The organism is Pseudomonas sp. CC6-YY-74 (assembly GCF_002025205.1).
Taxonomy (GTDB): domain Bacteria; phylum Pseudomonadota; class Gammaproteobacteria; order Pseudomonadales; family Pseudomonadaceae; genus Aquipseudomonas; species Aquipseudomonas paeninsulae.
The window spans coordinates 4,895,134-4,952,673 of sequence record NZ_CP019947.1 but is presented as its reverse complement, the minus strand read 5'-3'; the positions used below and the strand labels follow the sequence as shown (position 1 = coordinate 4,952,673).

The following is a 57,540-nucleotide window of genomic DNA, read 5'->3' as shown; positions in this document are numbered from 1 at the left end:
CTGCAGGATGTCGCCGGTTTCTGCTTGCTGCTTCGCCTGGATGTCCGCTTCGGTCATCACGTTCAGCGTCCAGCCAGTCAGTTGACTGGCCAAACGAACGTTCTGACCACCACGGCCAATAGCCTGCGCCAGGTTGTCTTCGCCGACGGCGATGTCCATGGCATGGGCATCCTCATCGACAATGATTGCAGCAACTTCCGCTGGCGACATGGCGTTGATCACAAACTGCGCGGGATTGTCATCCCACAGCACGATATCCACACGTTCGCCGGCCAACTCGCCGGATACTGCTTGCACGCGCGACCCACGCATGCCGATACAGGCACCTTGCGGGTCGATACGCTTGTCTTTGGAGCGCACGGCCAATTTGGCACGCGAACCAGGATCGCGCGCAGCAGCCATGACTTCGATCAGCTCTTCGGCGATCTCCGGCACTTCGATGCGGAACAATTCGATCAGCATTTCCGGCGCGGTACGCGAGAGGATCAGCTGCGGACCGCGGTTCTCGGTGCGGATTTCCCTGAGCAAGGCACGAACCCGGGCACCGACGCGGAAAGTTTCCCGCGAGATGATGTCCTCGCGCGCCAGCAGCGCCTCGGCATTGTTACCCAGATCGATGATCACATTATCGCGAGTCACCTTCTTCACAGTGCCGGAGATGATTTCGCCCAAACGCCCACGGTAGGCTTCAACCACCTGGGCACGCTCGGCTTCGCGAACTTTCTGCACGATGACTTGCTTGGCGGTTTGCGCAGCAATACGACCGAACTCGATGGAGTCGATCTTTTCATCGAGCACATCACCGACTGCCGCATTGGCTTCAATCGCCCGCGGCATATCAACGGTAACTTGATGCGCAGGGTCATCGAAATCGGCTTCTTCAACCACTGTCCAGCAACGGAAAGTTTCATAGTTGCCCGTTTGGCGATTGATCGCCACACGCAACTCGACTTCGTCTTCAAAACGCTTTTTGGTGGCAGTGGCCAGGGCCAATTCCAGCGCCTCGAATATAACGCTAGCCGGTACGCCCTTTTCGTTGGACACCGACTCAACAACCAGCAGTACTTCTTTGCTCATCGTACGCCTCGCCTTTCGCAATCCATTGGATCCGCGGGATCCGCGTCTCAATCAAACCTGGGGATAATATTGGCCTTGTCGATCATGTCGATCGGCAACAGGAACTCATGGTCATCCACCTGCACCACCACGTCCTGTTCCTCCACGCCACGGAGGAGACCTTGAAAGTTACGGCGCCCCTCGAAAGGCGAACGCAGCTTGATTTTCACCTGTTCGCCGGCATGGCTGGCGAACTGTTGCAACGTGAACAGCGGCCGATCCATACCGGGCGAAGACACCTCCAGGGTGTACTCCGCACTGATCGGATCCTCAACATCGAGGACACCACTGATCTGCCGACTGACCTTCTCGCAATCTTCGATAAGAACGCCATCGGCATGATCGATATAAATTCGCAGCAAAGAATGCCGCCCTTGCGACAGGAACTCGAGACCCCAGCATTCATAGCCGAGTGCTTCGACTACCGGGGCCACCAAGGCCTGCAACTGTTCTAGCTTGCTCGACACCTGAGCCCCTCGCGCATGCTGTGCAAATGAAAAATGGGCGAAACGCCCATCCCTTTAACCGACCTCTAAAGACCGGCAAATCTGTCTCCCAGCTAGCAAAAAGCCCCTGAAAAGGGGCTTTGCTGCTGGTCGCGGGAGGACTCTGGCTGAACCAACGACCTTCGGCTTATGAGCCCGACGAGCCACCAGACCGTCCCATCCCGCGTCAAAGCTGGGGCCGAAGTATACGACCGAACCCTCGCAAGGGTCAACCAGCGCTTCAGCAACAAGAAAGCCCGCATGCTGCGGGCTTTCTTGTAAATTGGTACCGAGGAGGGGACTCGAACCCCTACAGCCTATGGCCACTACCACCTCAAGGTAGCGTGTCTACCAATTCCACCACCTCGGCAAAATCACTTGTTGCGTATTGCTTGTTACTGCTCTGGAGCCTGAGGTACGTCAGCCGCGTCAACAGCCGGCTTTTGCTCTTCGAGCACGGGTACATCTTCTACAGCGGGCTTGACCTGCTGCACTTCCAACACCGCTGGATCAGGCAAACCAACCTGAGTCAGCGCATCAGCCTTTTCTTTAGCAAAGAACGCTAAGCCCAAGCTAGTTAAGAAAAAAGCGGTGGCGAGTATAGCAGTAACGCGACTCAAAAAGGTAGAGGTACCTTGGCTACCGAATACGGTACCTGAGGCGCCAGAACCAAAAGACGCACCTGCATCCGCACCCTTGCCCTGCTGCAATAAAACCAGCGCAACCACACCGATCGCACCCAGCAGATGAATAACTACTACGCCTGTTTCCAGCATTATGTCAGCTTCCTGCGGCGCGACAAATCGCACCGAACTCATCCGCATTCAGAGAGGCCCCACCAACAAGCCCCCCATCGATATCTGGCATACCGAACAACTCGGCTGCATTGGCGGCCTTCACACTGCCGCCATATAGAATTCTTACCGCACACGCCACTTCAGCACTCTGCGCGGCCAACTGCGCACGGATAGCGGCATGTACCTGCTGCGCCTGCTCGGGTGACGCCGTCAGACCCGAACCAATAGCCCAGACCGGCTCATAGGCAACCACTGCCCGAATAAAAGCCTCAATGCCCAGAGCCTCGACAACGCTGGCCAACTGCGCACCAACCACATCGAGGGTCTTGCCCGCCTCTCGCTGCGCAAGGGTCTCGCCCACGCACAACAACGGCGTCAAACCACAAGACTGCACGGCAGCAAATTTGCGCACCACCTCGGCATCGGTCTCACCAAGCAGCAAACGCCGCTCCGAATGACCAACCAACACCAAGGCACAGCCAACATCCTGCAACTGGCTGGCAGCGACCTCACCCGTAAGAGCGCCTTGCTCAGGATCGACCGCACAATCTTGCGCACCGACCGTAACACCCGTACCCACCAGACCACCGAAAACCTCAGCGATATGTAAAGAGCACGGAAACACAGCAATCTCGACATCAGCAGGCAACACCTGCTGACGCAAACCGTTGATCAGCTCTGCGACGCTGGCGCGGGTACCGTGCATTTTCCAGTTACCAGCTACCAAGGGGCGACGCATGCTTTACCTCATCGATCAAAGAGGGCGCAGATGTTACCCAACGGCACCGGGACTGGCAAGCGATCAAACACAGACTTCAGCAACAACCTTAGCCAATTCATCGGCATAGCCGCGCACCAGGGCCTCATCGTCGCCCTCGACCATCACCCGCAGCAACGGCTCGGTACCGGATTTGCGCAGCAGAACGCGACCGCGGCCCGCCATTTGCTCGGTCACCCGCGCACTGGCATCCCGCACAGCAGGGTGCTCGAGCGGGTCGACCCCACCGGAATAACGCACGTTGATCAGCACTTGCGGACACTTGCGCAAACCCTGTCGCGCTTCTGCCAAGCTCTGCCCGCGACGCCTTAGCGCCAGCAGCACCTGCAGCGCAGCGATGATCGCATCACCCGTCGTGGTGTGCTGAAAACACACCAGGTGCCCCGAGTTCTCCCCACCCATCTGCCAGTTGCGCGCCAGCAGCTCGGCAACCACGTAGCGATCGCCGACCTTGGCCCGCACGAAGGGAATACCCAGGTCGGCCAGCGCCAGCTCCAGACCAAGATTGCTCATCAGAGTGCCAACCACACCGCCTTGCAACTTGCCGCGCTCCTGCAGATCACGCGCAATGATGAACAACAGCTCATCGCCATCAACCAAAGCGCCCGTGTGATCGACCATCAGCACACGATCCGCGTCGCCATCGAAGGCGATGCCCAGATCGGCCTGCTGCGCCACCACCGCGGCCTGCAAGGCTTCGACATGGGTAGAACCGCAGTCATGATTGATATTCAGGCCGTCAGGCTGGGCCGAGAGTACTAAAACCTCGGCCCCGAGTTCGCGAAACACGCTAGGCGCCACTTTATAGGCCGCACCATTGGCGCAATCGACCACGATCTTCAGTCCGGCAAAATCGGTACTGCTCGGCACACTGCTCTTACAGAACTCGATATAGCGCCCCGCTGCATCGTTGATCCGCGACACCTTGCCCAACTGCCCGGACTCGACCACGGTCATCGGCGCATCGAGCAACTCCTCGATCATCAGTTCGATCTCGTCAGGCAGCTTGGTGCCCTGCCCCGAGAAAAACTTGATGCCGTTGTCGTGATGCGGGTTGTGCGAGGCACTGATGACGATACCGGCCTCGGCATGAAAGGTACGAGTCAGGTAGGCGATTGCCGGTGTCGGCATCGGCCCCAGCAACATGACGTCGGCACCCGCCGCGGACAAGCCGGCCTCCAGCGCCGACTCGAACATGTAACCGGAAATCCGCGTGTCCTTGCCGATCAGAATTCGGCACTTGCCTTGCTTGCGAAATGCCATGCCGGCTGCCCAGCCGAGCTTGAGCATAAAATCCGGGGTGATGGGAAACTCGCCGACACGCCCACGAATACCGTCGGTACCAAAATATTTTCTAGCCATGACCACGATTCCTTGATTACTTATTCAGCTGCTTCGACTGCAGCCAGCATACGCACCACATCGACGGTTTCAGCCACATCATGAACCCGCAGGATGTGCGCCCCCTTGGTTACCGCCAAGGCCGCCAGGGCAAGACTGCCGTATAGACGTCCACCAACCTCATGACCGAGCACCCGGCCGATCATGCTCTTGCGTGAGACGCCGACCAGCAGCGGCCGACCCAACTCATGTAGCGACTGCAAATCCTTGAACAAGCTGAGATTGTGCTCCTGAGTCTTGGCGAAGCCAAAGCCCGGATCGAGAATCAGCCGTTCGCGCGCAATCCCCGCCGCCGCACAGGCCGCCATGCGCTCGATCAGAAAGTCGCGCACCTCGACCAGCACATCGGAATATTGAGGATTCTGCTGCATGGTGGTCGGCTCACCGCGCATATGCATCAAGCACACCGGCAAACCGCTATCGGCGGCAGCATCCAGCGCCCCATCACGCTGCAACGAACGTACATCATTGATCAAGCCAGCCCCGAGACGCGCAGTTTCACGCATCACCGCGGGCGTCGAGGTATCCACCGAGATGATCACATCCAGCTCGGCAGCAATGGCCTCGACAATTGGCGCAACGCGCTCCAGCTCTTCAACCGGCGACACCGCTCGCGCCCCGGGACGCGTGGACTCTCCACCGACATCGATCAGGCTGGCGCCAGCCCGCACCATCGCCTCGGCATGGCGCAAGGCCGCGTCGCGCTGGCCGAAACGACCGCCATCGGAAAAGGAATCGGGAGTGACATTGAGGATACCCATCACCTGCGGACGGGTTAAATCAAGAAACCGGCTGCCACAAGGCAGCCGGTTCAGATGACACACTTCAGACATCGTGATCCTTAATGCTCGGCGGCAGGGCCACCGATAGGCTTCTCGGGACGATCCGTTTCGTCGGGACTGGCCACTGGCGTACCGGCATCACCACCACCGCTCCAGTCGCGCGGCTCACGCGGGACACGGCCATTCATGATTTCTTCGATCTGCTCGGCATCGATGGTTTCGTACTTCATCAAGGCCTCAGCCATGGCATCGAGCTTGTCGCGATTCTCTTCCAGCAGACGCTTGGCAGTGCCGTAGCACTGATCGATGATGCTGCGCACTTCCTGATCGATCACCTTGGCCGTCTCAGCCGAGACATTGGTGTGCTGACTGCCCATGCTGCGACCCAGGAAGACTTCACCTTCCTCTTCGGCATACATCAGCGGACCGAGTTTTTCGGACAAGCCCCACTTGGTCACCATGTTGCGCGCCAACTGGGTGGCACGCATGATGTCGTTCGATGCGCCAGTGGTCACACCATCGAAGCCCAGGGTCATTTCTTCGGCAATACGACCACCGAACAGCGAGCAGATCTGACTGGTCAGGGCGCGCTTGCTCAGGCTGTAGCGATCCTCTTCCGGCAGGAACATGGTCACACCCAAGGCACGACCACGCGGGATGATCGACACCTTGTAGACCGGGTCATGCTCGGGCACCAAGCGCCCGACAATGGCATGGCCGGCCTCATGGAACGCCGTATTGAGCTTTTCCTTGTCCGACATGACCATGGATTTGCGCTCGGCGCCCATCATGATCTTGTCCTTGGCCAGCTCGAACTCTTTCATCTCAACCACGCGCTTGCCGGAACGTGCGGCAAACAACGAGGCCTCATTGACCAGGTTAGCCAGATCGGCACCGGAGAACCCCGGAGTCCCACGAGCAATCATCGCAGGCTCGACATTTTCGCCCATCGGCACTTTGCGCATGTGCACTTTGAGAATCTGCTCGCGACCACGAATATCCGGCAGACTGACCACCACCTGACGGTCGAAGCGACCGGGACGCAACAGCGCAGGATCGAGCACATCAGGACGGTTAGTGGCGGCAATGACGATGACACCATCGTTCGCCTCGAAGCCGTCCATCTCCACCAGCAACTGGTTGAGGGTCTGCTCACGCTCGTCATGACCGCCACCCATACCGGCACCACGATGGCGACCGACGGCATCGATTTCGTCGATAAAGATGATGCATGGCGCATGTTTCTTCGCTTGTTCGAACATATCGCGCACGCGGGACGCACCCACCCCGACGAACATCTCGACGAAATCCGAGCCGGAAATGGTGAAGAACGGCACTTTCGCTTCACCGGCAACCGCCTTGGCCAGCAAGGTTTTGCCGGTACCGGGCGAACCGACCATCAGTACGCCACGCGGAATACGCCCGCCGAGGCGCTGGAATTTGCCCGGATCACGCAAGAACTCGACCAATTCGCTGACTTCTTCCTTGGCCTCGTCGCAACCGGCGACGTCAGCGAAGGTGGTCTTGACCTGATCTTCCGAGAGCAGGCGCGCCTTGCTCTTGCCGAAGCTCATGGGCCCGCCCTTGCCGCCCGCACCGCCCTGCATTTGGCGCATGAAGAACATGAACACCGCGATGATCACCAAAATCGGAAAACTGGCCACCAGCAACTGAGTCCAGATGCTCTGCTGCTCAGGTTGCTTGCCGATTACCTGCACATTGTTGTCGATCAGATCTTTGATCAGGCCATTGTCCTGAATTGCCGGACGTACGGTCTCAAAAGAGGAACCATCGCCACGCACGCCGCTGATAATGAAACCATCAACAGTGACCCGCTGAACCGCGCCATCTTGAACCTGCTGGATAAACTCCGAGTAATTGAGCTTAGTGGACTCGTTCGGACTGGAGAAATTGTTCATCACCGTCACTAGGACTGCCGCGATGATCAGCCACAGGATCAGATTCTTTGCCATGTCGTTCAATTAGCTACCCTCTGAAGCAGGCCCCGTGCCGAAGCGCACTTCGCATGACGACCAGTTATGTACCGATCTAACTTACTACACTACGCCCGCACCTGGCAGGCGCCGTCTGTAACCCTTTATTTTAGGCGCCCATAAGCTCGCAGCACCCATATGACATAGGACTGGCACGCCAGCCCTTGGTTGCATCCATCTAGCCGCCACGAAAGCTACGTCCGAGCATGTATTGCTCACGCGATCGATCACGCGAAGACAAGGGCTTGCGCATCTGTACCTTGTCGAACATTTCGCGCACCTGTTTATGGTAATGGTCGAAACCTTCGCCCTGGAAAATCTTGATCAGGAAATCTCCACCCGGACGCAGTACCCGCCCTGCCAAGTCCAGCGCCAATTCGCACAGGTACATGGCACGCGCTTGATCGGCAGTCCTTACTCCACTCATATTGGGGCCATATCGGAAATCACAAGGTCTACCGGATTACCGCCAATCGCTTCGAGGATCTGCGCGAACACCGCATCGTCCGTGAAATCGCCCTGAATGAAGGTGACATCAGGGATGCTGTCCATTTCTAGAATATCGGAGGCGATCAGGGTTCCCTTGTCGCCAATCAGCCGACTGGTGACCTGCGACCACCCTCCTGGCGCAGCCCCCAGATCAACCACCGTGATACCCGGGCGCAGGATACGATCCTTTTCCTGAACCTCCAGTAGCTTGTAGCTGGCGCGCGAGCGATAGCCATCCTTCTGCGCCATTTTGACGTAAGGGTCATCGAAATGTTCTTTCAGCCAACGCTGGCTGGTCTTGGAACGGGCCACGCAATACCTCGAATTGTGCAGAGCATGAATATCTGGGCGGCGACCAAGGCGCTCGGGTAAACTGATCGCCGTTTTTTACCAGATTAAATGCAGGAATCAGATTATGCCGCTCACTCAAGAGCAGAAGAAACAATTCAAATCTATCGGCCACCACCTGAAACCCGTATTGATCGTGGCTGACAATGGTTTGACCGAAGGCGTGCTGGCCGAACTGGAGCGCGCCCTGAGCGACCATGAACTGATAAAGGTGCAATTGCGCATCGTCGAGCGCGAAAGCCGCCTTACCGCCATTAACCAGCTGTGCAAAGCCGGCCATGCCGACCTGGTGCAGGTCATCGGCAAGATGGCACTGATCTACCGCAAGAATCCCACGGCCAATAAAAACCTGTCCAACGTCCATCGCCATCACGGCTGATAGCCTCAAGCTGCACGCTTCTTGCCTTACTTGAAGTCTGCAGCTTATCGCTTGCCGCTGCCGGGCACCGACTGCAGCACCAGCAGCAAACCGCAAAACGCCATTACCAGGTAGCTGAACAACAGCCAGAGCCCGCCGCCAGACCAGAAATGGCGCACGCCAAAGTAACTGGCTGCCATCACCAGCACCGTCAACAGCAATTGCCCGCGAATATCGCGCCACAGGCTGGCCAAACGCTCGGCACGGATCAGCACCAGAATCTGCAACCCCGCACAAAACCCCGCCAGACCCACCAATAGCGGACGAACGGCGTTGGCGATTTCCTCGACCAGCAACGGCGCCAAGCCCAGCTTGGCGATCGCCGGCAACAGCAGAAAATGCAACAACCACAGACCACCGACCCAGAGGGTCTGGGCCAGCAGCCAGCTTATCGCCCCAGCATTGAACGTGCCGGGCCTAGATATGACGAACCTCGACAATCTCGTACTCGACGATGCCACTGGGGGTCTTGACCACCACCACATCGCCTTCCTCCTTACCGACCAGCGCGCGTGCGATAGGCGAACCCACCGACAGCTTGCCGTGCCGGATATCGGCTTCGTCTGCACCAACGATCTGATAGGTCACGCTTTCGTCGGTTTCGACGTTGGCGATCACCACAGTGGTGCCGAATATCACCTTACCCGTGTGGGCGATGGTCGTAACATCAATGACCACGGCGTTCTGCATGCGGCCTTCGATATCACGAATACGCGCCTCGACCATGCCCTGCTGCTCACGGGCGGCATGGTATTCGGCGTTTTCCTTGAGGTCACCCAGCTCACGCGCGGTGCCGATGTCCTGACTGAGCTTGGGCCGCATCACCTTGGTCAGGTGAGCCAGCTCCTCTTCCAAGGCGCGTGCGCCCTGGACGGTCATTGGGTATTTAGTCATGCCTTGATTCCTGCATGGAGATCTTGCAAACGGCGCACCGTTTTTTCTGGACCGAACTTGAGCGCCTCACAAATCGCCTCACCGGCGGCCAGTGTGGTGGTGCAGCAGATTCGATGCTGCAGCGCATTACGCCGAATGGAATAGGAGTCAGCGATCGACTGACGACCCTCGGTGGTGTTGATGATCAACGTGACTTCGTCATTCTTGATCATGTCGACCACATGGGGACGCCCCTCGGTCACCTTGTTCACCCGGCGTACCGGCAAGCCAGCCGCCTCGATGACCTTGGCGGTCCCCGACGTGGCAACCACGTCAAACCCCAGCTCGATCAGATTACGCGCCAACTCTGCCACCAGCGGCTTGTCGTCATCGCGCACGCTGATAAAGGCGCAGCCACTATTGGGCAGGATTTCACTGGCGCCCAACTGGGCCTTGGCAAATGCCTCACCGAAGGTATCGCCGACGCCCATCACTTCACCGGTCGACTTCATTTCCGGGCCGAGGATAGGGTCGACACCAGGAAACTTGGAGAAGGGGAATACTGCTTCCTTGACGCTGTAGAAGTTCGGAATGATTTCGTCGGTGAAACCGACTTCAGCCAGGGTCTTGCCGGCCATCACCCGAGCACCCAACATCGCCAGGGAGATGCCGATGCACTTGGAGACGAACGGCACGGTGCGCGAGGCGCGCGGGTTGACTTCGATGACGAAGATATCCTCGCCCTGCACCGCCATCTGCACGTTCATCAGGCCGATCACGCCGAGCTCCAGGGCCATTTTCTTGACCTGGTCGCGGATCTCGTCCTGGATATGCGCCGGCAGCGAATACGGCGGCAACGAACAAGCCGAGTCACCGGAGTGCACGCCTGCCTGCTCGATATGCTGCATGATCGCGCCGATCACCACGGTTTCACCGTCGCTAATGGCATCGATATCGACTTCGATGGCGCAGTTGAGGAAGTGATCGAGCAGCACCGGGCTGTCATTCGACACTTTCACCGCTTCGCGCATGTAGCGCTTGAGCTCTTCTTCCTGGTAGACGATTTCCATCGCCCGACCGCCCAACACATAAGACGGACGCACCACCAGCGGATAACCGATGACCTTGGACGCCGCCAGGGCCTCGTCTTCACTGCGCGCCGTGGCATTGGCCGGCTGGCGCAAGCCCAGACGCTGAACCATCTGCTGGAAACGCTCGCGGTCTTCGGCGCGGTCGATGGCCTCGGGGCTGGTACCGATGATCGGCACGCCGGCCTCTTCCAGCGCACGACAGATTTTCAGCGGGGTCTGCCCACCGTACTGCACGATCACACCCTTGGGCTGTTCGACCCGGACGATTTCCAGCACGTCCTCCAGGGTGACCGGCTCGAAATACAGGCGGTCGGAGGTGTCGTAGTCAGTGGAGACGGTTTCCGGGTTGCAGTTGACCATGATGGTCTCGTAACCGTCTTCGCGCAGCGCCAATGCGGCGTGCACGCAGCAGTAGTCGAACTCGATGCCCTGACCGATACGGTTCGGTCCGCCACCGAGAATCATGATCTTGTCGCGACTCGACGGCGCCGCCTCGCACTCTTCCTCGTAGGTCGAATACATGTAGGCGGTGTCGCTGGCGAACTCGGCGGCGCAGGTGTCGACGCGCTTGTACACCGGCAACACTTTCAGCTTGTGGCGGTGGCTGCGCAGGCTTTTTTCGGAGACGCCGAGCAGCTTGGCCAGACGGATGTCGGAGAAACCCTTGCGCTTGAGCTTGTACATCAGATCGCGATCGATGCTGGCAAGACCCAGGGTCTTGATCTTTTCCTCGTCCTTGACTAGGTCCTCGATCTGCACCAGGAACCACTCGTCGATGCGGGTCAGCTCGAACACTTCGGCAACGGTCTTGCCGGCACGGAAGGCGTCAGCCAGATACCAGATGCGATCGGCACCCGGCACGGTCAGCTCGCGCTTGAGGGTGCTTTCTGCATCCGGGTCGTTCGGATCGAGCATCGGATCGAAACCGGAAACCCCGACTTCCAGGCCGCGCAGGGCTTTCTGCATGGACTCCTGGAAGGTGCGACCAATGGCCATGACTTCACCGACGGACTTCATCTGGGTGGTCAGGCGGGCATCGGCCTTGGGAAACTTCTCGAAGGCGAAACGCGGGATCTTGGTCACAACATAGTCGATGGCCGGCTCGAAGGACGCCGGGGTACGGCCACCGGTGATGTCGTTGGACAGCTCATCGAGGGTGTAACCCACCGCCAACTTGGCGGCGATCCTGGCGATCGGAAAACCGGTAGCCTTGGAGGCCAGCGCCGAGGAACGCGATACCCGCGGGTTCATCTCGATCACCACCATGCGCCCAGTGTCCGGGCAGATGCCGAACTGCACGTTGGAGCCGCCGGTTTCCACGCCGATCTCACGCAGCACCGCCAGGGAGGCGTTACGCAGGATCTGGTATTCCTTGTCGGTCAGGGTTTGTGCCGGAGCCACGGTGATCGAGTCGCCGGTGTGCACACCCATCGGATCGAAGTTCTCGATGGCGCAGACGATGATGCAGTTGTCCTTCTTGTCGCGGACCACCTCCATCTCGTATTCCTTCCAACCGATCAGCGACTCGTCGATCAGCAGTTCGCTGGTCGGTGACAAATCGATACCGCGGGCGCAGATTTCCTCGAACTCTTCCCGGTTGTAGGCGATGCCGCCGCCAGTGCCGCCCATGGTGAAGGACGGACGAATGATGCAGGGGAAGCCGACCTTCTCGAGTACGACGTAGGCTTCTTCCATGTTATGGGCGATGCCGGAAATCGGGCAGGCCAGACCGATGTCTTTCATCGCCTTGTCGAAACGCGAACGGTCTTCGGCCTTGTCGATGGTGTCGGCGTTGGCACCGATCATTTCCACACCGAATTTTTCCAGAATGCCGTGCTTTTCCAGATCCAGCGCGCAGTTCAGCGCGGTCTGCCCGCCCATGGTTGGCAGCAGGGCGTCCGGGCGCTCCTTCTCGATGATCTTGGCCACGGTCGACCATTTGATCGGCTCGATGTAGGTGGCGTCGGCCATGGCCGGGTCGGTCATGATGGTGGCGGGGTTGGAGTTCACCAGGATGACGCGGTAGCCCTCTTCTCTCAAAGCCTTGCAGGCCTGGGCACCGGAATAGTCGAACTCGCAGGCCTGGCCGATAACGATCGGGCCAGCACCGAGGATCAGGATGCTTTTAATGTCTGTACGTTTTGGCATGTTATCTACTCGAATCCTTGGGTCAGTCGGCGAGTCATCTTGAGGGTTACTGCGCACCGCCTGGGCGGCGTTGCGCGGCACTCACTGCCTCGCCGTACTGCATGTACTGTCTCGTCGTTGCGTTCCGGGCGCCTGGCCCAGACGCCGCTCGCTACACTCTCCAGACGACTCGTCTATTGCCGCTTGGCCATCGCTTCAATGAAGCGATCAAACAGTGGCGCCACATCGGCTGGGCCGGGACTTGCTTCGGGGTGACCCTGGAAACTGAAGGCGTCCTTGTCGGTACGCTCGATGCCCTGCAGGGAGCCGTCGAACAACGACTTGTGAATCGCCCGGACGTTGCTCGGCAGGCTGGTTTCATCCACGGCAAAACCGTGGTTCTGGCTGGTGATCATCACCACGCCGCTGTCCAAGTCCTGCACCGGGTGGTTGGCACCGTGGTGACCATGACCCATTTTCAGAGTCTTGGCACCGGAGGCCAAAGCCAGCAACTGGTGACCGAGGCAGATACCGAATAGCGGAATATCGGTTTCCAGCACGTCCTGGATCGCCTGGATCGCGTAGTCGCAAGGCTCGGGGTCACCCGGGCCGTTGGACAGGAACACGCCATCGGGATTCAGCGCCAATACCTCGGCAGCAGACGTCTGCGCCGGCACCACGGTCAGGCGACAGCCGCGCTCGACCAGCATGCGCAGGATGTTCCATTTGACCCCGTAGTCATAGGCCACCACGTGGTACTTCAACTCGCTGGCGGGGATCTCCAGGTGGTTGTCACCTTGCAGATTCCACACGGTGGAGCGCCACTCGTAGGGTTCGGTACAGCTGACCACCTTGGCCAGATCCATGCCCTTGAGGCCGGGGAAACTGCGCGCCAGTTCCACGGCTTTCTCTGCGGTGGCGTCGTCGCCGACCAGAATGCAGCCGTTCTGCGAACCCTTCTCACGGAGGATGCGGGTCAGGCGACGGGTATCGATGCCGGCGATGGCCACCGTACCGTTTTCCTTCAGGTACTCATCCAACGGCTGTTTGCTGCGCCAGTTACTGGCGATCAGCGGCAGATCGCGGATGATCAAACCGGCAGCCCAGACCCGACTGGACTCGGCGTCTTCCGGCGTGGTGCCGGTGTTGCCGATGTGCGGATAGGTCAGGGTAACGATTTGCTGGGCATAGGAAGGATCGGTGAGGATTTCCTGATAGCCAGTCATGGCGGTGTTGAAAACCACCTCTCCAATAGTTTGGCCATCGGCGCCGATGGCCTCGCCGCGAAAAATGCTGCCATCGGCAAGGGCCAAGATGGCAGGTTTAAGGGCTGGCTTACTCAAGAAAACCTCCGTAGATCAAAGCTTGAAGCAAACGCAGATTGTAAAAAAGCGGGATGACGTACCGACCGTCATCCCGCTTTCTTATATGATTCATTCTGCGCAACTTTTAGTGGACACACTAAAGCGGGCAGCCTACAGGAAAGTGCCTTTTTGGTCCACTGGCAGATGCGATTTACTCCTAGCCTGACCAGCAACCCCGACGAACTGCATCAATTCAAGCCCAGCACATCCTGCATGTCGTACAACGCAGGCTCGCGCCCCTGCAGCCATGCCGCCGAACGCACCGCGCCTTTGGCGAAGGTCATGCGGCTTGAGGCTTTATGGGTGATTTCCACGCGCTCGCCATCGGCGGCGAACAGTACCGTGTGATCGCCAACCACATCGCCAGCCCTTACCGTGGCAAAGCCAATGGTTTCGCGGGCGCGGGCGCCGGTTTGGCCTTCACGGCCGTAGACCGCGACCTTTTGCAGGTCACGCCCCAGGGCATTGGCCACCACTTCACCCATGCGCAAAGCGGTGCCAGATGGCGCATCGACCTTGTGCCGGTGATGGGCCTCGATGATCTCGATGTCCACCTCGTCCCCGAGCACCCGTGCCGCGGTATCCAGCAGTTTCAGGCACAGGTTGACCCCGACGCTGAAGTTGGCGGCAAAGACGATGGGGATCTGCTTGCCAGCATCGGCCAGCAGCTGTTTTTCCTCGACACTGAAGCCGGTGGTGCCGATCACCATGGCCTTGCCTGCCTGCCGGCAAATTTCCAGGTTGCTCAGGGTCACCGACGGGTGCGTGAAATCGATCAGCACATCGAACTGATCCAGCACCTCACTCAAACTGCCCGATAGCCTGACACCGATCTTGCCCAACGCCGTCAACTCGCCAGCATCGGCACCCACCAGGCTGCTGTCGGCACGATCAATCGCCGCAGTCAGGCTGACGCCATCGGCCTGCTGCACGGCCTCGATCAGGGTCTTGCCCATGCGCCCAGCGGCGCCCATCACTGCTATTCGTTGCATGACACTCGCTCCACGCTATAAGCCTCAAGCCGCGAGCCGGAGCGCAAGCCCTCTTGCAGCCTGTCACTTACCGCCTGCGGCTGTTGGCCGTTTATTCACACATCGCCGAAGAAACGCTTCACACCCTCGAACCAGCCACTGGCCTTCGGCGAATGCCGGGTATCGCCCTGTAGCGTCTTGCGAAACTCGTCGAGCAGTTCGCGCTGACGCCGATCCAGACTGATTGGCGTCTCTACCGCCACCCGGCACATCAGGTCGCCGGCACCGCCACCGCGCACCGGCGCCACGCCCTTACCGCGCAGACGGAACAGCTTGCCGGTCTGGGTGCCTTCTGGAATCTTCAGCTTGACCCGGCCATCCAGGGTCGGCACTTCCAGTTCGCCGCCCAGCGCCGCATCGGCGAAGCTGATTGGCACCTCGCAGTACAGATGCTTGCCATCGCGCTGGAAGATCGAGTGCTCGCGCACATTGACCACCACATACAGGTCGCCTGCCGGGCCACCCATAGCGCCCGCCTCGCCTTCGCCGGACAGACGAATGCGATCACCGGTATCGACACCCGGTGGAACTTTCACCGACAGGGTCTTGTGCTCTTCCACCCGGCCATGCCCATGGCAGGAGCCGCACGGATCGGTAATCATCTTGCCGTTGCCATGGCAGCGCGGACAGGTCTGCTGCACCGAGAAGAAGCCCTGTTGCATGCGCACCTGACCGATACCGCCGCAGGTGGTACAGGTCACCGGAGACGTGCCCTTCTTCGCCCCGGAGCCTTCGCAGATCTTGCAATTGACCAGGGTCGGCACACGGATGTTGACCGAGGTACCGCGCACCGCCTCTTCCAGATCCAGCTCCAGGGTGTAGCGCAGGTCGCTGCCACGCTGGGCGCCGCCACGCTGACCACCACGACCGCCAGCACCACCAAAGAAGTCGCTGAACACATCGCCGAAGATATCGGAAAAGTTTGCCCCGCCCGGACCTCCGCCGCCGCCCATCTGCGGATCGACACCGGCATGACCGTACTGGTCGTAGGCCGCGCGTTTGCCGGCATCGGACAATACTTCGTAGGCCTCGTTGGCATCCTTGAACATATCTTCCGACGCTTTATCGTCGGGATTGCGGTCCGGGTGATGCTTCATCGCCAGGCGCCGGTAAGCCTTTTTCAGCTCCGCTTCGCTGGCGCCGCGCTCGACACCGAGCACCTCGTAATAGTCACGTTTTGCCATAAGTCTTCAACACCTTTAAATCGTCTACTCCAGACACGCCAACGCGGGAGCAAGCTCCCGCGCGGCGAATCATGCCTGGCGCGACTCGCGTCACGCCCGGCCAGAGCGGCATAAGCTCGCGCTTATTTGTTTTCCTTGACCTCTTCAAACTCCGCGTCGACCACATCGTCGCCCGCGCTTTGAGTGTCATCTGCCTGCTGAGCATCAGCGCCAGGCTGTGGCTGCTCGGCATACATCTTCTGCGCCAACGGAGTAGTGGCTTCGGAGAGGGCATTGATCTTGGCTTCGATAGCGGCCTTGTCATCACCCTTGATCGCTACTTCCAGTTCGCCCAGCGCTTTTTCGATGGCGGCTTTCTCGTCCGCGGTGGCTTTATCGCCTGCCTCGGTGACCATCTTGCGCGAGGCGTGGACCAGCTGATCACCCTGGTTACGGGCAGTGGCCAGCTCTTCGAACTTGCGATCGTCCTCGGCGTTGGCCTCGGCGTCACGCACCATCTGCTCGATTTCTTCCTCGGACAGACCGGAGTTGGCCTTGATCACAATGGACTGCGTCTTACCGGTGGCCTTGTCCTTCGCGCCGACATGCAGAATGCCGTTGGCGTCGATATCGAAGGTCACTTCGATCTGCGGCACACCACGTGGTGCTGGTGGGATCTCGGCCAGATCGAACTTGCCCAAGGACTTGTTCTGCGAAGCTTGCTTACGCTCACCCTGCAGCACGTGAATGGTCACCGCGCCCTGGTTGTCGTCGGCAGTGGAGAACACCTGGGACTTCTTGGTCGGAATAGTGGTGTTCTTCTCGATCAGCGCAGTCATCACGCCACCCATGGTTTCGATACCCAGGGTCAGCGGCGATACGTCGAGCAGCAGTACGTCTTTCACGTCGCCGGCCAGTACCGCGCCCTGGATAGCAGCACCCATGGCTACGGCTTCATCCGGATTGACGTCCTTGCGCGCTTCCTTGCCGAAGAAATCGGTTACCAGCTTCTGCACCAGCGGCATACGGGTCTGACCACCGACCAGAATCACGTCGTTGATCTTGGCCACGTCGATACCGGCGTCTTTCAAGGCGATGCGGCACGGCTCGATAGTGCGCTGCACCAGGTCTTCAACCAGCGACTCCAGCTTGGCGCGCGAAATCTTCACGTTCAAGTGCTTGGGGCCGGTGGCATCTGCTGTGATATACGGCAGGTTGACGTCGGTCTGCTGGCTGGACGACAGCTCGATCTTGGCTTTCTCAGAGGCTTCTTTCAGGCGCTGCATGGCCAACGGGTCACCCTTGAGGTTCATCCCGCTTTCTTTCTTGAATTCGTCGACCAGGTAATCGATCAGACGGATGTCGAAGTCTTCACCGCCGAGGAAGGTGTCGCCGTTGGTGGCCAACACTTCGAACTGGTGCTCGCCATCGACTTCAGCGATCTCGATCACGGAAACGTCGAAAGTACCGCCGCCCAGGTCATAAACGATCACGGTGTGATCGCCCTTGGCCTTGTCCATGCCGTAGGCCAGTGCCGCAGCGGTTGGCTCGTTGATGATGCGCTTGACGTCCAGACCGGCGATGCGACCGGCGTCCTTGGTGGCCTGACGCTGGCTGTCATTGAAATAGGCCGGCACGGTGATCACCGCCTCGGTAACTGGCTCGCCGAGATAGTCTTCGGCGGTCTTCTTCATCTTCTTGAGGATTTCCGCGGAGATCTGTGGCGGCGCCATCTTCTGGCCGTTCACTTCAACCCAGGCGTCACCGTTGTCAGCCTTGACGATCTTGTACGGCACCATCTGGATGTCTTTCTGCACGACGTCTTCTTCGAAACGACGACCGATCAGGCGCTTCACCGCGTACAGGGTGTTGTGCGGATTGGTCACAGCCTGGCGCTTGGCCGACTGACCGACGAGAATTTCACCGTCGTTGGCATACGCAACGATCGACGGCGTGGTGCGAGTGCCTTCGGCGTTCTCGATGACCTTGACGTTGCCGTTTTCCAGAATGGAGACGCACGAGTTGGTGGTCCCCAGGTCGATACCGATAATTCTGCCCATCATCATTCTCCTGAAACTTTGATAATTCCGCCGCTGCGCCGTGTCAGCCGCGGTAGCACTAAAACGCTTGACTCATAAATGGGGGCTGATCGCCGAATTTCAAGCCTGCTCATCGATGGACGGCGGTGCTTCGGCCGGCGCCTTGCTGACCACCACCATCGCTGGACGCAACAGTCGACCGTTGAGCAAATAGCCCTTCTGAAACACCTTGAGCACGCTGTTCGGCTCTACATGGGTGCTGTCCTGCATGGCCATGGCCTGGTGGTGCTCCGGATTGAACGGCGCACCGTGCGGGTCGATGGCTTCCAACTGATAGCGTTTGAGGGTGTCGTGGAACAGTTTGAGCGTCAGTTCCATGCCCTCGCGCACCGCCTTGATCGCCTCGTCATCCGGGCTCGACAACTCGAGACCGCGCTCCAGACTGTCGACGACCGGCAACAGGTCATTGGCGAATTTTTCCAAGGCGAACTTGTGCGCCTTCTCTACATCCTGCTCGGCGCGACGACGTACGTTCTGCAGGTCCGCCGACATGCGTAGGGCCTGATCCTGAGCGGCAGCCAGCTCTTCCTCCAGCACCTGGATGCGCGCGTCCAACTGATCGCTCGAGTCCATTTCGGCACCAGGTGCAGCTTCTGGCAGCTGGGTATCGCGGGTCTGTTCGTCAGCCATGCGTTTCTCCTCTAAAAATTCGACGCAAGTCTAAACTTGCGCGTCTGCCGCCTATATGGGGACAAATTCTGCAGCTTCAAGTGCTGCACAAGGATTGCCAGCCAAGAAACAAACACTGTATAAATATACACACCTAAGCCTTGGGAGGCCTCGCCATGCTGGTGCACCTGTCCGTACACAACTACGCCATCGTTGAACATCTCGACCTAGAGCTGGATAGCGGCATGAGCGTAATCAGCGGCGAAACCGGCGCTGGCAAATCGATCATGCTCGACGCCCTCGGCCTGTGCCTGGGGGATCGCGCCGACAGCGGCGTGGTGCGTCCCGGCGCCGACAAGGCGGACATCCTGGCCAGTTTCGACCTTGCCGACATCCCCGAAGCCCGCACCTGGCTGGCCGAACGCGACCTGGATAACGACGGCCCGTGCATCCTGCGGCGCGTGATCACCGCCGAAGGCCGCTCGCGCGGCTACATCAATGGCGCGCCCTGCCCCCAGGGCGACCTCAAGGCCATCGGCGAGCTGCTGATCGACATCCACAGCCAGCACGAACACCAGTCCCTGCTCAAGGCCGAAACCCACCGCCGCCTGCTCGACGAATACGCCGGCAGCCAGGAACTGGCGCGCCAGGTGCAACTGGCGGCACAGCGCTGGAAACAGACCAAGAATGAGCTGCAGCGCCTGTCCAGCCTCGGCGACGAGCAGCGTTCACGCCATCAGCTGCTCAGCTACCAACTGGAAGAACTGGATAGCCTGGCCCTGGGTGAAAATGAACTGGTACAGCTGGAGCAGGAACACAAGAACCTGACCAATGCCGAAAGCCTGCTCAGCGCCTGCCGCCTAGTGATCGAACAGTGCAGCGAAAATGACGCCGGCAATGTGCTCTCGACACTGACCGGCAGCCTCAACCGCCTGGGCGCCTTTCAGGGCCAGCCGAGCGCCTTGAGCGAAGCGACCAACCTGCTGGCCAGTGCGCAAATCCAGGTGGAGGAAGCGGTCGGCGAGCTCAATCGCTTCCTCGACCATTTCGACGCCGACCCCGAGCGCCTGCAGCAGATGGAAGAGCGCCTGGATGCAATCTATACCCTGGCGCGCAAGCACCGGATTCAGCCCGGCGAGCTGATTGCCATGCAGCAGCAACTGTTCGATGAGCTGGAAAGCCTCAACGCCGACGACCAGGCCGCCGAACGCCTGAATGATGAACTGGCCGCCTTCGAGCGCCACTACCAGGAAAAGGCCGGCGAACTCAGCGCCCTGCGCCACCGCGCGGCCAGCGAACTGGCCACAGCGGTAGAACTGGAAATGCAGAATCTGGGCATGCCGGGAGGGCGTTTCAGCATCACGCTGAGCGCTAACAACAGCGGCGAACCACAGCCAAACGGCCTCGAACAGCTGGAATTCCTGGTCAGTGCCAACCCCGGGCAACCGCTCAAGACCCTGGCCAAAGTCGCGTCTGGCGGCGAGTTGTCACGCATCAGTCTGGCGATCCAGGTGATCACCGCGCAAACCTCTCGGGTGCCAACCCTGGTGTTCGACGAAGTCGACGTCGGCATTGGCGGCCCGACCGCCGAAGTGGTCGGGCAACTGTTGCGCCGTCTCGGCGAGCGCGGCCAAGTGCTGGCCGTCACTCACCTGCCTCAAGTGGCCGCCCAGGGCCATCAGCACCTGTTCGTACACAAGGTGCGCGGCAGCGATGCGACCCACACGGCCGTGAGCAAGCTGGATAGACATCAGCGCGTCGAGGAAATCGCCCGCATGCTGGGCGGCGTCGACCTGACCGAGGAATCCTTGGCCCATGCCCGGCAGATGGTCGGCAGCGCCGAGGCTTAACGAGCTTCTGAAACAACAAAGGCGACCCGAGGGTCGCCTTTGTGCATGAGGCGCTTGTGCGCTTACTTCTTTTTGCGCACGTAGAGTACTAGGTTGTGATCGACCATCTCGAAGCCGTGCTCTTGAACGATCGCCCTCTGGCGCTTCTCGATTTCAGCATCGAAGAACTCGATCACCTCACCCGAATCGACACAGACCATGTGGTCGTGATGACCACCATCGGCCAACTCGAACACGGCATGACCACCATCGAAGTTATGGCGCACCACCAACCCTGCAGCCTCGAACTGGGTCAGCACGCGGTACACGGTGGCCAGGCCGACGTCTTCGCCCGCCTCCATTAGGGCCTTGTAAACATCCTCTGCACTCATGTGACGCTGCTCGGCGGAATCGAGCATCTGCAGAATCTTGACCCGCGGCAGGGTCACTTTCAGGCCAGCTTTGCGTAGTTCGCTATTTTCAACCATGGTCTGCTTTCTCGCGGAAGCGGCTTCGCAGCTTCCTTTATTGCGGGTATGATCGGGGTTTACGTTGCCCAGCCAAGATAGTGGAAGTCACCCGCCGATGCAAAAAACCAAGTTCCTGCTGACCAGTCTCACCTTCGTGGGACTCCTCGCGCTCGCCGGTTGTTCTTTCCCCGGGGTTTATAAAATCGACGTCCAACAGGGCAATGTCGTTACCCAAGACATGATAGATCAGTTGCGCCCCGGAATGACCCGCAGCCAAGTGCGGTTTATCATGGGCAACCCGCTGTTGACCGATACCTTCCATGCCAACCGCTGGGACTACCTGTACAGCATTCAACCAGGCGGCGGTAAACGCCTGCAAGAGCGCGTCAGCGTGATCTTCAATGGCAATGATCAACTGGCCGGCCTGTCGGGCGACTTCATGCCGGGCGTCAGCCGCGACGAGGCCATTCTTGGCCAGGATGGCGCCAGCACGGCGGCACCAGCCGCTGCACAACCGCAAGCTGAAGAGCGACCGGCGCCAGGCTCACTGCTCGAGCAGATCCAGCGCGAAGTTGACGAGGTACAAAGCGTACCGGTGCCGACCCCCGAACCGCTGGACAGCTCGCCGCAGTAAGCAGGCAGACGCAAAAAAGCCCGGATATTTCCGGGCTTTTTCATGCGCGCCGATCTGACGTCAAACGCCCTCTTCGTCAGCCTTGGCTTTTGCCGCCTTGGCCGCACGCTGCTTGCGCACCTCTTTCGGGTCGGCGATCAGCGGCCGATAGATCTCCACCCGCTCGCCATCCTCCAGCACCCGCTCTTGTGGTTTGGCTACCGCCTTGCCGAAGATCCCCAGCGGAATGCTCGCCAGTTCAAGGTCAGGAAAATGCACCTGCATGCCCGACTGCTCGGCTGCCTGGCGCACCGTAGTACCGTAAGGCAGACTCAGACGCAGCAGCTTCTGCTTATCCGCCAAGGCATAAACCACTTCGACCACGATCATCTTGCTATCCATATAGCTGCTTCGCCCTTTGACAGAACGCGTCCACCAGGGTGTTCGCCGCCTGGTTGAACAGTGGTCCAAGCGTGACCCGCACCAAGGGACCGGCATATTCGAAGGTCAGGTCCAGACTCATTTTGCAGGCCTTGTCGCCCAATGCCTTGAACACCCACTGGCCATGCAGTTGACTGAACGGCCCTTCCTCCAGAGTCAGCTCGATCGACTGCCCCCATACCAGCACATTACGGGTAATAAAACGCTGGCTAATCCCACCCTTAGCCACTGCCAGACTGGCGCGCATGTGGGTTTGACTGGCGTCCAGAACCTCACTGGCCGCACACCAGGGCAGGAACTCGGGGTAACGCGCCACGTCATTAACCAATTCGAAAAGGGCGGAAGCCGGGTACGGCAGCAACGCTGAGCGCTGAATATGGGTACTCATAAGCCTGCAACTTCATTCAATAGGGTGACTGCACTCATTTCGTCAACTCTGCGACAAACACGATCAATATACCCAATGGCGCCACCACACGAATCAACCAATAGACCACGCCGAACAACAGCGGATTGTTGATCGCCAACTCCTCGCGCACCGCTTCGCGCTTGAGCACCCAGCCGGCGAACAGCACGAAGGCCAGGCCACCTGCCGGTAAGAGAATGCGACTGGTCAGGTAGTCGATGCTGTCGAAGAAATTACGCCCGCCTTCGGCGCCCCACTGAAACAGGTGAAAACCGTCGCCAGCGAAGACGAAGAACTTGGCATCGGCAGCGACATTGAAGGACAACACCGTGCCCATGCCCACCACCCAGCACACCAGCACCAACCCGCTGGTAATCTGCCCCCGGCTGCGCTCGGTACGCTCGACCAGGTAAGCAACGGCGGGCTCCAGCATGGAAATAGACGAGGTCCAGGCCGCGATTAGCACCAATACGAAAAACAGCGTACCCATGACCTGACCGAACGCAATACTGCCGAAGGCCACCGGCAAGGTAACAAACATCAGTCCGGGCCCAGCGCCTGGCTCCATGCCGGCGGCAAACACGATAGGAAATAGCGCCAAACCAGCCGTCAGGGCCACCAGGGTGTCGAGAATGCCGACCGCCAACACCGTCGAGCCGATCGAGGCGCGCTTGGGCATATAGGCGCCATATACCATGATCGAACCGACGCCAACGCTGAGGGTGAAGAAGGCATGCCCCATGGCTGCCAGCACGCCGTCGAGCAACTTGTCGGGCTGAAAATCGAAGAGGAAGTGAAAGCCCTGCATAAAGTGCCCGGTGGTCATGCTGTAACCCAGCAGCACCAGCAGCAAGATGAACAGCAGCGGCATCATGATGCGCAAACTGCGCTCCAGGCCGGCCACGACACCACGGGCGATGACGAAGCCGGTCAACAGCATGAACAGCGTGTGCCACAGGGTTAGGCGCCAAGGGTCGGCCGTCAGCGCGCCGAACGTAGCGCCCGCCCCTCAGCACTGATGCCCTCGAACTGACCGCCTCCCATGCCGATGATGTAGTCCAGCGACCAGCCTGCGATGACACTGTAGAAGGACAGGATCAGCAGCGCGGCGATCATGCCCATCAGCGCGGCCCACGACCACCGCGGCGAAGCGCCAGACTCTAGCGCCAGCGCTCGCAGAGAATTCACCGGACTCTGCCGGCCGCGGCGCCCGATCAGGGTTTCTCCCAGCATGATCGGCAAGCCGACCAGGAAAATGCACACCAGGTACATGATGACAAAGGCCCCACCGCCATACATGCCGGCCATGTAGGGAAACTTCCAGATATTGCCGAGGCCCACTGCGGAACCGGTTGCCGCCAGGATAAACACCCAACGACTGGCCCAGGCGCCGTGAATCGAAACCTTGTCACTCACCATGAATACGCCCGAAATATATGCAAAAGATGCGCATTGTCCGGGATTAGCCCACCTCTCTCAAGATCAGGCTGTCGCCAGCAGGCCAACGACTCCCTATAATGCGCGCCCTATGGCTAAACAAAAGAAACACCCTCAAGGCACCATCGCCCAGAACAAAAAGGCGATGCACGACTTTTTCGTCGAATCCAGATTCGAGGCGGGCCTGGTCCTGGCCGGCTGGGAAGTGAAAAGCCTGCGCGCTGGCAAGGCCCAGTTGGTCGACAGCTATGTATTGCTGAAGGACAACGAAGCCTGGCTGATGGGCTTCCACATCACCCCGCTGAAGACTGCCAGCACCCACGTGATTGCCGACCCGACCCGCACGCGCAAACTGCTGCTGAACAAGCGCGAGCTGGAAAAACTGTTCGGCGCCGTACAGCAGAAGGGTCACACCTGCGTGGCGCTGGCGGTTTACTGGAAGGCGCATTTGATCAAATGCGAGATCGCCCTGGCCAAGGGCAAGAAGGACTTCGACAAGCGCCACACCGAAAAAGAGCGTGACGCCGACCGTGAAGTCCAGCGCGCCATGCGCACCAAGGGCAAGGACGATTGATCGGCGGAGGAAGGAGGCGCCAACCTCATTGCCCCTCCCCGCTCATGTGAGCAGCACTCCAGTTGACCACGCCGCGCCAGCAGACTCATCGCCATGATGGGTTACGCCGCCCGGCGACACCGGACTTGATCGAGCATCTTGCCAGCGGCTAACCCACCCTTCTACGGCTTAGTGATTGCGGCTGACCCGCGCCGCTGCGCCCGCGCCACGCGCTGCGCTTGCTGCTGCACTTCGGCGAGCACTTCCTGCACATAGTCGATATGCCGATTGGACAACTGCCGCGCGTCTTCGGCACGCCCCTCGATGATTGCCTCATAAAGTGCCCGATGCTGATCGATCAGCATGTCGCGGGTCTCATCGCGCTGGGCGTACATGCCGCCGATATTGGTCACCACATTGCGCTTGAGCAGGTCAAACAAGCCGCGAATGGTGTGCAGCAGCACGGCGTTATGGCTGGCTTCGGCAATGGCCAGGTGAAAGCTCGCATCAGCCGCCCCTCTTCGGCGCGGGTCACTTTGCCGCTGCGACTGTAGCAGTCCTGCAGCGCGGCAAATGCCTCCCTCAGGCGCTGACGGTCCAGCTCGGTGGCGCGCTGGGCTGCATAAAATGCACAAGAACCTTCCAGGGTGTGGCGAAACTCCAGCAGGTCGCGCTGGGCTTCCGGATTGCTCTCCAGAAGCTGCAACAGCGGATCACTGAAGGTCGAACCGAGCGAGTCGGCGACATAGTTACCGCCGCCCTGACGACTGACTAGCAAGCCCCTGGCCGCCAGTTTCTGAATTGCCTCGCGCAACGACGGCCGCGACACGCCGAACCGTTCGGCCAGCGCACGCTCGGCGGGCAGTCGCTCGCCCGCCTTCAACGTACCTTCCAAGATCATGGTTTCCAGCTGACTGACAATATCGTCCGACAAACGGCGCTGGCGCACCTGCCCTACTTCCATAGCCCGAACCTCACTGGTTTTACCACCTGCAACGCCCTCCCCGGGCACTTGTAGAGCAAGCCTATAGCGGCGCCGTAGCCCTTACAAGACAAGGACACTCGACCAAAGTAGTAAGCCTGCTAATTGACAGTAGCAAGCATCCACTTTTACTCTGGCCGCGCCACTTTGTAAATTGGTATTACCAATTTACCCAAACCTAAAACAATTCCAAGAAGTTTATGAGGTCTGCCATGCCGGTCATCGCCAAACCACCTGCCGCACCGCTGCATCCGCATTCACCCATGCGCATCGCGCGCCGCTAAGGAGAGACCGACATGTCATCTGGTCTTCTGGCTCTACTCGCTTTTTCTCCGATCCTGCTCGCGGCCATCCTGCTGGTCGGCCTGCGCTGGCCGGCCAAGCACGCCATGCCGCTGGTCTACCTAGTAACCGCCGCCATTGGCCTGTTCGCCTGGGAGATGAGCGTCAACCGCGTACTCGCCTCGACCCTGCAAGGCCTGCTGATCACCCTCGGCCTGCTGTGGATCATCTTCGGCGCCATCCTGCTGCTCAACACCCTCAAACACTCCGGCGGCATCACCGCGATCCGCGCTGGCTTCGCCACCATCAGCCCTGATCGGCGCATTCAGGCGATCATCATTGCCTGGTTGTTCGGCTGCTTTATCGAAGGCGCCTCCGGCTTCGGTACGCCAGCGGCGATTGCCGCACCGCTGCTGGTGGCCATCGGCTTCCCGGCCATGGCCGCGGTACTGATGGGCATGCTGGTACAGAGCACCCCAGTGTCTTTCGGTGCTGTGGGCACGCCCATCATAGTCGGGGTCAATACCGGCCTGGATTCGGCCACCCTCGGCGCGCAACTGCTTGAGCAAGGCTCTTCCTGGGCGCAGTTCCTACAGTTGATCACCAGTGAAGTGGCGATCATTCACGCCATCGTCGGCACTGTGATGCCGCTGATCATGGTGCTGATGCTGACGCGCTTCTTCGGTACCGAAAAAAGCTGGAAAGCCGGCTTCGAAGTCCTGCCATTCGCAATTTTCGCCGGTTTGGCCTTCACCATCCCCTACGCCCTCACCGGGGTATTCCTCGGTCCGGAATTTCCATCGCTGGCCGGCGGCCTGATCGGTCTGGCGATTGTCACCAGCGCAGCGCGCCTAGGCTTTCTGCTGCCAAAAACCACCTGGGACTTTGCCCCGGCGGACAAGTGGCCGAGCGAATGGCTGGGCACCATAGAAATGAAGCTGGACCAACTGACCGCCAAGCCAATGAGCTCCCTGCGCGCCTGGCTGCCCTACGTGCTGGTCGGTGCCCTGCTGGTGATCAGCCGGGTCGTGCCGCAAGTCAGTGCGGCACTAAAAGCTGTGGTGGTGAACTTCCCCGACCTGCTCGGTGAGACCGGGGTCAGCGCCAACTTCATGCCGCTGTATTTGCCCGGCGGCATCTTGGTTGCGGTCGTCATCGCCACCTTCTTCTTCCACGGCATGAAGCTGCGCGATCTGGGCTCGGCGGTCAAGGAATCCTCCGGGGTGCTGCTCAGCGCCGGTTTCGTCCTGCTGTTCACCGTGCCGATGGTGCGCATCCTGATCAACTCGGGCGTCAACGGCGCCGACCTGGCCAGCATGCCGATTCTCATGGCGCGCTGGGTGGCTGACAGCGTCGGTGGCATCTACCCGCTGCTGGCACCGAGCATTGGCGCCCTGGGGGCCTTTATCGCCGGCTCCAACACGGTCAGCAATATGATGTTCAGCCAGTTCCAGTTCGGCGTGGCCACTAACCTGGGCATCTCCGGCGCATTGGTTGTCGCGGCACAGGCCATTGGTGCCGCCGCAGGGAATATGGTCGCCATCCACAACGTGGTCGCCGCCTCTGCCACGGTCGGCCTGCTGGGTCGCGAAGGCAGCATCCTGCGCAAAACCATATGGCCTACGCTGTACTACGTGCTCTTCACCGGCGCGATCGCCATGATCGCGATCTATGTATTGGGCGTTAGCGACCCCCTGGTCGCTGGCTGACAGGCTCCATTTACGACTCCCGTATAACCCAGACAGGTCGGCCCCGCAGTACATATGGGGCCGCGTCCTGGGCAAGAACAGCCTTCTCCTGGCACTAGGGTGAAACCGATGATCATTTCTGCCTCTACCGACTACCGCGCAGCGGCGCAACGCAAGCTGCCGCCGTTCCTGTTCCACTACCTCGACGGCGGCGCCTACGCCGAACACACGTTGCGGCGCAACGTCGAGGATCTGGCCGACATCGCCCTGCGTCAGCGGGTTCTGCGCAACATGTCCGAGTTGAGCCTGGAAACCCGCCTGTTCAATGAAACCCTGGCGATGCCCGTGGCGCTGGCCCCCGTCGGCCTGACTGGCATGTACGCCCGCCGCGGCGAAGTGCAGGCGGCTCAGGCCGCTGCAGCCAAGGGCATTCCCTTCACCCTGTCGACCGTGTCGGTGTGCCCGATCGAAGAAGTGGCGCCGGCGATCGACCGACCGATGTGGTTCCAGCTCTACGTGCTCAAGGATCGCGGCTTCATGAAGAATGCGCTGGAGCGCGCCAAGGCCGCCGGCGTCACCACCCTGGTGTTCACCGTGGACATGCCGGTACCGGGCGCCCGCTACCGTGACGCCCACTCCGGCATGAGCGGGCCGAACGCGCCGCTACGGCGCATGCTGCAGGCCATGACGCACCCTAGCTGGGCTTGGGACGTCGGCCTGCTGGGCAGGCCCCACGACCTGGGCAATATCTCCGCCTACCGCGGCAGCCGCACTGGCCTGGCGGACTATATCGGCTGGCTCGGCGCCAACTTCGACCCGTCGATTTCGTGGAAGGACCTGGAGTGGATCCGCGAATTCTGGGACGGCCCGATGGTGATCAAGGGCATCCTCGATCCGCAGGACGCCAAGGACGCGGTGAGTTTTGGCGCCGACGGCATCGTCGTCTCCAACCACGGCGGCCGTCAGCTCGACGGCGTGCTGTCGAGCGCGCGCGCACTGCCGGCCATCGCCGATGCGGTCAAGGGCGAGCTGGCAATCCTGGCCGACTCGGGCATTCGTACTGGCCTGGATGTGGTGCGGATGATCGCCCTCGGGGCTGACACCGTACTGCTCGGGCGTGCCTTCATCTACGCGCTGGCCGTAGCCGGCGGCGCGGGCGTGAGCAACCTGCTCGACCTGATCGAGAAAGAGATGCGCGTGGCCATGGTCCTGACCGGCGCCAAGTCGATCAGCGAAATCAGCGCCGAGTCGCTGGTGCGCGAACTGGGCCGCTGAGCAGCAGCCCCTCTTTTGTAGGAGCGGATTTATCCGCGATTTTCGCGGCGGAGCGGAATGCTACCCGGCCACTCCTACAACAGCACCGCGGCACCAGCAATCCCGACGCGCCGCCCAACGTACTGAAAATAATCCGGAGCGCCCATGAGCCTGTCCACTGCCTTCCTCGCCGCCGTCGAGCGCCTGATCCCTCGCGAACGCCGCTTCGACGACCCGCTTTCGACCCTGGCCTTCGGCACCGATGCCAGCTTTTACCGGCTGATTCCCCAGTTGGTGATCAGGGTCGAGGCGGAACTGGAAGTGGTCGACCTGCTCAAACTGGCCGGCACGCACCAAGTACCGGTGACCTTTCGTGCCGCGGGCACCAGCCTGTCCGGCCAGGCCATCAGCGACTCGGTACTGATCGTATTGGGCGATAACTGGAACGGCCGGGAAATCCGTAACCAGGGCCGACAGATCCGCCTGCAACCGGGGGTGATCGGCGCCCAGGCCAACGCCGTGCTGGCGCCCTTCCAGCGCAAGATCGGCCCAGATCCGGCCTCGATCAATGCCTGCAAGATCGGCGGCATCGTCGCCAATAACGCCAGCGGCATGTGCTGCGGCACCGCACACAACACCTATCACACCCTGGCCGGCATACGCCTGGTGCTGGCCGACGGCACGGTGCTGGATAACGAAGACCCGCTAAGCGTGACACGCTTTGCCGCCAGCCACGCCGGCTTGCTCGAACAGCTGGCCGAACTGGGCCGGCAGACCCGCGCCAATAGCACGCTGGCCGCCAGGATCCGGCATAAATACCGGCTGAAGAACACCACAGGTCTGTCGCTCAACGCCCTGGTCGACTTCGACCAGCCGCTGGATATCCTCAGCCACCTGATGGTCGGTTCCGAAGGCACTCTGGGCTTTATCAGTGCGGTGACCTACGACACCGTGCCCGACCACCCGCACAAGGCCAGCGCCCTGCTGGTGTTCCCCGATGTGGAGAGCTGCTGCCGCGCAGTCACCGTGCTCAAACAACAGCCGGTATCCGCCGTCGAACTGCTGGACCGCCGCAGCCTGCGTTCGGTAGAGAACAAACCGGGCATGCCGGACTGGGTAAAGGGCCTCTCCGCCAACGCCTGCGCCCTGCTGATCGAGTCCCGCGCCGCCAGCCAGAGCCTGCTGCATGAGCAGCTTGGGCAGGTGATGGCATCGATCGCCGAATTCCAGCTGGAAAAACAGGTTGAGTTCAGCGAAGACCCAGCGGTGTACAACTTGCTGTGGAAGATCCGCAAGGACACCTTTCCTGCCGTCGGCGCGGTGCGCCAGACCGGCACCACGGTCATCATCGAGGACGTCACCTTCCCCATCGAACAGCTCGCCGAAGGAGTCAATCGCCTGCTCGCGCTGCTCGACAAGCATCACTACGACGAAGCGATCATTTTCGGCCACGCCCTGGAAGGCAATTTGCACTTCGTCTTCACCCAGGCCTTCGAAACGCCCGAGCAAATCGCCCGCTACTCGGCGCTCATGGATGAGGTGACGCAGTTGGTGGCGGTGGAGTTTGGCGGTTCGCTCAAGGCCGAACACGGCACCGGGCGCAACATGGCGCCCTTCGTCGAACTGGAATGGGGCGCAGACGCCTACCAGCTGATGTGGCAGCTCAAGCGCCTGCTCGACCCGCAAGGCATCCTCAACCCGGACGTGGTGCTCAGCGAAGATCCAGACATCCACCTGAAAAACCTCAAGCCGCTGCCCGCCGCCGACGAAATCGTCGACAAGTGCATCGAATGTGGCTTCTGCGAGCCGGTTTGCCCGTCCAAGGGGCTGACCCTGAGCCCGCGTCAACGCATCGTGATCTGGCGCGATATCCAGGCCAAACAGCGCGCAGGCATCGATACCACCGCACTGGAGCGCGATTACCGCTATCAGGGCATCGACACCTGCGCCGCCACCGGCCTATGCGCCCAGCGCTGCCCCGTGGGGATCAACACCGGCGACCTGGTGCGCAAGCTGCGCGCCCGCGACGCCAACCATCAACGCAGCGCCGACTGGCTGGCGAACAATTTTCGCCGCGCCATGCAAGGCACCCGCGTCATGCTGCACGTGGCCAACGGCGCACGCCTGCTCATGGGCGCCCCACTGCTGAGCCGCACCTCTACCGCCCTGAGCAAGGCCAGCCGGGGTCGCGTACCGCAGTGGACGCCGGCGCTGCCGCAGCCGGTCCAGCGCCTGCAACTGCCCGTGGCCACTGGCGATGAGCGTCCGCGGGTAGTTTACCTCGCCGCCTGCGTATCCCGCGCCATGGGCCCGGCAGCCAGCGATGCCGAACAGATGCCGCTGCTCGACAAGACCCGCGCGCTATTGGAGAAGGGCGGTTTCCAGGTGGTGTTCCCGGACCATCTGGACAACCTCTGCTGCGGCCAGCCATTCGCTTCCAAGGGTTATGCCGCGCAAGCCGAGCGCAAGCGCCAGGAACTCATAGACGCGTTGCTCAAGGCCAGTCGCGGCGGTCTCGACCCGATCTACTGCGACACCAGCCCCTGCACCCTGCGCCTGCTACAGGACGGACTCGACCCTCGCCTGAAACTGCATGACCCGGTGAAATTCATCCGCGAGCAACTACTCGATCGTCTGGAGTTCCAGCTGCAGGACACGCCTGTGGCCGTACATGTCACCTGCAGCACCCAGCATCTGGGCGAAGCTCAGGGGCTGATCGATATCGTCCGTCACTGCACCAGCCAAGTGGTGATCCCCGAGGGCATTCACTGCTGCGGTTTTGCCGGCGACAAGGGCTTCACCACCCCGGAACTCAACGCCCACGCGTTACGCAGCCTGCAATCAGCCGTGCAGTACTGCGCGGAAGGCATTAGCACCAGCCGCACCTGCGAGATCGGCTTGAGCCAACATGGCGGTATCGACTACCACGGCCTGGTCTACCTGGTGGATCGGGTTTCCCGAGCGAAATCGATGTAGCCGAGAAGCGACCCGCAAACCCTGAAACACCCCGTCTAAAACGAGGTTTTTTATATCCATAGCGGCTAGTACAAATGCCACACGCCGGACTTGAGCGATAAAAAACTGAACTCTCATCACCACGGAATAGTCAATCTTCATTAAGAGGGAGGGGAGCAGTATCGTTCTCGTAACGGTTCACTTCTGTCGATGAACGATACTGAACAGTTCTTCATGATGAGAGGATTATCAAATGAAACTCACTATCCTGTTTTTCACTGCGACCGTAGCCATATCCGCTGCTCCGGCTTTTGCCGAGGATCTATGCACCGTCAATCTGCAAAAACTCAATGACAGCATGACTACCGAAACCACCACGGCAGAGTCCGTCAAGATGGAAGTAGCAGAGCTCAAGAAGGCAGCTGAAGAAGCGCAAAGCGCTGGCGACCTTGAAGCCTGTGGCACTCACGCCGAAAAAGCACTGATGCTGCTTGAGGCACCGGGCGAGAACGGCTAAACATCAGCAAACTATAGAGCTACGAGGCTTGAAAGAACCGCAATAACCCAGATCGCCTTTCAGCAAGTCTCCTATAGTAAAAACTCACCCGTAGAGGAGATACACCATGCGCCGCCTTGCCGTTTTCCTCACCACAGTACTACTCAGCACCTCGCTCTGGGCCTCACAGTGCCCAGCGGATATGGCGAAAATAGACGCCATGCTGCAAAGCAATCCACCCACCGACGCGACCGTGCTGGCGCAAGTGCAAAAGCTTCGCGCCGAAGGCGAAGAATTGCACAAGGCCGGCAATCACAGCGAGTCCGTGCAAGTGCTCGACGAAGCCCTGCAACTGCTCGAGGGCAGCGAGTAGCCCGTGCTAGTGGCCCTGCCCCAATAAGGTCAGGACTAATCGGCGCACCTGAGCCAAATCGATAGGTTTGGCCAGGCACGCCTGTGCGCCGCGCTGACGCGCCTCGCTAAACACCGTTTCATCGGCTGTCGCACTGATGACCAATACGGGCACCGCGCGCAGACGCGGATCGCGGCGCATGGCATCCAGCACCTGCAAACCGTCACCGTCGGGCAAGTCCAGATCAAGCAATAGCAAGGTCGGCGTGCGGTTCTCCAGTTCGGCCAACGCCCCCTGCACCGAACCAACCCCGCGCACATCGGCGAACTCGCGCAGCGCTTCCTGCACCACCTTCACCGACGCAGGGTGATCCTCGACGCACAGCACTTCGGCTTTACGCTTCGGCTCTGCCACCTCAACCGGCGGCGTAGCGGCGACGGCTGCCCCGGGTGCCGCGGCGCTGGGCAAGTCGACCCAGAAACGGCTACCTCCACCGAGCGTGCTGCAAAAACCCATTTCACCGTTCATCAGGCTGGCCAGCTCGCGACACAACACCAAGCCGATACCGGTACCAGGAATGCTCGAGTTCTCTCGACCCAGACGCTGGAACGGCTGAAACAACTGGGTCTGCTGTTCGGGGGTCAAACCTGGACCGCTGTCCTCGACCCATAAGCGGACGCAGTTCGAGCGTACGTCATAGCCCAGACTGATCAGCCCTTGCGGGCTGTTGTACTTGATCGCATTGGACAGCAGATTGAGTATCACCTGGCGCAGACGACGCATATCGGCCTGCACGTACAAGCCTGCATCGACTTGCGCCAGTACCTGCAACTGCAGACGCCGCTGCTGGACTTCCGGGAGTACCAGTTCGGCGCAACCATTGAGCAGCGCGCCGACTTCCACCGCCTGCAATTGCAACTGCTGGCGGCGGCTCTCGATGCTCGACAGATCGAGGATGTCATCGACCAACGACGTCAGGTGGCGACTGGCGTTCACGATCTCGCGGGCATAATCTGCTTCCTGCTGGACCTCCGGCTTGCCTTGCGTCTCCAGTTCGATCAACTGACCAAAGCCATAAATAGCATTCAGCGGCGTGCGCAGCTCATGGCTCATGCTCGACAGGAAACGGCTCTTGGCCTGGCTGGCAGCCTGGGCTTGCAGGCTGGCGCGGCGCAACTCCTCCTGCACCTGCTTGAGCCGGGTAATGTCGACATGCGTACCGGCGATGCACAGGGCGCCGCCGTTGCTATCGCGCTCGAGTACCTTGCCGCGGCTGAGCAACCAAATATATTCGCCGCTGGCATCGGCATAGCGATACTCCGCCTCGAACTGATCCTCACCGCTGACCACGAAGAGCTGCCGCAGATGGCGGATGCGCTCCAAGTCATCCGGGTGCACACGCAGGTTGAACTCGCTGAAACTCATGCTCTCGGCTCGCAGGCCGAAACGTTTGACGAAGTGGTCACTGACCTTGATCGCCATGTTCGGCGCATCCACCTCCCACAGACTCTCCGTAGTACTCTCCAGCACCAGTTGCAGAATCCGCTGCGCCTCATGCCGCTCGCTGTCGCTGGCCTGCAACTGCTCGCCGGTCTGCTGCACGGCCTGGGCCATGCTGACCAACTCATCGATCTGACTGGACGGCGCACTGGGGTGGTAATCGCCCTGACCGAGCCGGCGCATCATGCCGACGATACCGGCAATCGGCTGAGCCAGTTGATCACTCAAGCGCCGCGAGCGCAGCCACATCCAGGCAAAAAACAGCAGATAGAACAAGCCCAGACCGACGATCAACAGGTAGCCGATCTGCAAGTAGCGCTCGGCCAGGCGGTTAGTCTCGCGGTAGATGTTTTCCTCATCAACCACCAGCATCAGACGCCAGCCTGTTTGTGGAATCTCGCTCCAGGCCACCAGTTGCTTGCGCCCACCGAGCATCACCTCCTGCACACGGCCCTGACCCGATGCCATAGCCTGCAACAGCGGCTGCATGCTAGAACGTGAATCAAGGCTGAAATCCGCAGGCTTGAGCACCTCACGACGTACCGCCTCGGCGTAGGAATACTCAGTAAGCTCGTGCAACGCGAAGTCCTGCTCGCCGGCCTGCGGCAACACCATGATGTTGTTGTCACGGCTGACCAACATGGCATAGCCCTGCCAAGGCACATCCAGCTCACCGATCTCGCTGAGCATCTGGCCCGCCGTTATATCCAGGCCGACCACGCCCTCGAGAAAGTCTCCGCGGTACACCGGGGCCACTGCCGACATCATCCAGCCTTGCCCTGCCGGATCGAGATAGACATCGGTCCACACCACATCGCGTGCCGGGTTGTGACGTGCGTCGGCCAAGTAATAGAAGCTGTAATCGGGTATCACCATGTCATGGGGATACTGCTCGGGGGTCATGAAGAATGGGTAAATCCGGTTATAGCTGTCCCAACTGTTGAAATAGAGCGCGCTGACCAACGGGTTGGCGTCTCGAATCGAACGCATCAGTGGGTCGATTTGCGACAAGCGCAAGGCCTTGACGTGATCCTGCCGCGCCGGTGGCGTGCTGTTAGCGTAGAAAGACGCTGCGCGGCCATCGTCGCTACGGCTGTAAAACACCCCATTGCGGGTCGAAACATGCCGCTTGAGTTCCAGTGCATCGGGCTGGAAGCCGGTACTTTGCAGCGCATGACTCGCTGTATCACGAAAAATCCGCACCTGCGCCTCGACCGAGCGTAACCGACTGTCGATCACCTGACCCTCGCGCGCCACCGCCGTGGACAAATCCTCCAGGGCGCTCTGCTGCAAATGACCGATTTGCGCATCGCGAATGGCTGCATTGCTCAGCAAATACACGGTGATCAACACCGTCTCCACCAGGATCAGCGGAATCAAGGCACTCTGCACAAAGGCGCGCCAAATCCACTGGCGCACGGGGTAACGCGATACTCGCGGCATAATCAGGTCTCTTCCCAAAGACATTGCACCCACTTCAAGCAGCAAGCATAGCTGCACATGACTGGCAGCGTCCGCCTGGATATTGCCTGGTCGACGCTACGCAACCTTTGCCGTACACTACGCGTGAAGCTTGCGAGAGCTTCATCCAAGACAGTTTTGGGGCCGATTAGGATTCGACGCCGGTTGCAAAACTCGAGGGGCATGCCGAGTTGGTAACAGAACTCGTAAATAAACTGTTGCAAAAATCCATAATTGCCAATGATGACAATTACGGTGCTCAACTAGCTGCGTAAGCAGCCTAGTCGCACTTCTGGTAGCTTCGGCTCCAGCAATCATTAGGGGATGTCTGTAAACCCGAAATGATTGTCATATAGAACAGAATCGCCGCGTAGTACGTTGTGGACGAAGTGGCTAAAAATTACACAACTCGCCCAAAGCACCCTGCCCGTCGGGCGGCCAAGGGTTAACTCAGTAGACACGGCTAAGCATGTAGAACCGACAGCGGAGTACTGGCGGACGGGGGTTCAAATCCCCCCGGCTCCACCATTTTAAAATAGCCTAAGCCCTTGATAATCCTAGCGATTATCAGGGGTTTTTGCTTTCTGTTGACTGCGCGTATCCCGAGTAAGCGCTCCAGAACGCTGAATCCAGCCTTGAGGCGGCGTCAACACTCAAGCATGCCCTCGATTCAGAACGAGTGGCTGAGCAGCAACCCACCGCCGGAGTCGGGGCTGGCCTCGGAAAAGCCTTTGAGCGCGTACAACTGGACCTTCCAGGAGGGGCTGAGCCTTTGGGTCAGGAACAGGGTGAACTCCTGAGTCTCATCGCCACCGGAGGTCACTTTCTGTCGCCAGTCATAGACCGCTCCCACGGAAGTCGCAGGAGCAAGTCGGGTAACAAAGCCGAGCGAGACAAAAATCGGATCGCGGAAGTCAGTTCCCGATGGGTCGCCGAACTTCTTCCAGCCCAGCGTGGCAAAGCCGCTGATTGCGCCGAAGGCCTGCGCGAGGTCGATCTGGGCGGAGTAATCGGTCTTGCCGGTGCCGAGACAGTTGTTTTCATCGGCCGTCGGCAGCTTTATCTTGCCAACCAGATCCACCATCAGCCCATCCCCCCGACTGCCGTCCAACAGCGCGAAGCCCGCGCTGGCCACAGTGTCACCCAAGCCGCTTTCAACGCTGCCGCAGTCCCCCGCCAAGGGTTCGCCATCCGGTCCCACCGCGGGATTGGTGATACGCAGGTACGGGATGGTCAACTTGTAGATCATGGAACCGGTTTCATACCTAGCGATCACCGGGACATACCAGGTCTCGCTGGTGGTCGGGGTCCCATATTTCCCCCGCGAGTAATCAAGCCCCGTCGAGATCGTGAAATCCTCGGCCATGGTTGGCAAGGCCAGGGATAGCCACAGGCCTGGCAAGATCATGCGAGCGATTTTCATGGTTACCTCGTTGCGATCCAGACATCGAAGTTCAGTTCACGATCATTGCCCTACCCTGACAGAACCTTCATGGAGCCCGATCACCCCTGTTCCCCGGTCAGACAAGCGGAGTGGACATCCGCCTTGCTTAGCTTAGCCGGCTATCAGTAATCCGTTCGGGCATATGCCTGCCTCCGGCAGGGCTCGATCCCGCCTCTAGTGAGGCCCCGAGTGATCCAGCCGCTCAACCCTGTCCGGTCGCTCGACGCGTTCAGGTTTGTCCACACGTTCTACGCGCTCAATCCGTTCTGGTTTATCCGCGCGGTCCGGCTTTTCGATTTTCTCGATTCTCTCGATTCGCTCGACCCGCACACCATTCTCGAAAACCTCGATCCGCTCCCGGGTTTCCAAGCGGTCGTCGGATTCGCGTGTTTCTATCCGCTCGCGACGCTCCAGTTCGCCGGAAGCGGACTCCTGCCTCCGCTCGATTTTCTCCCTCGTCTCGCCATCGTCGCTGCGCTCGCGTGACTCATGGCCGTCCCGGTCGGAGCCTTTACTCTCGTGCTGCTCGGTTTCTGCCGTAGACGAGCCGTGGTCGGAATCCTGCCGGATGGAGGTTGCGGGCTGCTCCCGGGAGAATTCGATGCGCTCGGCGCGGATTTCCCGCCCCTTGTCGAACACGCCGGTCACCCGGATACGCTGATCGACCGCAAGGTCGGCGGCCTGCCCGCCGGAATAGGAGGTGCTGCGATCCACATAGGCAGTGAAGCCACCGAACTCAATGCGATCGCCCTGCTGTCCACGCACCAATCCCTCTACCAGCGCATTACGCACCCGTCCGGCGAAGGGCATGCCTGGATCGCTACGCGTCTGGACAACATTCAACTGCCTACCATCCCAGGTTCCGCGCACCAGGACCTCGCTGCTGGGCGCCAGCGGCTTGCTCAGGACCAGCCCGTGAAGGTCACCGCCTCGCGCGATGGCGCCAATGGCGCTGACCTGCTCCAGGTTCGGTGCCCGATCGATCCGGCTGGCGACTACTTCGCCCTGAGCATTGCGCAGTCCACTGACCCGTACCGACTCGCCGATGCGCAGCCCTTCGGCCACGCGCGCACCTGGAGCAACGCGCACGGACTGCCCCATCACCCGCATTGAGGCAGAGCCCGCTTCCCTATCGGTAATGGGGCCTTCATAGGCATGCAGGATGGCAATGCTGCGCGCCTCCAGTCCTCTGCGTGACCTGCCGGCCTCCACCGCCACGACTTGACCAATAGCCAACTGGCTGCTGCTGGCGGGGACGCCGTTCTCGCTGAGCGAAACCTTGCTATCGAAGTGTACCTCCATGCCGTTGACACAGATGGAACCAAACCCGGTGATGGTGCCCACAATGCCCGTACCACCAATGCCACCTTCATCAGCAGGCGCACCGGTACCGCCGACCCCTCCGGTGGCAACGGCGCCTGTCCCGCCCATGCCACCCGGCTCAAGGCAAGCGGGAGCAGCGTTCAGCGACGACGCAAGCAGGAACGGGGCGCAAATGAAGGCTAAGGCACATAGAAGGCGCGAGGCAGTGTTCATGGTGAGCTGGCCGTGGTCGGAGTGGAGACTGCTGGCGGGCTGGGTTCAGTGTAGAAGTAAAGGCCGATGGTAATGCGCTGCCTGGCGTCGGGGGTCGCAACGTCGCGTTCTTCCAGCCCGGCGGCCAGTTGGTTGAAGCCGATCAGCATCTGCATACCTTCGGCCCTGACGGCTTCACGCAGTTGCAAGACAGCGGCGGGTGACAGACTGTCGTAGTGGACACTGCGCTCGAAGAAAGGCTCTCCACCTTCGGTCAGGTTGTGCACGGCGGCGCAGGCATGGTCGTGGAGGTTATGCTGAAAATAGGCGGCCTTCTCGTCAAAGCCACTTTGCGGAATGAACGCCATCGTCTCCAGGTGGATCCGATCCTGATCGTCTATACGCACAATGCCCAGACGCAGCCACTCGTCCAGCACAACGCGAGCACGGATATCTTTGCTGACCTGAGCGACCAACCCATCAAACGAGCACTCAGCGCCATTGCTGGCCAGGCGAGCCAGGGGCAGCGGCCGGCCGGGTTTCGCGCAAAACGGCGTGTTGTTCAGCCAGACACTGACCAAGTGAGCGCCAAACGAAATGGCCTCTGGCAGGCTGGCCTCCTGACCGACCGCCTTGGCACGCAGGCGCCTGACATCCTTGCGATGCACACCCGTCAGCAGGCTGATTCTGCTGTCAGTCGGGGGCTTGTCGTCGAGGCGGAATTCGCGCTCGGCGACATCAACGAATATCTGTTTGAGCAGTTCGGCAAAGTTGGTAAAGGTGACCCCCTTCCTGAGCATCAACCTCACTAATGGGCGCATGACGTACTGCAGCGCCGGTAACAAGGAGGGAGGCAAGGTGGGCAATTGCATTCAACGCATTCCTTAAGAATAGTAACGAGCGGGGTGTCTCCCCTAAGCGGTCAGCCCAGTGCTGCGCTGGAGATTTTCGGCAATCCCGCCGCCATCACCTAGAACACTACAACCGTTTACGTTACCGATCCAACACCACAAAACCCAGAGGAACTCCGGGCTTTGTGGACAACTGGAGCGACTATTCAAGCCCCAGAGCGGTCGTCGCCAACATCATGGTTGGGGCCGTCATCCGCACCGTGGCCGACACCATGGACCTCGCCCATGTCATGGTCGGGACCGTCGTCCGCACCGTGACCTACACCATGGGCCTCGCCGACGTCATGGTCGGGACCGTCGTCCGCACCGTGGCCTACACCATGGGCCTCGCCGACGTCATGGTCGGGACCGTCGTCCGCACCGTGACCGACGCCGTGCGGTCCGCCAGCCTCGTGATCCGCATCATTGTCATGACCACGTCCGTCATGACCGCGTCCGTCATGGCCACGTCCGCTGTTCGCGCTCCCTGGACCACTGTTGCCGTCGTGGCCGCGCCCGCCGTGACCGTCGCCGTCGCCGCCGCGACCGTCGCCGTCGCCGCCGCGCCCGCCGTGACCGCCTCCGTCACCGCCACGACCGCCGCCGTCGCCACCGTGACCGCCGCCGTCGCCACCGCGACCGCCGCCATCACCGCCGTGACCGCCTCCGCCGCCACCGTGGCCGCCACCGCCACCGCCGCCGCCGCTGCCACCCTCTTTGGCATACACACTGGAAAAACCACCGATGTAATCCGGCACCAGCACGGTAGATGCCGACAGGATTCCGCCAATTGCTAGAGCCAACACACATTTCTTCAGAAGCATGATGAACCTCCGTTTGGGGGTGCGTAATCATCCCCGTATCGAATGCAATAACCAGTCAGCCGCCTATTGGAGCGGCCAGCCAACCAGCGCGGTCATCTATCTGCAACATGAATGTGCAACTGCAGTTCCCGCACGATCCTTCGGAGCCAGTTAGCATCGTTGTGTGGGAAATTTTCCCACACAACGAGAATAGCGCTGTCAGCCCCGGTGTCAATGACCGCATGTCAGGACTCGGCGTGCATGCGGACGACTTGAACCCCAGGCCGCACGCGCACCGCCTCGGCAAATGGCCATCCCCCCATCAACCCGGCTGACGGGCAGTAGCGCCCGGGCGAGCAGCCATTCAGGTCCTGGTAACAGTTGAAACAAAAGGGACTCACGGCGCCAACAAGAACCCATACGCAACCACGAGCGCTGCAGCGGCAACATTCAGGGATGTTCTAGCGGATGCGGGTGAGCGCTCCCCAACCAGTAATCATCCTGATGCCATTGGCAACAGCCGCGCTGGCCAGCCCAGCAAGATCGACCGGGCCGTCGATGCGCATGGATTGCCTGTGACCGTCTAGGTGAAACGTCAACAGGCCTTAGGGGGATGCTCTGGCAGCGCTCACCCGGCAAGTCGGATAGCGCAGTCGTCTGAGCTGGAGAGGGGGCACCAAACAGGTCAGTTATTGCCGATTGTCTGGCTGCAGCACCATGAACGGGTACGCTTCTATGAAGACCCGGCGCGCGATAAAGGCGCTGCCATCAACTACCTGCGCGTGCTGCCCGAGCATGACTGCCAACCTGCGTACAGTGCCGGGAATGTTGGCGAGCGCATGGACGGGGCCTGTTCCTCTACTCGCTCACCCTGCAGCCGGAAAGCGCCACCCGGAAAACCTGAAAATTTATACCAGGCTCCCAAGTAAACCTGGCTGCAGCCGCAGCAAACGCCGCCTTACCTGCGCAGCGCCTGGCTTTCACGCAACATGTCGAGGGCGCTATCGACCAGCAGTTCGGCATCGCGCTGCAGTGAGAAGCTTTCCGGCACCAGCAGCCACTGGCTGAGGATGCCATCGATGTAAGCATGCAGGCAGATTGCCGCGCGTGCCGTGTCCAAGGTCGCCGGGAGTTGCTTGCGGTGGACCGCATTACGCAGCGACTGGTCGATGCGGCCGTTGCATTCCACGCTGTCGGTTTGACGCTGTTGCCGCAGGTCGCTCATCTCATCGGTGAGTTCGCAGCGGTGAAAGAGAATTTCGGTGATCCGCCGGGTTTTCGGATTCAGCGCCACCCGCTGCAACAAGGTGATCAGCAGCTGGCGCATGCAGCCCAGCGGGTCGACCTCATCCGGGCTCTCGCCCGCCTTGGCCAGTTCGTCCAGCGGCTCGTGCAAGCTATCCAGCATGGCCTGGATCAGGCCAGCCTTGTCCTTGAAATGCCAGTAGATCGCTCCGCGAGTGACGCCGGCAATGCTGGCAATTTCTGCCAGCGTGGTGCGCGATATGCCGCGCTCATAGAAAGCCTTTTCGGCCGCCTCGAGTATCTGGCTGCGCGTCTGCTGCGCCTCCTCTTTGGTACGACGAACCATGGCAGTAACCCTCAATCAGGATGGCTTCACGCAGCAAGCTGTTAGCAGGCAAGGCTTTCATTGAGCCTTTGGCTGAGTTTTACATTTTGTGCTTGTGCGTATTAAAAATCACTTACAAACATTCATGAACGTAAGTATATTGGTTAGCAGGCTACTTATCCAGCTTCTCCCCAAAATTTGTCACTGGCATTTTGCTCAAGCGTCTTGCCACGTTCCCGACCGAGGCTCCCATGCGATTCAATCCAGTTTCCCCTGCGCTGGTCACCGCCGTTGCCTTGAGCGCACTGCTCAGCGGCTGCCAACAAGAAGAAGCGGCCCCTGCCGCACCACTGCCTCAAGTCGGTGTAGTCACCCTGCAACCGCAAGCCTTTACCCTGACCTCCGAGCTACCGGGACGCACCGCCGCATACCGCATTGCCGAAGTGCGCCCACAGGTCAACGGCATCATTCTCAAGCGCCTGTTCACCGAGGGCCGCGAAGTAAAAGCCGGCCAGCAGCTTTACCAGATCGACCCCTCGACCTATGCCGTGACCCTGAAAAGCGCGCAAGCCTCGCTGCAGTCGAGTAAATCCCTGGCCGATCGCTACAAGCTGTTGGTCGACGAACAGGCCGTTAGCCGCCAGGAGTTCGACGAGGCGCAAGCCAAACGCCTGCAGGCGGAAGCCGTTGTGCAGCGGGCGCAGATCGATCTGCGTTACACCAAGGTTCTGGCGCCGATCGCCGGGCGCATCGGCCGCTCGGCGATCACCGAGGGCGGCCTGGTCAGCAATGGCCAGAGCAAGGCCATGGCGGTGATCCAGCAACTCGACCCGATCTATGTCGACGTCACCCAGTCATCGGTGGAGATGCTCAAGCTGCGCCGTGAACTGGCCAGCGGCCAGTTGCAGAAAGCCGGCGAGAATGCCGCCCGGGTCAAGCTGATCCTGGAGGACGGCAGCGAATACGCCGAGCTTGGCCAGCTCGAGTTTTCCGAAGTCTCGGTCGCCGAAGGCACTGGCTCGGTGACCCTGCGCGCGGTGTTCGCCAACCCGAATCACGACCTGTTGCCGGGCATGTTTGTCCACGCCCAGCTGCAGGCCGGGGTCAACCGCAAGGCGATCCTCGCCCCGCAACAAGGCGTGACCCATGACCTGAAAGGCCAGCCCACGGCACTGGTAGTCGGCCAGGACAACAAGGTCGAACTGCGTGAGCTCAAGGCCGACCGCACCATCGGCAATCAATGGCTGATCAACCAAGGCCTGAACAGCGGCGATCGCTTGATCACCGAGGGCCTGCAATTCATCAAGCCCGGCGACGAAGTCAGCGTCAGCGCAGCGAGCAATGTCCAGGCCGCCAAAACGCCGCTGGTCTCGAGCACCGCAAAAACTGACGGCCAGGGGGAGTAAAGCATGTCGAAATTCTTTATCGATCGGCCGATTTTCGCCTGGGTGATTGCCCTGGTCATCATGCTGGTCGGCGCGCTGTCGCTGCTCAAGTTGCCTATCAACCAATACCCGAGCATCGCCCCGCCGGCCATCGCCATCGCCGTGAACTACCCTGGCGCATCCGCGCAGACGGTGCAGGACACGGTGGTGCAAGTGATCGAGCAACAGCTCAATGGCATCGACAACTTGCGCTATGTCACCTCGGAAAGTAATTCCGACGGCAGCATGGCCATCACCGCCACCTTCAACCAGGGCACCAATCCGGACACGGCCCAGGTGCAGGTGCAGAACAAGCTCAACCTGGCCACCCCGCTACTGCCGCAAGAAGTTCAGCAGCAAGGCATCCGCGTGACCAAGGCGGTCAAGAACTTCCTGATGGTGATCGGCCTGGTCTCCCAGGACGGCAGCATGACCAAGGACGACCTGGCCAACTACATCGTCTCCAACATGCAGGACCCCATCTCGCGCACTGCCGGCGTCGGTGACTTCCAGGTGTTCGGCGCCCAGTACGCCATGCGCATCTGGCTCGATCCGGCCAAGCTGAACAACTACCAGCTGACCCCGGTGGATGTGAAAAACGCCATCACCGCACAGAACGTCCAGGTATCCTCGGGCCAGCTTGGCGGCTTGCCGGCCGTGCAAGGCCAGCAGTTGAACGCCACCATCATCGGCAAGACCCGCCTGCAGAGCGCCGAGCAATTCGACGCCATCTTGCTCAAAGTCAACCCGGATGGCTCGCAAGTGCGCCTCGGCGATGTGGCCGAGGTGACCTTGGGCGGCGAAAACTACGGTATCAGCGCCCAGTTCAACGGCAAGCCGGCCTCTGGCCTGGCCGTCAAGCTGGCGACCGGCGCCAACGCGCTGGAAACCGCCAAGGCCCTGCGCGCCACTATTGCCGAGCTGGAGCCGTTCTTCCCGCAAGGGGTGGAAGTGGTGTTCCCGTACGACACCACACCGGTGGTCACCGAGTCGATCTCCGGCGTGGTGTACACCCTGCTCGAAGCCATCGCCCTGGTGTTCCTGGTGATGTACCTGTTCCTGCAGAACTTCCGGGCCACGCTGATTACCACCATGACGGTACCGGTGGTACTGCTCGGCACCTTCGGCGTGCTCGCCGCCTTCGGTTTCAGCATCAACACCCTGACCATGTTCGGCATGGTGCTGGCGATCGGCCTGTTGGTGGACGATGCCATCGTCGTGGTGGAGAACGTCGAACGGGTCATGGCCGAAGAAGGCCTGTCACCGAAAGAAGCCACGCGAAAATCCATGGGCCAGATTCAGGGCGCGCTAGTCGGCATCGGCCTGGTCTTGACTGCCGTCCTGCTGCCGATGGCGTTCTTCAGCGGCTCCACCGGGGTGATCTACCAGCAGTTCTCCATCACCATCGTCTCGGCCATGGTGCTGTCGGTGCTGGTCGCGCTGATTTTCACCCCGGCACTCTGCGCGACCCTGCTCAAGCCGATTGGCAAAGGTGAGCATGCGCCCAAGCGCGGCTTCTTCGGCTGGTTCAACCGCAGCTTCGAGCGCGGCGTACAACGCTACGAGCGAGGTGTCGCGAGCATGCTGCGGCACAAGCTGCCTTACCTGCTGGCCTACCTGCTGATCATCGTCGGCATGGTCGTGCTGTTTACCCGCATCCCCACCGCCTTCCTCCCGGAAGAGGATCAGGGCGTGCTCTTCGCCCAGGTGCAAACGCCAGCGGGATCCACCGCAGAACGTACCCAGGTGGTGGTCGACGAGATGCGTAGCCACCTGCTCAGCGAAGAGGCGGATGCGGTCAGCTCGGTATTCACCGTCACCGGCTTCAACTTCGCCGGTCGCGGCCAGAGTTCGGGCATGGCCTTCATCATGCTCAAGCCCTGGGGCGAGCGCTCCGCGGAAAACAGCGTGTTCAATCTGGCGCAACGCGCGCAACAGCATTTCTTCAGTTTGCGCGACGCCATGGTGTTCGCCTTCGTGCCACCGGCGGTCATGGAATTGGGCAACGCCAGCGGCTTCGACGTGTTCCTCCAGGATCGCGCCGGGGTCGGCCACGACAAACTGATGGCCGCGCGCAACCAGTTCCTTGGCATGGCCGCGCAAAGCAAAGTGCTGGCGGGCGTGCGACCGAACGGGCTGGACGATGAGCCGCAGTACCAACTGAGCATCGACGACGAACGTGCCCGCGCCCTCGGCGTGACCCTGACGAACATCAACCAGACCTTGTCGATTGCCTTGGGTGGCAGCTACGTCAACGACTTCATCGACCGCGGCCGGGTGAAGAAGGTGTACATCCAGGGCCAGTCCAGCTCGCGGATGAGCCCGGAAGACCTGAACAAGTGGTACGTGCGCAACGACAGCGGCGAGATGGTGCCTTTCTCGGCCTTTGCCACTGGCGAGTGGATTTATGGTGCGCCCAAACTGACCCGTTTCAACGGGGTCGCGGCCGTGGAAATCCTCGGTACACCAGCACCCGGCTACAGCTCCGGCGAGGCCATGGCGGAAGTCGAAGCGCTGGCGCAGAAACTACCGGCGGGCATCGGCTTTTCCTGGACCGGGCTGTCCTACGAGGAGCGCCTGTCCGGTTCGCAAGCGCCGGCCCTGTATGCGCTCTCGCTGCTGATGGTGTTTCTCTGCCTGGCGGCCCTGTATGAAAGCTGGTCGATCCCGATTGCGGTGATGCTGGTGGTGCCCCTGGGCGTCATCGGCGCCCTCGCGGCCACCAGCCTGCGCGGGCTGTCGAACGACGTGTACTTCCAGGTCGGCTTGCTGACGACCATTGGCCTGGCGGCGAAGAACGCCATCCTGATCGTCGAGTTCGCCAAGGAACTGCACGAACAAGGGCGCAGCTTGACCGACGCGGCGATCGAAGCCTGCCGCATGCGCTTGCGCCCCATCATCATGACCTCGCTGGCGTTCGGCCTCGGCGTGGTGCCGCTGGCCATTTCCAGCGGCGCCGGCTCAGGCAGCCAGCACGCCATCGGTACCGGGGTGATCGGCGGCATGACCACCGCCACCATTCTGGCGATTTTCTGGGTTCCCCTGTTCTTCGTCAGCGTCTCTTCGCTGTTCCAGCGCAAGACGCGCACAACACTCGTCGAGGAGGCGGCCCAATGAACACGTCCTTAGCCTCCATCGCAGTCGCCACCCTGCTGCTCAGTGGCTGCTCGCTGATACCCGATTACCAGCAACCGCCTGCACCGGTGGCCAGCCAGTGGCCGCAAGGCCAGGCCTACTCGCCAACCGAGTCGGCCGACATCGCCGCCGCCGAACAAGGCTGGCGCCAGTTCTTCCGTGACCCGGCCTTGCAGCAGCTGATCGAAAGCGCCCTGGTGAATAACCGCGACTTGCGCATCGCCGCCTTGAATATCGAGGCCTACCGCGCGCAATACCGCATCCAGCGCGCGGACTTGCTGCCTGCGGTCAGCGCAGATGGCAGCGCCAGCCGGCAACGCCTGCCGGCGGACGTCGGGCAAACCGGCCGCGCCGGAATCAGCAGCCAGTACTCGGCAACACTCGGCGTCAGCGCCTATGAGCTGGACCTGTTCGGCCGCGTGCGCAGCCTCAGCCAGCAGGCATTGGAAACCTACTTGTCCAGCGAAGAAGCGCGGCGCTCCACGCAAATCAGCCTGGTCGCCAGTGTCGCCAATGCCTACCTGACCTGGCAGGCCGATCAAGCCCTGCTGGGGCTGACGCAAGACACCCTCAAGGCCTTCGAGCAAAGCCACCAGTTGACCGTGCGCAGTAATGCGATCGGCGTGGCTTCGGCGCTCGACTTGAGCCAGTCGCGCACCTCGGTCGAAAGTGCCAGGGTCAAACTGGCGCAATACCAGCGCCTGGTCGCGCAAGACCGCAACGGCCTCACCTTGCTCCTGGGCAGCGGCCTGCCGGCGGAACTGCCAGCCAGTCAAGCACTCGACGCCGACCTGCTCAGCCAGGTGCCGGCCGGCCTGCCGTCCGACCTGCTGCAACGCCGCCCGGATATTCTCGAAGCCGAGCACCTGCTCAAGGCCGCCAACGCCAATATCGGCGCGGCGCGTGCGGCGTTCTTCCCGCGCATCAGCCTGACCGCCAATGCCGGCAGCCTCAGCCCGGACCTCTCCGGGTTATTCAGCGGCGGCTCGGGCACCTGGTTGTTCCAGCCGCAGATCAGCCTGCCGATCTTCAATGCGGGCAGCCTGCGCGCCAGCCTGGATTACTCGAAAGTCCAGAAAGACATCAGCGTGGCCCGCTACGAGAAGTCCATCCAGACCGCCTTCCAGGAGGTTGCCGACGGCCTGGCGGCACGCCAGACCTACCATCAGCAACTGCAGGCCCAGCGCGATCTGGTCGAAGCCAATCAGGACTACTACCGCCTGGCTGAGCGCCGCTACCGCGTCGGCATCGACAGTAACCTGACCTTCCTCGATGCCCAGCGCTCGCTGTTCAGCGCGCAGCAGGAGTTGATCATCAATCGGCTGGCGCAACTGGCTAGCGAAGTGAACCTGTACAAGGCGCTCGGCGGTGGCTGGCGCGAACGCACCGGCCAGGCCGCACGCGTACCAGAGGCGCCAGCGGAGGGTTGAGGCTCACCCGCGCGCAGGTGCGGATCACGCAGAACCGGGGAACCGGCCCGTTCCGGCGACCGTGTCGATGAAAGGCTATGTCCCGGTTACGGGTTGATCGGTTTGCTGGGATGAACCGCGGGGTAGCGCATGCCGGACACGTAGCAGGTTCGGTTGAGAAGACTGAGGGGGCGGTCTTCGATGCAGCCTTTGCAGTCGGCTTGCAGGCTAGCCACGCCCATTTGCATGGTGACTGCTGACACTACCAAGGCGGCAATACCCAACGTGATCACGTGCATTGCGGTTACTCCAGCTCTTGGTGTAATGCCAATGCCAGCGGTTTTTGTGTGCTGACCCTGCTTGAGTCAGCACCTGAATGCCTGTTACGAATTTATTTGCCTGAAAAGCCGGCATCCAACGCCAGTCGGTCCTGGTCGCGGAAGGCGATCAGCAACAGGCTGCCGGCAAAGATGATCAGCGAGGGATAGAACAGCACGTTGCTGCCGTCGAATACCCAGCCCCAGGGATCGATCACCGACTGCATCACGGCAAACAGCGAGGCGCCGTTAAACAGCACTTGCGCCGGATAGACCCAGCGCCGCGCGAAACCCAGTACCACGGCCAAACCGACCAGCATCTGCAGCACGCCGCCGACACGCAGCACACTCTCGATACTGAGGAAGTCGAAATAGAACTTGTTGGCCACCGCCATGCCGTGCGCGACGTTGAACACTTTGTCGGCCCCCCAAATAACCAATAGCCAGCCAAGCGACAGGCGAAGGAACAACAGAGTCCAGATTTTCATAACGCACTTTCCTATTAGGACCGGGCTTGTGACTCGGCCTTAAGTTGCTACACGGCCGTCGTGGCGTGTAAGTGAGGGTGTTTCCAATATGGGCAAGAGGCCCCAGGCGCAGCGATCCTGCCGCTGCTGCTGACGCGCAGCACCTCGACCGGGGTGGTCACCCGGCCTTGTCATTAGCTGCCTGCTGGGTGCTAGCCGCGCCTTCAGCCGCGCCCAGGCGCCATTGATGGAACCTGGCCAGCCAGCGCAAGGCGCTGACCGGGGCATGGGCACGCTTCCATTCGCCGGCCACGTACTTGTTCGCCTCGGCCATCGTCGGGTAGATGTGGATGGTGCCCAGGACCTTGTTCAGCCCGTAACCGTGCTTCATGGCCGCGACGTATTCGGCGATCAGTTCGCCGGCATGCTCGCCGACTATGGTCACCCCGAGGATGCGGTCCTTGCCCGGTACGGTCAGCACCTTGACGTAGCCATGGGCGGCCTCGTCGGCAATCGCGCGGTCGAGTTCATCGATGCCGAAGCGGCTGACTTCATAGGCGATACCCTGATCCTTGGCATCCTGTTCGTTGAGGCCGACGCGGGCCACCTCGGGGTCGGTGAACGTCGCCCAGGGATCACCCGGTAATCGACCTTGAAGCGCTTGAAGCCGCCGAACAAACCGTTCACCGCCGCATACCAGGCCTGATGCGCCGAGGTGTGGGTGAACTGAAAAGGCCCGGTGACATCGCCCACCGCGAAAATATTGGGGAAGCGCGTGGCGAGGAACTCGTTGGTTTCCAGGGTGCCGTTGCTACGCACCTCCAGCCCGAGTTCCTCGGCGCCGAAACCCGTGACGTTGGCGACCCGACCCAGGGCCAGCAGCACCTGATCGAAGGCAATGTGCACTTCGCTGTCATCGGCCAGATTGAGGCAAACCATCTGCCGCTGGCCGTCAACCACCTCGAAACGCACCGCCTTGTGCTGCAAGCGCAGCTCGACGCCATCATGGCGCAGGCTGGCCATCACCGCTTCGCTGGCCTCGAGATCCTCACGAATCAGCAGGCGCTCGGTCATCTCCACCTGAGTCACCGCACTGCCGAGGCGCTGGAACGCCTGGGCCAGTTCGCAACCGATCGGCCCGCCCCCAGCACCAGCAAGCGCTTGGGCTGCTCGCGCAAATCCCAGACGTTGTCCGAGGTCAGTGGGCCACCAGCTCAATACCCGGAATCGTCGGCACCAGCGGCCGCGCACCGGTGGCGATGACGATGGCGCGCGCACTCAGGCTCTGACCATTGACCTCGACCGTCCAGGGCGAGGTGATCTTCGCCTCGCCCTGCAACACCTCGACACCCAGCTGGGTATAACGCTCGACCGAGTCATGCGGCTCGATATCCGCCACCACCCGCTGCACCCGCTGCACCCGCTGCATCACCGCGGCGAAATCCACCTCACCGGTGATCGGCTTGAAACCGAGCTGCTCGGCCTTCTTCAATTCGTTGGCCAGCTTGGCCGAACGCAGCAGCGCCTTGGACGGTACGCAGCCGGTATTCAGGCAGTCGCCGCCCATCTTGTGCTTTTCGATCAGGGTCACCTTGGCCTTCACCGCGGCGGCGATATAGGCCGACACCAGGCCACCAGAACCGGCACCGATCACCAGCAGGTTGCGGTCGAAACGCTTGGGCTTCTGCCAACCGGCGTAGACCTTGCGCGCCTTGACCAGCTCCAGCAGCTTGCGCGAGATGATCGGCAACAGGCCGAGCAGCACGAAGGCCCCGATCAATCCTGGCGAGAGGATGCCGGCCAGCGAATCGAGCTGAGCCAACTCACGGCCAGCGTTCACGAAGACCAGGGTGCCCGGCAGCATGCCCAACTGGCTAATCCACCAGAAGGTCCGCGCCGGCAACTTGGTCAGGCCCATGGCCAGGTTGATCAGGAAGAATGGAAACACCGGCACCAGGCGCAGGGCGAACAGGTAGGAAGCACCCTCGCGTTCGATGCCCTGGTTGATCCCGGCCAGGCGCTTGCTGAACTTGGCCTGCACCCAGTCGCGCAACAACAGGCGACTGCTGAGCATGGCCAGCGTGGCGCCCAGGGTGGAGGCGAAAGAAGCCAGCAAGGTGCCGCCCAACAAGCCGAACAAGGCGCCGCCGACCAACGTCATCAAGGCCGCACCCGGCAATGACAGCGCGGTGACCAGCACATAGAGCACGAAGAACAGGCCGCCTGACAGCCAGGGGTTGGCGAGCACCTGGGCGTTAAGAGCCACTTGCTGCGCCTTGAGGCTGGCGAGGCTGAGGTACTGGCCCAGGTCGAAGACGAAGAAACTGGTCAACAGCAACAGGATGATGGCCAACAAGGCCGACTTACGCGTGTCCATGCAGACAGCTCCTTTATTGATTTTGCAATGCGCCAGCACAGCTGGAACCCTGACCGGCGGTGCAGGCGTAGCAGTGATCGCGGGTGATGATGGGATTGCCGTGCAGGTTGGTGGCCTGCAGTAAGTCGCGCAGATGGGCACGGTCACGCCCGATCAATTCGGGCAGTGCCATCGGCAGCTCGAGCATCTGATTGAAGTCGCAGTCGTACAGATAGCCCTGCCAGTCGACACTGACCACGCTGCGACACATCAAGTCATCGAGGTTCTCCGGCCGGTAACTGTCGCGCAGCAACTGCATGTAACCGTTGAATTGCCCCTTGCTCACCAGGGTGCTGCCAAACCGCGCGATCGGCTGGTTGGTAATAGTCAGCAGATGGTTGAAGTGAATACCGAAGTCCTCAGCCAGATGCTCTTTGAACTCGGCTTCGAGCTGCGCCTGGGCGGCGGCAGATTGGCGCCTTGCGGGTTGAACACCAGATTCAGAATCAGGCCGCTACCCTCGACGCCATAGCCCAGCCGGTTGAGCTGCTTCAGGCCCTCGATGCTGGCATCGAACACGCCATCGCCACGCTGCTTGTCGACGTTCTCCCGCGAGTAGCAGGGCAACGAGGCAGTGACTTCCACCCCCTGCGCGGCGAGAAACTCGGCCAGGTCTGCATAACCCGGCTCACAGAGAATCGTCAGGTTGCAGCGGTCGATCACCCGCAGCCCTTCGCTGCGGGCGTACATCACCAGCTCGCGAAAGCGCGGGTGCATCTCCGGGGCACCGCCGGTGAGGTCGAGGGTTTGCACCGAATGAGTGGCGATAACCTGCTGCAGCAAGGCCAGGCTCTCGTCGGTCATGGCCTCCGTGCGAGTCGGCCCGGCATTGACATGGCAATGCAGGCAGCGCTGGTTGCACAGGTAGGTGAGGTTGATCTGCAGAGCGTGCAGTTGCGCGCGGTGAATCGCTGGAAAACTCAGGGCATTAAGCAGGGGCAAGGTGGGCAGCATGACAATCTAAACTCTTGGGAACTGTTGCTTTGAGAGCCGAAGCGGCTCTGCGTTACAAAACCGAGCCTTGCCAACGCTGTACAGCCGCCTGGTCGACGCCGCGTGCTGCCAGTCGGCCGAGCACGAGCTGGCTAGCGGTGAACGTCACATAAAAATCGAAGACAACGGCAGGGGTCATGCGGGGAACCTTATGGCAGAGCACGGCGCCCTCAATTACGGACTGATAGGTCCATAATACGTCAAAAAATTAGCCCAGGTTCGCCATGACCAGCTCGATAACTGTAAGCAATTCTTTCTGCTCCATGCCGGCCTTGGTCTGGGTGCGCAGGCCGCTCATCACACAGTGCATGTACAGCGCGCGCGCAGCGGGCGGTTGAGTGGCCGACACCAGGCCTGCATCTTGCGCCTGCTGGAAAGCCTGCTCGAACACCCCACGAAAACGCCGCGTGGCGAGGGCAATCAGGCGCTGCACCGCCGGGTCGCTGGTGGAGAATTCATTGGTCACGTTGACCAGCATGCAGCCGCGCGGCGTGGCTCGATCGGCGTCGTCGAGCACCGACAGCAGGCATTCATGAATGAACACCAGCGGCGACTCGGCCAGCTCCAGGCGCTCCAGCAGGTAGCGAGTGCGGCTCTCGACATACCGACTGAAGGCGGCTTCGAACAGGCTCTGCTTGTTGCCGAAGCTTTCATACAGGCTGCTCTTGGACAGTCTCGTCGCCTCAAGCAGATCCTGCAGGCTGGTGGCCTCATAGCCCTTGCCCCAGAAAAGCTGCATGGCAGCTTCCAGGACAAAGTCGGGGTCGAAAGATCTAGGGCGTCCGCGGTTCATGCGGCTGATTATGGACCGAGCATGTCTTAATTCAAAGGCGGAGCTACCCGCGCTGTAACAAAAGCTCAAGCAACGGCTCATAAGAGTGCCAACCTGGACAACCAGGTCTCACTCCACCGCAGAGACGGGAGCACTTGCTTGACTGACCGCCCTACCTCCGAAATCGCGCCTACCGCCGCCTGCTTGGTCCTGCTGTGCAAGCGCCCAGCGCTCGGCCATGCCAAGCAACGCCTGGCAGCGCAGCTGGGGCTGGAGCAGACGCTCAGGATCGCCCAGCACCTGCTCGACTGCGCCTTGGAGGATCTCCAGCACTGGCCAGGGCCCAAGGCACTGGCGCCGGATCACCCTCAGCACGTGGCCTGGGGGAAGTCCCTATGCCCCCTGGCCCTCTGCCTGGCGCAGCACCCAGGCAACCTCGGTCAACGCCTCAACGACCTGGACCGCCGGTTGCGCGCGCAGGGCCAGCAGCGCCTGCTGTTCATCGGCAGTGATTGCCCGGTCCTGCAGCCGAGTGACTACCGAACGGTGTGCGAACTACTCGACGCCCATGACACGGTACTGCTCAAGGCACGCGACGGCGGTGTCGTGTTGATGGCCTCGAACCGCCCATGGCCAGACCTGCGCGACCTGCCCTGGAGCACTGAGCACCTGGCCCAGGCGCTGGCCGACAAGTGCCAGGCTGCCGGGCATTCACTGGTACAGACCGGCGACTACTTCGACATCGATCACCAGGAAGATCTGCAGCTGCTGGCCCGCGCCCTCGAACCGGACACGCGCCCCGCACGACTGCGTTTGCGCGATGCCGTGCACGACCTCGGAATACCTGCGCATGCCTGATAAAACACCGATCAGTGTGATCATTCCCTGCTGGCGCGATGAGGCGTTACTCGGTCCCCTGCTGTCCCGCCTGCATCAGCTGGCCACGCGTTCCAGGCAAGTGCTGCAGATCATAGTGGTCGATGCCGCACGTAGCCCAAGCTGTAACCGCCTATGCCAGCAGCATGGTGCCCAATGGTTGCCGGCCACACCCTGCCGAGGCGAACAGCTGCGCCTGGGCGCTGAACACGCGCGTCATTCGATCCTGTGGTTTTTGCACGCCGATGCTCAGCTGCTGGGCAATCCCCTGCCGGACATACAGACGGCGGTGGCCTCGGGTGCGGTCGGCGGCGCCTTCGCCTTCCGCTTTGCCGGACCCAGCTGCTGGCAAAGCCGCTTGCTGGAACGCCTCATCGATTGGCGCAGCCGCTTCGGCGTGCCCTATGGCGATCAAGGCGTGTTCGTCGAAACCAGCGCCTACCTTGCCTGCGGCCAACACCGCCCCTGGCCACTGTTCGAGGAAGTGGAGCTGATCAAGCAACTGCGCCAATTGGGCCGCTTCGTGCGGATCGGCCAGGGTGTTCAAGTCGACCCAAGACGCTGGCAACGCGACGGCTGGTGGCGGCGCTCGCTGCATAACCGCCTGCTGGCACTCGCCTATGCGGTCGGCGTACCGGCTAGGCGCTTGGTTCGACTGTACGGCCAGCGCAACACATCCGCCTGCACGTCGAATAATCCCTAGCAGGCCGTTGAAAAACTACTGCGCTCGGCTATGCCGCGTTGAATTCAGCCTCAAAATGCTCATGTACAGCTCGTACACTGCGCTTTTTCGACTGATTTCGCCTTGCCTAGCCATCGCTCGCTACATTTTTCAACGGCCTGCTCGGAGCCTTCATGCGCACTCTGTTACTCAGCCTCATGCTCTGGCTAAGCAGTCCGCTGCACGCCAGCAACTTCGACCATGAACATGCGCAGTGGAGCCAACTGCTGGAGCAACACGTCGCCTGGGTTAACCAAGGGGTGGCCAGTACCGTCGACTATCGAGGTTTCCAACAGGATCAGGCTGAACTGGCAAGCTATCTGGCCACGCTGTCGAGCGTCTCCCGCCAGCAGTTCGACGGCTGGAGCCGTGATCGGCGCCTGGCCTTTCTGCTCAACGCCTATAACGCCTTCACGGTACAACTGATCCTCGACCACTACCCGCTGGAGTCGATCAAGGATATCGGCGGGCTGTTCAGCAGCCCCTGGAAGCAGGCGTTCATCCCTCTGCTGGGGCAAAGCCTGAGCCTGGACCAGATCGAGCACACACTGATCCGCGCGCCCGGCGTCTACGATGAACCGCGTATCCATTTTGCCGCCAATTGCGCCTCGGTCGGTTGCCCGGCCCTGCGCAGCGAAGCCTTCGTGGCCAGCACCCTCGACGGGCAACTGGAAGACAGCCAACGACGCTTCCTGAAAGATCGCAGCCGAAACCGTTTCGACCCGGCCAGCGGGCGTTTTCAGGTCTCTAAAATCTTCGATTGGTACGCTGAGGACTTCGCCAAGCGCTGGGGCTCGCTGGACAACTACCTGATCCAGCAAGCCCCCCTGCTCAGCCCTCCGGCACAGCGGCCTGCAGCCAATAGCACGCCCAGGATCGAGTTCCTCGACTATGACTGGTCACTTAATCAAGCCCGCTGAGCGAGGAGAGCGCCGAAATTGCGCGCCGGCATGGCCAACCTTTGCCGCGGGCAACGGTCAAATACCATTGTCTATTGCCGCTAACGACCTCGCGTGCGGCATGGCTGGCACCAGCCATCGCTACCGCCGCCCGAGCCACTAGTTGCAGGTTAAGCGCCTGCTGCATAAGCAAGGAGATGCATGACCATGAGCAAGCAATCACTGCCACCGGCCCAGTATGCGGATCTGCGCGCCGTGTTCATCAACACCACGCTCAAGCCTTCCCCCGAGCCCTCGCACACCGAAGTACTGATGGACGTATCCCAGGCGATCATGCGCGCGCAGGGGGTCAAGGTGGAGCACATTCGCGCCGCCGACCATGTGCTCGCTCCCGGCGTGCAGCCGGATATGACCGCGCATGGTTTCGAGCGCGACGATTGGCCCACGCTCTACGCCCGGGTGAAACAGGCGGACATTCTGGTGATCGGTTCGCCAATCTGGCTGGGGGAGCGCTCGTCGATCTGTTCCAGCGTGATCGAGCGCCTGTACGCCCAGTCGGCGGACCTGAACGACAAGGGGCAGTACGTCTATTACGGCAAGGTCGGCGGCTGCATCGTCACCGGCAACGAAGATGGCGTTAAGCATGTCGCCACCGGGGTGCTGTATGCCCTGCAGCATCTGGGCTACACCATCCCGCCGCAAGCCGACGCCGGTTGGATCGGTGAAGCCGGCCCCGGCCCCAGCTACGGCGACCGCCAGGACGATGGCAGTCGGGTCGGGTTCGCCAACGACTTTACCCAGCGCAACACCACCTTCATGACCTGGAACCTGCTGCACCTGGCTCGCCTGCTCAAGGATGCCGGCGGCATACCGGCCTATGGCAATTTGCGCGAGCAGTGGGATGCGGGCAACCACTTCGACCACCCCAACCCGGAATACCGTTAGGCGCCAACGGCGCTGTGCTGACGCTGGTGCGGCGCTGCGACTAGCCGGCTGATTTCAACGCCGCATAGTCGAGCGCAGTAGTTGTGCAACAGCCTGCTAGCGCTGCACCAGGGTCAGGGCGAACTGCGCGTCCTCATCGACCCAGGCTTGGCGACGGGCAAAGCCGGCGGCCGCCAACGAGCCGAACAGCCCGTCGAGGCTGTACTTGTACGAGCTTTCGGTCCAGATCGTCTCACCGTCGCGCATGCTCAGCTCGAGCCGCGCCTCGGCGATGCGAATCCGCTGCGTGCGGGTGCTGACCAGGTAGGACTCCATGCGTGATTCGGTGGCGTTCCACAGGGCGCGGTGCTGGAAACTGTCGAGGTCGAAATCGGCGCCCAACTCACGGTTGATTCGCACCAGCAGGTTGCGATTGAACGCGGCGGTCACCCCCAGCGGATCGTCATAGGCCAGCATCAGTTCGCGCTCGGGCTTGAGCAGATCGGCGCCCAACAGAAACAAATCCCCGGGTTGCAGCGCGCTGCGGATCTGGCGCAACAGTTCGTTGGCCTGCGGCGGATCGAAGTTGCCCATATTCGAGCCGAGAAACAGCAACAGCGTATGTCCCGCCTCCGCCTGGTTGCGCCTGAATTCGGCCAGGCCCGCCTCATAGGTGGCTTCATGGGTGATCACCTGGGTGGCCGGCAGCCCCACCAGCAACCCGGCTGCGGCGGACAGCGCGCTACGCGACACATCGACCAGATGCACGCGCAACTCCGCGCTGCCGGCATCCCGGGCCTGCAATACGCGGGCGAGTTTTTCACCGCTGCCAGCGCCCAACTCGACGGTGTCGGTGAGCGGTGCACAGGCGGCCAGAATGGCCCGCGCATGGGTCTTCAGCAGCCCGGTTTCGGCGCGTGTCACCCGATACCAGGGCAGCCGGGTGATGGCCTCGAACAGCGCCGAACCGAGGGCATCGTAGAGATAGCGGGATGGCAGCTGGCGCGGCGTCTGCGTCAGGTAGAAGGCGACATCCTCGGCAAACTGCTGGGTCGACACCTGATCGGCCGGCGGCCGCACAGACACCCGCGCCGACGCGGGGGTCATTGTCCCGCTCCGGCGACGCAGCGAAAGCTCGCGTACATATAGCGGTAACGCGCACGGAACCAGTTACGCAACGACGGCCTGAGCAGTTCGCTCACGGTCACCGGCGCCGCGCCCTTCATCACGAAGTGCTCGCCATCGAAGAACTCCGCCGAATACTCGGGATAGCACGCGCGC

At 61.0% G+C, this 57,540-nt stretch carries 50 protein-coding genes, 1 tRNA gene, 1 other RNA gene and 5 pseudogenes (2 of these 57 cut by a window edge); 19 read left to right on the top strand and 38 right to left on the bottom strand.

Annotated features, from left to right (window positions below; translation table 11 throughout):
• The 9 genes and pseudogenes from nusA to rlmE form a co-directional block, all read right to left on the bottom strand.
• On the bottom strand, window positions 1–1,077 hold the 5' portion of the coding sequence (gene nusA / locus B2D37_RS22530; protein ID WP_079204777.1) for a transcription termination factor NusA. The gene continues 405 nt to the left of window position 1, outside the view; 1,077 of the gene's 1,482 nt are visible here — the first part of the coding sequence; its start codon is at window positions 1,075–1,077; the stop codon falls past the left edge of the window.
• A 47-nt stretch (window positions 1,078–1,124) separates the two neighbouring features.
• The gene (gene rimP, locus B2D37_RS22525; protein WP_079204776.1) at window positions 1,125–1,583 is read right to left on the bottom strand and encodes a ribosome maturation factor RimP; all 459 of its coding nucleotides are present in this window, start codon (window positions 1,581–1,583) and stop codon (window positions 1,125–1,127) included.
• Window positions 1,584–1,885: 302 nt separating this feature from the next.
• Window positions 1,886–1,971, bottom strand: a tRNA-Leu gene (locus tag B2D37_RS22520).
• A 25-nt stretch (window positions 1,972–1,996) separates the two neighbouring features.
• Window positions 1,997–2,377, bottom strand: a complete 381-nt coding sequence (secG, locus tag B2D37_RS22515; protein ID WP_079204775.1) for a preprotein translocase subunit SecG — start codon at window positions 2,375–2,377, stop codon at window positions 1,997–1,999.
• 4 nt (window positions 2,378–2,381) lie between these two features.
• Window positions 2,382–3,137, bottom strand: coding sequence for a triose-phosphate isomerase (tpiA, locus tag B2D37_RS22510; protein WP_079204774.1), 756 nt, complete (start codon window positions 3,135–3,137; stop codon window positions 2,382–2,384).
• A gap of 63 nt (window positions 3,138–3,200) precedes the next feature.
• Window positions 3,201–4,538, bottom strand: coding sequence for a phosphoglucosamine mutase (gene glmM, locus B2D37_RS22505; protein ID WP_079204773.1), 1,338 nt, complete (start codon window positions 4,536–4,538; stop codon window positions 3,201–3,203).
• A 20-nt stretch (window positions 4,539–4,558) separates the two neighbouring features.
• Window positions 4,559–5,410, bottom strand: a complete 852-nt coding sequence (folP, locus tag B2D37_RS22500; protein WP_079204772.1) for a dihydropteroate synthase — start codon at window positions 5,408–5,410, stop codon at window positions 4,559–4,561.
• Window positions 5,411–5,418: 8 nt separating this feature from the next.
• The gene (gene ftsH, locus B2D37_RS22495) at window positions 5,419–7,332 is read right to left on the bottom strand and encodes an ATP-dependent zinc metalloprotease FtsH (RefSeq protein ID WP_177345255.1); all 1,914 of its coding nucleotides are present in this window, start codon (window positions 7,330–7,332) and stop codon (window positions 5,419–5,421) included.
• A gap of 199 nt (window positions 7,333–7,531) precedes the next feature.
• Window positions 7,532–8,154 (bottom strand): annotated as a pseudogene (rlmE, locus tag B2D37_RS22490) (23S rRNA (uridine(2552)-2'-O)-methyltransferase RlmE).
• 103 nt (window positions 8,155–8,257) lie between these two features.
• On the opposite strand from rlmE, the gene yhbY reads away from it, so the two are divergent.
• A complete protein-coding gene (gene yhbY, locus B2D37_RS22485; protein WP_079204770.1) occupies window positions 8,258–8,569 on the top strand; it encodes a ribosome assembly RNA-binding protein YhbY in 312 nt (103 codons plus the stop codon).
• Between the two features lie 44 nt (window positions 8,570–8,613).
• Here the strand turns inward: yhbY and B2D37_RS22480 are convergent, their stop codons facing one another.
• The 8 genes from B2D37_RS22480 to grpE all read right to left on the bottom strand — a co-directional run bounded on the left by B2D37_RS22480 (window position 8,614) and on the right by grpE (window position 18,986).
• On the bottom strand, window positions 8,614–9,048 hold the full coding sequence (locus B2D37_RS22480; RefSeq protein WP_079204769.1) for a DUF4149 domain-containing protein: 435 nt from the start codon (window positions 9,046–9,048) through the stop codon (window positions 8,614–8,616).
• Window positions 9,026–9,502: a transcription elongation factor GreA gene (gene greA / locus B2D37_RS22475; RefSeq protein ID WP_079204768.1), complete on the bottom strand. Its 477-nt coding sequence runs from the start codon at window positions 9,500–9,502 to the stop codon at window positions 9,026–9,028. The genes B2D37_RS22480 and greA overlap by 23 nt, the downstream gene beginning before the upstream one ends.
• Window positions 9,499–12,720 (bottom strand): carbamoyl-phosphate synthase large subunit, encoded by a 3,222-nt coding sequence (carB, locus tag B2D37_RS22470; RefSeq protein ID WP_079204767.1) that lies wholly within the window; start codon window positions 12,718–12,720, stop codon window positions 9,499–9,501. The genes greA and carB overlap by 4 nt, the downstream gene beginning before the upstream one ends.
• Before the next feature lie 173 nt (window positions 12,721–12,893).
• Window positions 12,894–14,042 carry a glutamine-hydrolyzing carbamoyl-phosphate synthase small subunit gene (gene carA, locus B2D37_RS22465; RefSeq protein ID WP_079204766.1) on the bottom strand — a complete coding sequence of 383 codons (1,149 nt, stop codon included), beginning with the start codon at window positions 14,040–14,042 and terminating at the stop codon, window positions 12,894–12,896.
• A 209-nt stretch (window positions 14,043–14,251) separates the two neighbouring features.
• Entirely contained in the window at window positions 14,252–15,055 is an 804-nt protein-coding gene (dapB, locus tag B2D37_RS22460) for a 4-hydroxy-tetrahydrodipicolinate reductase (RefSeq protein ID WP_079204765.1), read from the bottom strand.
• A 95-nt stretch (window positions 15,056–15,150) separates the two neighbouring features.
• On the bottom strand, window positions 15,151–16,278 hold the full coding sequence (gene dnaJ / locus B2D37_RS22455) for a molecular chaperone DnaJ (RefSeq protein WP_079204764.1): 1,128 nt from the start codon (window positions 16,276–16,278) through the stop codon (window positions 15,151–15,153).
• Between the two features lie 122 nt (window positions 16,279–16,400).
• Entirely contained in the window at window positions 16,401–18,317 is a 1,917-nt protein-coding gene (gene dnaK / locus B2D37_RS22450) for a molecular chaperone DnaK (RefSeq protein WP_079204763.1), read from the bottom strand.
• A 99-nt stretch (window positions 18,318–18,416) separates the two neighbouring features.
• Window positions 18,417–18,986, bottom strand: coding sequence for a nucleotide exchange factor GrpE (gene grpE, locus B2D37_RS22445; protein WP_079204762.1), 570 nt, complete (start codon window positions 18,984–18,986; stop codon window positions 18,417–18,419).
• A 155-nt stretch (window positions 18,987–19,141) separates the two neighbouring features.
• On the opposite strand from grpE, the gene recN reads away from it, so the two are divergent.
• Window positions 19,142–20,815 (top strand): DNA repair protein RecN, encoded by a 1,674-nt coding sequence (recN, locus tag B2D37_RS22440; protein WP_079204761.1) that lies wholly within the window; start codon window positions 19,142–19,144, stop codon window positions 20,813–20,815.
• Between the two features lie 62 nt (window positions 20,816–20,877).
• Here recN and fur read toward each other — a convergent pair whose 3' ends face one another.
• Window positions 20,878–21,282, bottom strand: coding sequence for a ferric iron uptake transcriptional regulator (fur, locus tag B2D37_RS22435; RefSeq protein ID WP_079204760.1), 405 nt, complete (start codon window positions 21,280–21,282; stop codon window positions 20,878–20,880).
• 97 nt (window positions 21,283–21,379) lie between these two features.
• On the opposite strand from fur, the gene B2D37_RS22430 reads away from it, so the two are divergent.
• Window positions 21,380–21,898, top strand: coding sequence for an outer membrane protein assembly factor BamE (locus B2D37_RS22430; protein ID WP_079204759.1), 519 nt, complete (start codon window positions 21,380–21,382; stop codon window positions 21,896–21,898).
• Between the two features lie 60 nt (window positions 21,899–21,958).
• Here the strand turns inward: B2D37_RS22430 and B2D37_RS22425 are convergent, their stop codons facing one another.
• The 3 genes and pseudogenes from B2D37_RS22425 to B2D37_RS22415 all read right to left on the bottom strand — a co-directional run bounded on the left by B2D37_RS22425 (window position 21,959) and on the right by B2D37_RS22415 (window position 24,143).
• Entirely contained in the window at window positions 21,959–22,279 is a 321-nt protein-coding gene (locus tag B2D37_RS22425; protein WP_079204758.1) for an RnfH family protein, read from the bottom strand.
• Entirely contained in the window at window positions 22,272–22,706 is a 435-nt protein-coding gene (locus B2D37_RS22420) for a type II toxin-antitoxin system RatA family toxin (RefSeq protein ID WP_079204757.1), read from the bottom strand. Before B2D37_RS22420 ends, B2D37_RS22425 begins: the two co-directional genes overlap by 8 nt.
• Before the next feature lie 34 nt (window positions 22,707–22,740).
• Window positions 22,741–24,143 (bottom strand): annotated as a pseudogene (locus B2D37_RS22415) (sodium-dependent transporter).
• 109 nt (window positions 24,144–24,252) lie between these two features.
• Here B2D37_RS22415 and smpB point away from each other — a divergent pair.
• Window positions 24,253–24,735 carry an SsrA-binding protein SmpB gene (gene smpB / locus B2D37_RS22410; protein ID WP_079204756.1) on the top strand — a complete coding sequence of 161 codons (483 nt, stop codon included), beginning with the start codon at window positions 24,253–24,255 and terminating at the stop codon, window positions 24,733–24,735.
• A 161-nt stretch (window positions 24,736–24,896) separates the two neighbouring features.
• On the opposite strand, the pseudogene B2D37_RS22405 reads toward smpB, so the two are convergent.
• Window positions 24,897–25,678, bottom strand: a pseudogene (locus B2D37_RS22405) (FCD domain-containing protein).
• 314 nt (window positions 25,679–25,992) lie between these two features.
• On the opposite strand from B2D37_RS22405, the gene B2D37_RS22400 reads away from it, so the two are divergent.
• The 5 genes from B2D37_RS22400 (at window position 25,993) to B2D37_RS22380 (ending at window position 32,744) form a co-directional block, all read left to right on the top strand.
• Complete coding sequence (locus B2D37_RS22400) at window positions 25,993–27,687, top strand: L-lactate permease (RefSeq protein WP_079204755.1); 1,695 nt, start codon at window positions 25,993–25,995, stop codon at window positions 27,685–27,687.
• Window positions 27,688–27,795: 108 nt separating this feature from the next.
• Window positions 27,796–28,941: an FMN-dependent L-lactate dehydrogenase LldD gene (gene lldD / locus B2D37_RS22395; RefSeq protein ID WP_079204754.1), complete on the top strand. Its 1,146-nt coding sequence runs from the start codon at window positions 27,796–27,798 to the stop codon at window positions 28,939–28,941.
• Window positions 28,942–29,085: 144 nt separating this feature from the next.
• Entirely contained in the window at window positions 29,086–31,896 is a 2,811-nt protein-coding gene (locus tag B2D37_RS22390; RefSeq protein WP_079204753.1) for an FAD-binding and (Fe-S)-binding domain-containing protein, read from the top strand.
• Between the two features lie 232 nt (window positions 31,897–32,128).
• The gene (locus tag B2D37_RS22385; protein ID WP_079204752.1) at window positions 32,129–32,392 is read left to right on the top strand and encodes a hypothetical protein; all 264 of its coding nucleotides are present in this window, start codon (window positions 32,129–32,131) and stop codon (window positions 32,390–32,392) included.
• 106 nt (window positions 32,393–32,498) lie between these two features.
• Complete coding sequence (locus B2D37_RS22380) at window positions 32,499–32,744, top strand: hypothetical protein (protein WP_079204751.1); 246 nt, start codon at window positions 32,499–32,501, stop codon at window positions 32,742–32,744.
• Between the two features lie 6 nt (window positions 32,745–32,750).
• Here the strand turns inward: B2D37_RS22380 and B2D37_RS22375 are convergent, their stop codons facing one another.
• Window positions 32,751–35,666, bottom strand: a complete 2,916-nt coding sequence (locus B2D37_RS22375) for an ATP-binding protein (protein WP_079204750.1) — start codon at window positions 35,664–35,666, stop codon at window positions 32,751–32,753.
• Window positions 35,667–35,824: 158 nt separating this feature from the next.
• Between B2D37_RS22375 and ssrA the strand changes: the two genes are divergently transcribed.
• Window positions 35,825–36,212, top strand: a transfer-messenger RNA (tmRNA) gene (ssrA, locus tag B2D37_RS22370).
• 142 nt (window positions 36,213–36,354) lie between these two features.
• Here ssrA and B2D37_RS22365 read toward each other — a convergent pair.
• The 3 genes from B2D37_RS22365 to B2D37_RS22355 all read right to left on the bottom strand — a co-directional run bounded on the left by B2D37_RS22365 (window position 36,355) and on the right by B2D37_RS22355 (window position 39,515).
• Window positions 36,355–37,107 carry a hypothetical protein gene (locus tag B2D37_RS22365; protein WP_079204749.1) on the bottom strand — a complete coding sequence of 251 codons (753 nt, stop codon included), beginning with the start codon at window positions 37,105–37,107 and terminating at the stop codon, window positions 36,355–36,357.
• A gap of 195 nt (window positions 37,108–37,302) precedes the next feature.
• Window positions 37,303–38,664: a DUF5666 domain-containing protein gene (locus tag B2D37_RS22360; protein ID WP_256573126.1), complete on the bottom strand. Its 1,362-nt coding sequence runs from the start codon at window positions 38,662–38,664 to the stop codon at window positions 37,303–37,305.
• Window positions 38,661–39,515, bottom strand: a complete 855-nt coding sequence (locus B2D37_RS22355; RefSeq protein ID WP_079204748.1) for a DUF6502 family protein — start codon at window positions 39,513–39,515, stop codon at window positions 38,661–38,663. Before B2D37_RS22355 ends, B2D37_RS22360 begins: the two co-directional genes overlap by 4 nt.
• Window positions 39,516–39,679: 164 nt before the next feature.
• Between B2D37_RS22355 and B2D37_RS24300 the strand changes: the two genes are divergently transcribed.
• A complete protein-coding gene (locus B2D37_RS24300; RefSeq protein ID WP_079204747.1) occupies window positions 39,680–40,330 on the top strand; it encodes a hypothetical protein in 651 nt (216 codons plus the stop codon).
• Window positions 40,331–40,827: 497 nt separating this feature from the next.
• Window positions 40,828–40,914, top strand: a pseudogene (locus tag B2D37_RS23370) (IS5/IS1182 family transposase); the annotation flags it as partial.
• A 380-nt stretch (window positions 40,915–41,294) separates the two neighbouring features.
• On the opposite strand, the gene B2D37_RS22345 reads toward B2D37_RS23370, so the two are convergent.
• Window positions 41,295–41,927, bottom strand: a complete 633-nt coding sequence (locus B2D37_RS22345; RefSeq protein WP_079204746.1) for a TetR family transcriptional regulator — start codon at window positions 41,925–41,927, stop codon at window positions 41,295–41,297.
• Between the two features lie 230 nt (window positions 41,928–42,157).
• On the opposite strand from B2D37_RS22345, the gene B2D37_RS22340 reads away from it, so the two are divergent.
• Genes B2D37_RS22340 through adeC form a run of 3 tightly spaced genes read left to right on the top strand, consistent with a single transcriptional unit; the run spans window position 42,158 to window position 47,895 of the window.
• A complete protein-coding gene (locus tag B2D37_RS22340) occupies window positions 42,158–43,312 on the top strand; it encodes an efflux RND transporter periplasmic adaptor subunit (protein WP_079204745.1) in 1,155 nt (384 codons plus the stop codon).
• Between the two features lie 3 nt (window positions 43,313–43,315).
• Window positions 43,316–46,447, top strand: a complete 3,132-nt coding sequence (locus B2D37_RS22335) for an efflux RND transporter permease subunit (protein ID WP_079204744.1) — start codon at window positions 43,316–43,318, stop codon at window positions 46,445–46,447.
• Window positions 46,444–47,895: an AdeC/AdeK/OprM family multidrug efflux complex outer membrane factor gene (gene adeC, locus B2D37_RS22330; protein ID WP_079204743.1), complete on the top strand. Its 1,452-nt coding sequence runs from the start codon at window positions 46,444–46,446 to the stop codon at window positions 47,893–47,895. The genes B2D37_RS22335 and adeC overlap by 4 nt, the downstream gene beginning before the upstream one ends.
• 86 nt (window positions 47,896–47,981) lie before the next feature.
• Here the strand turns inward: adeC and B2D37_RS22325 are convergent, their stop codons facing one another.
• The 9 genes and pseudogenes from B2D37_RS22325 to B2D37_RS22305 form a co-directional block, all read right to left on the bottom strand.
• Window positions 47,982–48,173: a hypothetical protein gene (locus tag B2D37_RS22325; protein ID WP_079204742.1), complete on the bottom strand. Its 192-nt coding sequence runs from the start codon at window positions 48,171–48,173 to the stop codon at window positions 47,982–47,984.
• A 92-nt stretch (window positions 48,174–48,265) separates the two neighbouring features.
• Entirely contained in the window at window positions 48,266–48,679 is a 414-nt protein-coding gene (locus B2D37_RS22320; protein WP_079204741.1) for a DoxX family protein, read from the bottom strand.
• A 157-nt stretch (window positions 48,680–48,836) separates the two neighbouring features.
• Entirely contained in the window at window positions 48,837–49,358 is a 522-nt protein-coding gene (locus B2D37_RS24295) for a hypothetical protein (RefSeq protein ID WP_371915466.1), read from the bottom strand.
• A 59-nt stretch (window positions 49,359–49,417) separates the two neighbouring features.
• Window positions 49,418–49,909, bottom strand: a pseudogene (locus B2D37_RS24290) (FAD-dependent oxidoreductase); the annotation flags it as partial.
• Complete coding sequence (locus tag B2D37_RS24285) at window positions 49,857–51,035, bottom strand: VTT domain-containing protein (RefSeq protein WP_371915417.1); 1,179 nt, start codon at window positions 51,033–51,035, stop codon at window positions 49,857–49,859. The pseudogene B2D37_RS24290 and the gene B2D37_RS24285, both read right to left, overlap by 53 nt.
• A 13-nt stretch (window positions 51,036–51,048) precedes the next feature.
• The gene (locus B2D37_RS23955; protein ID WP_256573219.1) at window positions 51,049–51,423 is read right to left on the bottom strand and encodes a DUF3641 domain-containing protein; all 375 of its coding nucleotides are present in this window, start codon (window positions 51,421–51,423) and stop codon (window positions 51,049–51,051) included.
• Window positions 51,402–52,028 (bottom strand): radical SAM protein, encoded by a 627-nt coding sequence (locus B2D37_RS23950; RefSeq protein WP_256573124.1) that lies wholly within the window; start codon window positions 52,026–52,028, stop codon window positions 51,402–51,404. Before B2D37_RS23950 ends, B2D37_RS23955 begins: the two co-directional genes overlap by 22 nt.
• Window positions 52,029–52,080: 52 nt before the next feature.
• Window positions 52,081–52,206 carry a hypothetical protein gene (locus B2D37_RS23945; protein ID WP_256573123.1) on the bottom strand — a complete coding sequence of 42 codons (126 nt, stop codon included), beginning with the start codon at window positions 52,204–52,206 and terminating at the stop codon, window positions 52,081–52,083.
• Window positions 52,207–52,275: 69 nt separating this feature from the next.
• Entirely contained in the window at window positions 52,276–52,806 is a 531-nt protein-coding gene (locus tag B2D37_RS22305; RefSeq protein WP_079204740.1) for a TetR/AcrR family transcriptional regulator, read from the bottom strand.
• Window positions 52,807–52,998: 192 nt separating this feature from the next.
• On the opposite strand from B2D37_RS22305, the gene B2D37_RS22300 reads away from it, so the two are divergent.
• From B2D37_RS22300 to B2D37_RS22285, 4 genes are all read left to right on the top strand, one after another.
• Entirely contained in the window at window positions 52,999–53,697 is a 699-nt protein-coding gene (locus tag B2D37_RS22300; protein ID WP_218190351.1) for a DUF2064 domain-containing protein, read from the top strand.
• Window positions 53,690–54,418: a TIGR04283 family arsenosugar biosynthesis glycosyltransferase gene (locus tag B2D37_RS22295; protein ID WP_079204739.1), complete on the top strand. Its 729-nt coding sequence runs from the start codon at window positions 53,690–53,692 to the stop codon at window positions 54,416–54,418. Before B2D37_RS22300 ends, B2D37_RS22295 begins: the two co-directional genes overlap by 8 nt.
• A gap of 152 nt (window positions 54,419–54,570) precedes the next feature.
• Window positions 54,571–55,356: a DUF547 domain-containing protein gene (locus B2D37_RS22290; protein WP_079204738.1), complete on the top strand. Its 786-nt coding sequence runs from the start codon at window positions 54,571–54,573 to the stop codon at window positions 55,354–55,356.
• 186 nt (window positions 55,357–55,542) lie between these two features.
• A complete protein-coding gene (locus tag B2D37_RS22285; protein ID WP_079205073.1) occupies window positions 55,543–56,280 on the top strand; it encodes a flavodoxin family protein in 738 nt (245 codons plus the stop codon).
• 96 nt (window positions 56,281–56,376) lie between these two features.
• Here B2D37_RS22285 and egtD read toward each other — a convergent pair whose 3' ends face one another.
• A complete protein-coding gene (egtD, locus tag B2D37_RS22280; protein WP_079204737.1) occupies window positions 56,377–57,366 on the bottom strand; it encodes an L-histidine N(alpha)-methyltransferase in 990 nt (329 codons plus the stop codon).
• Window positions 57,363–57,540: the 3' end of an SUMF1/EgtB/PvdO family nonheme iron enzyme gene (locus B2D37_RS22275; RefSeq protein WP_079204736.1), read on the bottom strand. 1,172 nt of this gene lie beyond the right edge of the window; the window shows 178 of its 1,350 coding nt (coding positions 1,173–1,350); the start codon falls outside the window, past its right edge; its stop codon occupies window positions 57,363–57,365. Before B2D37_RS22275 ends, egtD begins: the two co-directional genes overlap by 4 nt.

Excerpts from the sequence above, each read along its gene's own strand:
- secG (WP_079204775.1), bottom strand. The coding sequence starts at position 2,377 with ATGCTGGAAACAGGCGTAGTAGTTATTCATCTGCTGGGTGCGATCGGT.
- tpiA (WP_079204774.1), bottom strand. The coding sequence starts at position 3,137 with ATGCGTCGCCCCTTGGTAGCTGGTAACTGGAAAATGCACGGTACCCGC.
- glmM (WP_079204773.1), bottom strand. The coding sequence starts at position 4,538 with ATGGCTAGAAAATATTTTGGTACCGACGGTATTCGTGGGCGTGTCGGC.
- folP (WP_079204772.1), bottom strand. The coding sequence starts at position 5,410 with ATGTCTGAAGTGTGTCATCTGAACCGGCTGCCTTGTGGCAGCCGGTTT.
- ftsH (WP_177345255.1), bottom strand. The coding sequence starts at position 7,332 with ATGGCAAAGAATCTGATCCTGTGGCTGATCATCGCGGCAGTCCTAGTG.
- yhbY (WP_079204770.1), top strand. The coding sequence starts at position 8,258 with ATGCCGCTCACTCAAGAGCAGAAGAAACAATTCAAATCTATCGGCCAC.
- greA (WP_079204768.1), bottom strand. The coding sequence starts at position 9,502 with ATGACTAAATACCCAATGACCGTCCAGGGCGCACGCGCCTTGGAAGAG.
- carB (WP_079204767.1), bottom strand. The coding sequence starts at position 12,720 with ATGCCAAAACGTACAGACATTAAAAGCATCCTGATCCTCGGTGCTGGC.
- dapB (WP_079204765.1), bottom strand. The coding sequence starts at position 15,055 with ATGCAACGAATAGCAGTGATGGGCGCCGCTGGGCGCATGGGCAAGACC.
- dnaJ (WP_079204764.1), bottom strand. The coding sequence starts at position 16,278 with ATGGCAAAACGTGACTATTACGAGGTGCTCGGTGTCGAGCGCGGCGCC.
- dnaK (WP_079204763.1), bottom strand. The coding sequence starts at position 18,317 with ATGGGCAGAATTATCGGTATCGACCTGGGGACCACCAACTCGTGCGTC.
- grpE (WP_079204762.1), bottom strand. The coding sequence starts at position 18,986 with ATGGCTGACGAACAGACCCGCGATACCCAGCTGCCAGAAGCTGCACCT.
- recN (WP_079204761.1), top strand. The coding sequence starts at position 19,142 with ATGCTGGTGCACCTGTCCGTACACAACTACGCCATCGTTGAACATCTC.
- fur (WP_079204760.1), bottom strand. The coding sequence starts at position 21,282 with ATGGTTGAAAATAGCGAACTACGCAAAGCTGGCCTGAAAGTGACCCTG.
- B2D37_RS22430 (WP_079204759.1), top strand. The coding sequence starts at position 21,380 with ATGCAAAAAACCAAGTTCCTGCTGACCAGTCTCACCTTCGTGGGACTC.
- B2D37_RS22425 (WP_079204758.1), bottom strand. The coding sequence starts at position 22,279 with ATGGATAGCAAGATGATCGTGGTCGAAGTGGTTTATGCCTTGGCGGAT.
- B2D37_RS22420 (WP_079204757.1), bottom strand. The coding sequence starts at position 22,706 with ATGAGTACCCATATTCAGCGCTCAGCGTTGCTGCCGTACCCGGCTTCC.
- smpB (WP_079204756.1), top strand. The coding sequence starts at position 24,253 with ATGGCTAAACAAAAGAAACACCCTCAAGGCACCATCGCCCAGAACAAA.
- B2D37_RS22400 (WP_079204755.1), top strand. The coding sequence starts at position 25,993 with ATGTCATCTGGTCTTCTGGCTCTACTCGCTTTTTCTCCGATCCTGCTC.
- lldD (WP_079204754.1), top strand. The coding sequence starts at position 27,796 with ATGATCATTTCTGCCTCTACCGACTACCGCGCAGCGGCGCAACGCAAG.
- B2D37_RS22390 (WP_079204753.1), top strand. The coding sequence starts at position 29,086 with ATGAGCCTGTCCACTGCCTTCCTCGCCGCCGTCGAGCGCCTGATCCCT.
- B2D37_RS22385 (WP_079204752.1), top strand. The coding sequence starts at position 32,129 with ATGAAACTCACTATCCTGTTTTTCACTGCGACCGTAGCCATATCCGCT.
- B2D37_RS22380 (WP_079204751.1), top strand. The coding sequence starts at position 32,499 with ATGCGCCGCCTTGCCGTTTTCCTCACCACAGTACTACTCAGCACCTCG.
- B2D37_RS22375 (WP_079204750.1), bottom strand. The coding sequence starts at position 35,666 with ATGCCGCGAGTATCGCGTTACCCCGTGCGCCAGTGGATTTGGCGCGCC.
- B2D37_RS22365 (WP_079204749.1), bottom strand. The coding sequence starts at position 37,107 with ATGAAAATCGCTCGCATGATCTTGCCAGGCCTGTGGCTATCCCTGGCC.
- B2D37_RS22360 (WP_256573126.1), bottom strand. The coding sequence starts at position 38,664 with ATGAACACTGCCTCGCGCCTTCTATGTGCCTTAGCCTTCATTTGCGCC.
- B2D37_RS22355 (WP_079204748.1), bottom strand. The coding sequence starts at position 39,515 with ATGCAATTGCCCACCTTGCCTCCCTCCTTGTTACCGGCGCTGCAGTAC.
- B2D37_RS22345 (WP_079204746.1), bottom strand. The coding sequence starts at position 41,927 with ATGGTTCGTCGTACCAAAGAGGAGGCGCAGCAGACGCGCAGCCAGATA.
- B2D37_RS22340 (WP_079204745.1), top strand. The coding sequence starts at position 42,158 with ATGCGATTCAATCCAGTTTCCCCTGCGCTGGTCACCGCCGTTGCCTTG.
- B2D37_RS22335 (WP_079204744.1), top strand. The coding sequence starts at position 43,316 with ATGTCGAAATTCTTTATCGATCGGCCGATTTTCGCCTGGGTGATTGCC.
- adeC (WP_079204743.1), top strand. The coding sequence starts at position 46,444 with ATGAACACGTCCTTAGCCTCCATCGCAGTCGCCACCCTGCTGCTCAGT.
- B2D37_RS22325 (WP_079204742.1), bottom strand. The coding sequence starts at position 48,173 with ATGCACGTGATCACGTTGGGTATTGCCGCCTTGGTAGTGTCAGCAGTC.
- B2D37_RS22320 (WP_079204741.1), bottom strand. The coding sequence starts at position 48,679 with ATGAAAATCTGGACTCTGTTGTTCCTTCGCCTGTCGCTTGGCTGGCTA.
- B2D37_RS24285 (WP_371915417.1), bottom strand. The coding sequence starts at position 51,035 with ATGGACACGCGTAAGTCGGCCTTGTTGGCCATCATCCTGTTGCTGTTG.
- B2D37_RS23950 (WP_256573124.1), bottom strand. The coding sequence starts at position 52,028 with ATGCTGCCCACCTTGCCCCTGCTTAATGCCCTGAGTTTTCCAGCGATT.
- B2D37_RS23945 (WP_256573123.1), bottom strand. The coding sequence starts at position 52,206 with ATGACCCCTGCCGTTGTCTTCGATTTTTATGTGACGTTCACCGCTAGC.
- B2D37_RS22305 (WP_079204740.1), bottom strand. The coding sequence starts at position 52,806 with ATGCAGCTTTTCTGGGGCAAGGGCTATGAGGCCACCAGCCTGCAGGAT.
- B2D37_RS22295 (WP_079204739.1), top strand. The coding sequence starts at position 53,690 with ATGCCTGATAAAACACCGATCAGTGTGATCATTCCCTGCTGGCGCGAT.
- B2D37_RS22290 (WP_079204738.1), top strand. The coding sequence starts at position 54,571 with ATGCGCACTCTGTTACTCAGCCTCATGCTCTGGCTAAGCAGTCCGCTG.
- B2D37_RS22285 (WP_079205073.1), top strand. The coding sequence starts at position 55,543 with ATGAGCAAGCAATCACTGCCACCGGCCCAGTATGCGGATCTGCGCGCC.
- egtD (WP_079204737.1), bottom strand. The coding sequence starts at position 57,366 with ATGACCCCCGCGTCGGCGCGGGTGTCTGTGCGGCCGCCGGCCGATCAG.